62 protein-coding genes and 2 riboswitches (2 of these 64 cut by a window edge) are annotated in these 54676 nt (G+C 65.6%); of the genes, 32 read left to right on the forward strand and 30 right to left on the reverse strand.

Features of this window, described 5'->3' with window-relative positions; genetic code table 11:
- Both NZK81_RS07440 and NZK81_RS07445 read left to right on the forward strand, forming a co-directional pair.
- Window positions 1-63, forward strand: partial view of a hypothetical protein gene (locus tag NZK81_RS07440; protein ID WP_260045460.1) — the 3' end only. 525 nt of this gene lie to the left of the window's left edge; 63 of the gene's 588 nt are visible here — the last part of the coding sequence; the start codon falls outside the window, past its left edge; its stop codon occupies window positions 61-63.
- Entirely contained in the window at window positions 60-239 is a 180-nt protein-coding gene (locus NZK81_RS07445; protein ID WP_260045462.1) for a hypothetical protein, read from the forward strand. Before NZK81_RS07440 ends, NZK81_RS07445 begins: the two co-directional genes overlap by 4 nt.
- Window positions 240-242: 3 nt before the next feature.
- Here the strand turns inward: NZK81_RS07445 and NZK81_RS07450 are convergent, their stop codons facing one another.
- Window positions 243-1751, reverse strand: coding sequence for a glycosyltransferase family 39 protein (locus NZK81_RS07450; RefSeq protein WP_260045464.1), 1509 nt, complete (start codon window positions 1749-1751; stop codon window positions 243-245).
- Window positions 1752-1947: 196 nt separating this feature from the next.
- On the opposite strand from NZK81_RS07450, the gene def reads away from it, so the two are divergent.
- Complete coding sequence (gene def, locus NZK81_RS07455) at window positions 1948-2517, forward strand: peptide deformylase (RefSeq protein ID WP_260045709.1); 570 nt, start codon at window positions 1948-1950, stop codon at window positions 2515-2517.
- Between the two features lie 60 nt (window positions 2518-2577).
- On the forward strand, window positions 2578-4206 hold the full coding sequence (locus NZK81_RS07460) for a DNA recombination protein RmuC (protein ID WP_260045466.1): 1629 nt from the start codon (window positions 2578-2580) through the stop codon (window positions 4204-4206).
- A gap of 5 nt (window positions 4207-4211) precedes the next feature.
- Here the strand turns inward: NZK81_RS07460 and NZK81_RS07465 are convergent, their stop codons facing one another.
- From NZK81_RS07465 to NZK81_RS07500, 8 genes are read right to left on the reverse strand one after another with little or no spacing between them, the layout of a single operon-like run.
- Window positions 4212-4634 (reverse strand): META domain-containing protein, encoded by a 423-nt coding sequence (locus tag NZK81_RS07465; protein ID WP_260045468.1) that lies wholly within the window; start codon window positions 4632-4634, stop codon window positions 4212-4214.
- A gap of 50 nt (window positions 4635-4684) precedes the next feature.
- On the reverse strand, window positions 4685-5494 hold the full coding sequence (locus NZK81_RS07470; RefSeq protein WP_260045470.1) for a TrmH family RNA methyltransferase: 810 nt from the start codon (window positions 5492-5494) through the stop codon (window positions 4685-4687).
- Window positions 5495-5513: 19 nt separating this feature from the next.
- Window positions 5514-5792 carry an HPr family phosphocarrier protein gene (locus NZK81_RS07475; RefSeq protein WP_260045473.1) on the reverse strand — a complete coding sequence of 93 codons (279 nt, stop codon included), beginning with the start codon at window positions 5790-5792 and terminating at the stop codon, window positions 5514-5516.
- On the reverse strand, window positions 5789-6193 hold the full coding sequence (locus NZK81_RS07480) for a PTS sugar transporter subunit IIA (RefSeq protein WP_260045475.1): 405 nt from the start codon (window positions 6191-6193) through the stop codon (window positions 5789-5791). Before NZK81_RS07480 ends, NZK81_RS07475 begins: the two co-directional genes overlap by 4 nt.
- A 48-nt stretch (window positions 6194-6241) precedes the next feature.
- The gene (gene rapZ, locus NZK81_RS07485; protein ID WP_260045477.1) at window positions 6242-7186 is read right to left on the reverse strand and encodes an RNase adapter RapZ; all 945 of its coding nucleotides are present in this window, start codon (window positions 7184-7186) and stop codon (window positions 6242-6244) included.
- 46 nt (window positions 7187-7232) lie between these two features.
- Window positions 7233-7667, reverse strand: a complete 435-nt coding sequence (locus NZK81_RS07490) for an HPr kinase/phosphorylase (protein WP_260045478.1) — start codon at window positions 7665-7667, stop codon at window positions 7233-7235.
- A complete protein-coding gene (locus NZK81_RS07495) occupies window positions 7667-9256 on the reverse strand; it encodes a sensor histidine kinase (protein WP_260045480.1) in 1590 nt (529 codons plus the stop codon). The genes NZK81_RS07490 and NZK81_RS07495 overlap by 1 nt, the downstream gene beginning before the upstream one ends.
- Complete coding sequence (locus NZK81_RS07500; RefSeq protein WP_260045710.1) at window positions 9249-9989, reverse strand: response regulator transcription factor; 741 nt, start codon at window positions 9987-9989, stop codon at window positions 9249-9251. The genes NZK81_RS07495 and NZK81_RS07500 overlap by 8 nt, the downstream gene beginning before the upstream one ends.
- Before the next feature lie 271 nt (window positions 9990-10260).
- Here NZK81_RS07500 and NZK81_RS07505 point away from each other — a divergent pair, with 271 nt between their 5' ends.
- Both NZK81_RS07505 and NZK81_RS07510 read left to right on the forward strand, forming a co-directional pair.
- A complete protein-coding gene (locus NZK81_RS07505) occupies window positions 10261-11862 on the forward strand; it encodes a phosphoenolpyruvate carboxykinase (RefSeq protein WP_260045483.1) in 1602 nt (533 codons plus the stop codon).
- Between the two features lie 109 nt (window positions 11863-11971).
- The gene (locus NZK81_RS07510; RefSeq protein WP_260045485.1) at window positions 11972-12325 is read left to right on the forward strand and encodes a hypothetical protein; all 354 of its coding nucleotides are present in this window, start codon (window positions 11972-11974) and stop codon (window positions 12323-12325) included.
- 52 nt (window positions 12326-12377) lie between these two features.
- On the opposite strand, the gene NZK81_RS07515 is transcribed toward NZK81_RS07510, so the two are convergent.
- Complete coding sequence (locus tag NZK81_RS07515; RefSeq protein ID WP_260045487.1) at window positions 12378-14264, reverse strand: DUF885 domain-containing protein; 1887 nt, start codon at window positions 14262-14264, stop codon at window positions 12378-12380.
- Between the two features lie 78 nt (window positions 14265-14342).
- Here NZK81_RS07515 and NZK81_RS07520 point away from each other — a divergent pair, with 78 nt between their 5' ends.
- Window positions 14343-14552 carry a hypothetical protein gene (locus NZK81_RS07520; RefSeq protein ID WP_260045489.1) on the forward strand — a complete coding sequence of 70 codons (210 nt, stop codon included), beginning with the start codon at window positions 14343-14345 and terminating at the stop codon, window positions 14550-14552.
- 70 nt (window positions 14553-14622) lie between these two features.
- On the opposite strand, the gene NZK81_RS07525 is transcribed toward NZK81_RS07520, so the two are convergent.
- A complete protein-coding gene (locus tag NZK81_RS07525; protein ID WP_260045491.1) occupies window positions 14623-15279 on the reverse strand; it encodes an alpha/beta hydrolase in 657 nt (218 codons plus the stop codon).
- Between the two features lie 132 nt (window positions 15280-15411).
- On the opposite strand from NZK81_RS07525, the gene NZK81_RS07530 reads away from it, so the two are divergent.
- From NZK81_RS07530 to parC, 4 genes are all read left to right on the forward strand, one after another.
- Window positions 15412-16467 (forward strand): cysteine desulfurase family protein, encoded by a 1056-nt coding sequence (locus NZK81_RS07530; protein ID WP_260045493.1) that lies wholly within the window; start codon window positions 15412-15414, stop codon window positions 16465-16467.
- Window positions 16464-17543 (forward strand): cysteine desulfurase family protein, encoded by a 1080-nt coding sequence (locus tag NZK81_RS07535; RefSeq protein ID WP_260045495.1) that lies wholly within the window; start codon window positions 16464-16466, stop codon window positions 17541-17543. Before NZK81_RS07530 ends, NZK81_RS07535 begins: the two co-directional genes overlap by 4 nt.
- Before the next feature lie 2 nt (window positions 17544-17545).
- Entirely contained in the window at window positions 17546-17878 is a 333-nt protein-coding gene (locus tag NZK81_RS07540; RefSeq protein WP_260045497.1) for a 2Fe-2S iron-sulfur cluster-binding protein, read from the forward strand.
- Window positions 17879-17957: 79 nt separating this feature from the next.
- Entirely contained in the window at window positions 17958-20246 is a 2289-nt protein-coding gene (parC, locus tag NZK81_RS07545; RefSeq protein ID WP_260045499.1) for a DNA topoisomerase IV subunit A, read from the forward strand.
- 104 nt (window positions 20247-20350) lie between these two features.
- On the opposite strand, the gene NZK81_RS07550 is transcribed toward parC, so the two are convergent.
- The 7 genes from NZK81_RS07550 to NZK81_RS07580 form a co-directional block, all read right to left on the reverse strand.
- The gene (locus NZK81_RS07550) at window positions 20351-20998 is read right to left on the reverse strand and encodes a retropepsin-like aspartic protease family protein (RefSeq protein WP_260045501.1); all 648 of its coding nucleotides are present in this window, start codon (window positions 20996-20998) and stop codon (window positions 20351-20353) included.
- 66 nt (window positions 20999-21064) lie between these two features.
- A complete protein-coding gene (locus NZK81_RS07555; protein WP_260045503.1) occupies window positions 21065-21703 on the reverse strand; it encodes a retropepsin-like aspartic protease family protein in 639 nt (212 codons plus the stop codon).
- Window positions 21700-22872, reverse strand: coding sequence for a CCA tRNA nucleotidyltransferase (locus NZK81_RS07560; RefSeq protein ID WP_260045504.1), 1173 nt, complete (start codon window positions 22870-22872; stop codon window positions 21700-21702). The genes NZK81_RS07555 and NZK81_RS07560 overlap by 4 nt, the downstream gene beginning before the upstream one ends.
- Window positions 22865-23470 (reverse strand): CoA pyrophosphatase, encoded by a 606-nt coding sequence (locus NZK81_RS07565; RefSeq protein ID WP_260045506.1) that lies wholly within the window; start codon window positions 23468-23470, stop codon window positions 22865-22867. Before NZK81_RS07565 ends, NZK81_RS07560 begins: the two co-directional genes overlap by 8 nt.
- Window positions 23467-24012, reverse strand: coding sequence for a DUF1285 domain-containing protein (locus NZK81_RS07570; RefSeq protein ID WP_260045711.1), 546 nt, complete (start codon window positions 24010-24012; stop codon window positions 23467-23469). Before NZK81_RS07570 ends, NZK81_RS07565 begins: the two co-directional genes overlap by 4 nt.
- A 51-nt stretch (window positions 24013-24063) precedes the next feature.
- Entirely contained in the window at window positions 24064-24594 is a 531-nt protein-coding gene (locus NZK81_RS07575; RefSeq protein WP_260045508.1) for a GNAT family N-acetyltransferase, read from the reverse strand.
- 38 nt (window positions 24595-24632) lie between these two features.
- Window positions 24633-25814, reverse strand: a complete 1182-nt coding sequence (locus NZK81_RS07580; RefSeq protein ID WP_260045510.1) for a PQQ-dependent sugar dehydrogenase — start codon at window positions 25812-25814, stop codon at window positions 24633-24635.
- Between NZK81_RS07580 and NZK81_RS07585 the strand changes: the two genes are divergently transcribed.
- Both NZK81_RS07585 and NZK81_RS07590 read left to right on the forward strand, forming a co-directional pair.
- Complete coding sequence (locus NZK81_RS07585; RefSeq protein ID WP_260045512.1) at window positions 25813-26448, forward strand: ribonuclease HII; 636 nt, start codon at window positions 25813-25815, stop codon at window positions 26446-26448. The two genes, NZK81_RS07580 and NZK81_RS07585, sit on opposite strands and share 2 nt — an antisense overlap.
- Before the next feature lie 31 nt (window positions 26449-26479).
- Window positions 26480-27388 carry an oxidoreductase gene (locus NZK81_RS07590; protein WP_260045514.1) on the forward strand — a complete coding sequence of 303 codons (909 nt, stop codon included), beginning with the start codon at window positions 26480-26482 and terminating at the stop codon, window positions 27386-27388.
- A gap of 171 nt (window positions 27389-27559) precedes the next feature.
- Here the strand turns inward: NZK81_RS07590 and NZK81_RS07595 are convergent, their stop codons facing one another.
- Entirely contained in the window at window positions 27560-28255 is a 696-nt protein-coding gene (locus tag NZK81_RS07595) for a sulfotransferase family protein (RefSeq protein ID WP_260045515.1), read from the reverse strand.
- A gap of 279 nt (window positions 28256-28534) precedes the next feature.
- Here NZK81_RS07595 and NZK81_RS07600 point away from each other — a divergent pair, with 279 nt between their 5' ends.
- A complete protein-coding gene (locus NZK81_RS07600; protein ID WP_311202073.1) occupies window positions 28535-29668 on the forward strand; it encodes a site-specific DNA-methyltransferase in 1134 nt (377 codons plus the stop codon).
- 256 nt (window positions 29669-29924) lie between these two features.
- Entirely contained in the window at window positions 29925-31052 is a 1128-nt protein-coding gene (gene folP, locus NZK81_RS07605) for a dihydropteroate synthase (protein ID WP_260045516.1), read from the forward strand.
- A gap of 2 nt (window positions 31053-31054) precedes the next feature.
- Here the strand turns inward: folP and NZK81_RS07610 are convergent, their stop codons facing one another.
- The 3 genes from NZK81_RS07610 to NZK81_RS07620 all read right to left on the reverse strand — a co-directional run bounded on the left by NZK81_RS07610 (window position 31055) and on the right by NZK81_RS07620 (window position 33241).
- A complete protein-coding gene (locus NZK81_RS07610) occupies window positions 31055-31201 on the reverse strand; it encodes a hypothetical protein (RefSeq protein ID WP_260045517.1) in 147 nt (48 codons plus the stop codon).
- Window positions 31202-31311: 110 nt separating this feature from the next.
- On the reverse strand, window positions 31312-31776 hold the full coding sequence (locus tag NZK81_RS07615; RefSeq protein WP_260045518.1) for a nuclear transport factor 2 family protein: 465 nt from the start codon (window positions 31774-31776) through the stop codon (window positions 31312-31314).
- A 40-nt stretch (window positions 31777-31816) separates the two neighbouring features.
- The gene (locus tag NZK81_RS07620) at window positions 31817-33241 is read right to left on the reverse strand and encodes a sigma-54-dependent transcriptional regulator (RefSeq protein WP_260045519.1); all 1425 of its coding nucleotides are present in this window, start codon (window positions 33239-33241) and stop codon (window positions 31817-31819) included.
- A 218-nt stretch (window positions 33242-33459) separates the two neighbouring features.
- Here NZK81_RS07620 and NZK81_RS07625 point away from each other — a divergent pair, with 218 nt between their 5' ends.
- The 13 genes from NZK81_RS07625 to NZK81_RS07685 all read left to right on the forward strand — a co-directional run bounded on the left by NZK81_RS07625 (window position 33460) and on the right by NZK81_RS07685 (window position 45236).
- Window positions 33460-33585 carry an aa3-type cytochrome c oxidase subunit IV gene (locus NZK81_RS07625; protein ID WP_260045520.1) on the forward strand — a complete coding sequence of 42 codons (126 nt, stop codon included), beginning with the start codon at window positions 33460-33462 and terminating at the stop codon, window positions 33583-33585.
- 18 nt (window positions 33586-33603) lie between these two features.
- Complete coding sequence (locus NZK81_RS07630; RefSeq protein WP_260045521.1) at window positions 33604-34740, forward strand: NAD(P) transhydrogenase subunit alpha; 1137 nt, start codon at window positions 33604-33606, stop codon at window positions 34738-34740.
- Between the two features lie 92 nt (window positions 34741-34832).
- A complete protein-coding gene (locus tag NZK81_RS07635) occupies window positions 34833-35207 on the forward strand; it encodes an endonuclease domain-containing protein (RefSeq protein ID WP_311202079.1) in 375 nt (124 codons plus the stop codon).
- Complete coding sequence (locus NZK81_RS07640; RefSeq protein WP_260045523.1) at window positions 35207-35512, forward strand: NAD(P) transhydrogenase subunit alpha part 2; 306 nt, start codon at window positions 35207-35209, stop codon at window positions 35510-35512. Before NZK81_RS07635 ends, NZK81_RS07640 begins: the two co-directional genes overlap by 1 nt.
- Window positions 35512-36942 (forward strand): NAD(P)(+) transhydrogenase (Re/Si-specific) subunit beta, encoded by a 1431-nt coding sequence (locus tag NZK81_RS07645; protein ID WP_260045524.1) that lies wholly within the window; start codon window positions 35512-35514, stop codon window positions 36940-36942. The genes NZK81_RS07640 and NZK81_RS07645 overlap by 1 nt, the downstream gene beginning before the upstream one ends.
- A gap of 34 nt (window positions 36943-36976) precedes the next feature.
- On the forward strand, window positions 36977-37294 hold the full coding sequence (locus NZK81_RS07650) for a hypothetical protein (protein WP_260045525.1): 318 nt from the start codon (window positions 36977-36979) through the stop codon (window positions 37292-37294).
- Between the two features lie 41 nt (window positions 37295-37335).
- Complete coding sequence (locus tag NZK81_RS07655) at window positions 37336-38496, forward strand: deoxyguanosinetriphosphate triphosphohydrolase (protein ID WP_260045526.1); 1161 nt, start codon at window positions 37336-37338, stop codon at window positions 38494-38496.
- A gap of 14 nt (window positions 38497-38510) precedes the next feature.
- Window positions 38511-39194: an NAD(P)H-binding protein gene (locus NZK81_RS07660; RefSeq protein ID WP_260045527.1), complete on the forward strand. Its 684-nt coding sequence runs from the start codon at window positions 38511-38513 to the stop codon at window positions 39192-39194.
- Window positions 39195-39257: 63 nt separating this feature from the next.
- Window positions 39258-39374, forward strand: a riboswitch (glycine riboswitch).
- Window positions 39375-39494, forward strand: a riboswitch (glycine riboswitch).
- Between the two features lie 35 nt (window positions 39495-39529).
- Window positions 39530-40681 (forward strand): glycine cleavage system aminomethyltransferase GcvT, encoded by a 1152-nt coding sequence (gcvT, locus tag NZK81_RS07665; protein WP_260045528.1) that lies wholly within the window; start codon window positions 39530-39532, stop codon window positions 40679-40681.
- 12 nt (window positions 40682-40693) lie between these two features.
- Window positions 40694-41065: a glycine cleavage system protein GcvH gene (gcvH, locus tag NZK81_RS07670; RefSeq protein WP_260045529.1), complete on the forward strand. Its 372-nt coding sequence runs from the start codon at window positions 40694-40696 to the stop codon at window positions 41063-41065.
- Window positions 41066-41236: 171 nt separating this feature from the next.
- Window positions 41237-42607: an aminomethyl-transferring glycine dehydrogenase subunit GcvPA gene (gene gcvPA / locus NZK81_RS07675; protein WP_260045530.1), complete on the forward strand. Its 1371-nt coding sequence runs from the start codon at window positions 41237-41239 to the stop codon at window positions 42605-42607.
- Complete coding sequence (gcvPB, locus tag NZK81_RS07680) at window positions 42604-44184, forward strand: aminomethyl-transferring glycine dehydrogenase subunit GcvPB (protein WP_260045531.1); 1581 nt, start codon at window positions 42604-42606, stop codon at window positions 44182-44184. Before gcvPA ends, gcvPB begins: the two co-directional genes overlap by 4 nt.
- Before the next feature lie 47 nt (window positions 44185-44231).
- The gene (locus NZK81_RS07685) at window positions 44232-45236 is read left to right on the forward strand and encodes a bile acid:sodium symporter family protein (protein WP_260045532.1); all 1005 of its coding nucleotides are present in this window, start codon (window positions 44232-44234) and stop codon (window positions 45234-45236) included.
- Window position 45237: 1 nt separating this feature from the next.
- Here the strand turns inward: NZK81_RS07685 and NZK81_RS07690 are convergent, their stop codons facing one another.
- The 3 genes from NZK81_RS07690 to NZK81_RS07700 form a co-directional block, all read right to left on the reverse strand.
- Window positions 45238-45366: a hypothetical protein gene (locus NZK81_RS07690; RefSeq protein WP_260045533.1), complete on the reverse strand. Its 129-nt coding sequence runs from the start codon at window positions 45364-45366 to the stop codon at window positions 45238-45240.
- A 101-nt stretch (window positions 45367-45467) separates the two neighbouring features.
- The gene (locus NZK81_RS07695) at window positions 45468-45599 is read right to left on the reverse strand and encodes an entericidin A/B family lipoprotein (RefSeq protein ID WP_260045534.1); all 132 of its coding nucleotides are present in this window, start codon (window positions 45597-45599) and stop codon (window positions 45468-45470) included.
- Between the two features lie 59 nt (window positions 45600-45658).
- Window positions 45659-46642, reverse strand: a complete 984-nt coding sequence (locus NZK81_RS07700) for a DMT family transporter (RefSeq protein WP_260045535.1) — start codon at window positions 46640-46642, stop codon at window positions 45659-45661.
- Between the two features lie 65 nt (window positions 46643-46707).
- Between NZK81_RS07700 and NZK81_RS07705 the strand changes: the two genes are divergently transcribed.
- Entirely contained in the window at window positions 46708-46893 is a 186-nt protein-coding gene (locus tag NZK81_RS07705) for a hypothetical protein (protein WP_260045536.1), read from the forward strand.
- 136 nt (window positions 46894-47029) lie between these two features.
- Complete coding sequence (locus tag NZK81_RS07710; protein ID WP_260045537.1) at window positions 47030-47644, forward strand: YceI family protein; 615 nt, start codon at window positions 47030-47032, stop codon at window positions 47642-47644.
- 54 nt (window positions 47645-47698) lie between these two features.
- Here NZK81_RS07710 and NZK81_RS07715 read toward each other — a convergent pair whose 3' ends face one another.
- Entirely contained in the window at window positions 47699-49240 is a 1542-nt protein-coding gene (locus NZK81_RS07715; RefSeq protein ID WP_260045538.1) for a TadA family conjugal transfer-associated ATPase, read from the reverse strand.
- 96 nt (window positions 49241-49336) lie between these two features.
- Between NZK81_RS07715 and NZK81_RS07720 the strand changes: the two genes are divergently transcribed.
- The gene (locus NZK81_RS07720; RefSeq protein WP_260045539.1) at window positions 49337-49672 is read left to right on the forward strand and encodes an HNH endonuclease family protein; all 336 of its coding nucleotides are present in this window, start codon (window positions 49337-49339) and stop codon (window positions 49670-49672) included.
- A 225-nt stretch (window positions 49673-49897) separates the two neighbouring features.
- On the forward strand, window positions 49898-51460 hold the full coding sequence (locus tag NZK81_RS07725) for a sulfatase-like hydrolase/transferase (protein ID WP_260045540.1): 1563 nt from the start codon (window positions 49898-49900) through the stop codon (window positions 51458-51460).
- Between the two features lie 102 nt (window positions 51461-51562).
- On the opposite strand, the gene NZK81_RS07730 is transcribed toward NZK81_RS07725, so the two are convergent.
- From NZK81_RS07730 to atpA, 4 genes are all read right to left on the reverse strand, one after another.
- A complete protein-coding gene (locus tag NZK81_RS07730) occupies window positions 51563-51820 on the reverse strand; it encodes an ATP synthase F1 subunit epsilon (protein ID WP_260045541.1) in 258 nt (85 codons plus the stop codon).
- A gap of 3 nt (window positions 51821-51823) precedes the next feature.
- Window positions 51824-53281 carry a F0F1 ATP synthase subunit beta gene (gene atpD / locus NZK81_RS07735; RefSeq protein WP_260045542.1) on the reverse strand — a complete coding sequence of 486 codons (1458 nt, stop codon included), beginning with the start codon at window positions 53279-53281 and terminating at the stop codon, window positions 51824-51826.
- A gap of 59 nt (window positions 53282-53340) precedes the next feature.
- On the reverse strand, window positions 53341-54219 hold the full coding sequence (locus NZK81_RS07740) for a F0F1 ATP synthase subunit gamma (protein ID WP_260045543.1): 879 nt from the start codon (window positions 54217-54219) through the stop codon (window positions 53341-53343).
- Window positions 54220-54280: 61 nt separating this feature from the next.
- On the reverse strand, window positions 54281-54676 hold the end of the coding sequence (gene atpA / locus NZK81_RS07745) for a F0F1 ATP synthase subunit alpha (protein WP_260045544.1). 1134 nt of this gene lie beyond the right edge of the window; the window shows 396 of its 1530 coding nt (coding positions 1135-1530); its start codon lies beyond the right edge, outside the window — the gene reads right to left on this strand; it ends in the stop codon at window positions 54281-54283.

Raw genomic sequence — 54676 nt, forward strand, 5'->3', positions numbered from 1 at the left:
CCTGTCCCCTATGTCCGCAGCTACAATGTCCGGTTCAATGTCAGGAATGAGGCGAGCAAGTGAGCAACAAGATCGCCAAGCACAAGCAACCCTGGAAGCCCGAGGAACTGCAGAAGCTCCAGATGCTTTCGGGCAAGGGCAAGGGGCTGAAGGAAATCGCCAAGGCCCTCAATCGCACCGAGGAATCGACCAAGGACGCCGCGCGGCAGCACGGCTTCTCGATTGCCAAGGCGCGCTGAGGGTCAGTCTTTCAGGCGGTAGAGCCCGAACTTGCGGGTGCCGAGCGTGACGCCGGCATAGCGCTCGTATCCGCGCGTCAGCGCCTGGTGCATCAGCGCTCTGGTCGCGAGGTTGGGCAGGTTCGGTCTTCCGCTCTCCGCCATCACCACGACACCGGGGTGCGAGGCCATGATGCGGCGCACTTCGGCGACCGGATCGGTGCCAAGCGCGCCGGCCTCGTTCATCGCGTCGAGATGGCTGGGGAAGGCGAAACGGGTGGGGATGCAGGCCTCGCTGGTGCGGTAGAGCGCGGTGTCGCCTTCGTAGATGTAGAGACAGCGGCCATGCAGTTCGGCCCGGACGAGCGCCGTGGCATCGGCGAATTCGGCGGCAGTGCCGCGCTCGCGAACCTGAAAGGCCGGGGCGAGTGCAGCGCCGATCGCGCCGAGGCCGAGCAGCAGCCGGCCGTACCACCGTCCGCCGGGGCGCGCGTGACCGAGCGCGGGCGCGGCCAGGACCGAGAGCGGGACGAGCAACGGCCCCAGATAGTGATCGTACCATGGCGGCACCATCAGGAAGCCGCCCAGCGAGAACAGCGCCCAGACGCGCAAGGGGCGCAGGGCCAGCGGCGCGTTTCCTCCGCTCAGCCCGATCCGGCGCGGGGCGAGCAGGATCGCCAGGGCAAAGGGCATCATCGCCAGCGTTTCCTTGGAGATCTGGGCCCCGGCGTCCGCCCAGTCGTTGCGGCGTCCGAAGATCGAGAGGAAGTTGGCCTGCACGAAGGCTTCGGCATGGCCTGCCAGTGCGTATCCGGCCAGTACCGCGAAGGTGGGCGCGAGCGCCATGCCGATCCAGAGCAGCGAGGTCCCGACGAGGCGTTCCGGCCTCCACCCGTCCGCGAGCGCGCGGGCGAGCAGCAGCAGGCCCAGTCCGATCCCTTCGAACATGGCGGTGTACTTGATCTGCATCGCCAGTCCAAGCAGCAGCATCGCGCCGCAGCCGTTCGCCGTCAGCCGCTCGTCGCCTGCGCGCAGGCTGGCGTGCACGACGGCAAGCGCGGCGAGCGCGACGGGCAGGTTGTAGAACACCGGAGACTGGCCGAGCGCGACGTTGAAGGTCGGCTGGTAGAGCAGGTAGGCCAGCCCGGCGAGCATGGCCCCGCGTTCCGGCGCGATCATCCGGGCCATGCGCGCGATCACCATCGCGGTCGCCACCGAACAGACGATCCCCGCCGTCTGGTAGGCGAGCACCGGATCGAAGGGCAACGCGAACATGCCGCGATAGATCAGGAACAGGCCATAGGGCTTGCGGTCCCACAGATCGACATAGGGCAGGGCGCCTTCGGCCATGCGCTGGCCCACCAGCAGGTAGAACTGCTCGTCGACCTGGACCGCCGGCTTGCCGATCATGATCAGCCGGACCAGCAGGGCTATGGCGAGGTAGGCGGCGGGCAGGGCGATCGCCGAGGTCAGGGCCCGCTGGCCCTGCCGGCGCGGTATGCGGGCGACGAGGCGCCCGGCTGCAGCTATCATCTATTCACTTCCCGGTTTGCCCGAGGCGGGGTGCCCGGGAGGTGTTGCGACCCGCCGGTGCGCAATGTGGCGCCGGTGTTACGAAGGGATGACGCCGGCGTGCCTCGCTTTCCGCAGTGACGTGTCATTCGACAGCCGCGCGCGCCCGCTTCCGCAGGCGCTTGCGCAGGCGCGCCGCGATGCTTATCTGGGCGACATGGCTATCCGCGAAATCCTTGAAGTACCCGATCCGCGCCTCAAGCAGGTCTCCACGCCCGTCGAGAAGTTCGACGACGAACTGAAGACCCTCGTCGAGGACATGTTCGAGACGATGTACGAAGCTCCGGGCATCGGCCTTGCCGCCATCCAGGTGGGCGTGCCGCTGCGCGTGCTGGTGATCGACCTCCAGCCCGAGGACCCGGATGCCGAACCCGAAGTCTGCACCGCGCACGGCGGGCACGAGCACACGCACCAGCCGCTCAAGAAGGAACCGCGGATCTTCATCAATCCCGAGATCCTCGATCCTTCCGAAGAGCACACGGTCTATCAGGAAGGCTGCCTCTCGGTCCCCGAGATCTACGCCGACGTCGAACGCCCCTCGCGCATCCGCGCGCGCTGGCACGATCTCGACGGCAATGTCCACGAAGAGGACATGGATGGGTTGATGGCCACGTGCCTGCAGCACGAGATGGACCACCTCGAAGGCATCCTCTTCATCGACCACCTCTCGCGCCTCAAGCGCCAGATGGCGCTCAAGAAGCTGGACAAGCTGCGCAAGGCGGCGTGAGCCGGGGATAAATCCCGCACAGGACTGGCGTTCCCTAAACGTTCCGGTTAAGTTGCCGGGATGGAAATCGCTGTCGCTGCCATAATCGCACTTGTCATCGGTCTCGGTCTGGGCTGGTTTTTCGGCTCGCGCCCGGCTGCCCAATGGCGCCAACAGGCCGAAACCCGCGAGCGTGAGGCGCGCGAGCAGGCTGCCAGGCACGATGGCGAACTGCGCGAACTCGATGCGAAGTACTTGCGCACGTTCGCCGATCTGGAGGCCGCGCGCGAACGCGCCAGCCGCGCCGATGCGCTGGCCGAGGCGCTCGATCAGGCGCGGCGCGAGCATGCCGGCGAACTGGACCGGCTCCGCGCGGCATCGACGCAGGCGATGGAAACCCTGCGGTCAGAACATGGCACGACGCTCGACCGCACGCGGGGCGAACTGACGCAGGTGTTGGAACGCACGCGCGCCGAGCATGCCCAGCTTGTCGATACGCTGCGGCGCGAGCAGCGTGAACTGGCCTCCGAACTGGCGACCCTGCGCGAGAAATCGGCGAATTTCGACGAGCAGAAGCGCCTGCTTCTCGAGGCGCAGGAGGCGCTGCGCAAGGAATTCGAGAATGCCGGGGCCAAAGTGCTTGAAGGCGCGCAGGAGGCCTTCCTGCGCCGCGCCGGCGCGCGCTTCGAGGAGAGCGAGAAGGCCAATGCCGAACGCATCCGCCTGCTGCTCAACCCGGTGGGCGAACGGCTGAAAAGCTACGAGGAGCAGGTGGCCGCGCTGGAGGCCAAGCGCGTCGATTCTTTCGGGCAGCTCACCGGCCTGATCCAGTCGATGCGCGAGGGGCAGGAGAAAGTGCGCGAGGAAGCGCAGCGGCTCGGCAATTCGCTGCGCAATGCCCCCAAGGCGCGCGGGCGCTGGGGCGAGCAGCAGCTCAAGAACCTGCTGGAACAGTGCGGCTTGTCCGAACATACCGATTTCGTCACCGAACATTCGATCGAGACCGAGGACGGGCGCCTGCGCCCCGACGCCATCGTCAACATCCCCGGCCAGAAGAAGCTGGTGATCGACGCCAAGGTCTCGCTCAATGCCTATCAGGAAGCCTTCGAGGCGCAGGACGACGCCTCTCGCGAGGCGGCGCTGCGTCAGCACGTCGCCTCGATGCGCAATCACGTCCAGACGCTGGGGGCCAAGAGCTACCAGAGCCAGTTCGAGGATGCGCCGGACTATGTCGTGATGTTCGTGCCGGGCGAACACTTCGTTGCCGCCGCGCTCGAACAGGACCCGGAGCTGTGGGACTTCGCCTTCCGCAACCGCGTGCTGCTGGCGACGCCCACCAACCTCGTCGCCATTGCCCGCACCGTGGCGCAAGTCTGGCGTCAGGACGGCCTTGCCCGCGAGGCGCGCGAGATCGGCCGCATGGGTGGTGAACTCTACGACCGCCTTGCCGTCGCCGCCGAGCATATGAAGCGCGTGGGCGCGGGGCTGGAGACGGCGGTCAACAACTACAACAAGTTCGTCGGCAGCTTCGAGCGCAACGTGCTCAGTTCCGGCCGTCGCCTGAAGGACAAGCACATCGAGATCGGCAAGCGCGAGATCGAGGACGTGCCGCGCATCGAATCCGCGCCGCGCTATGGCGCCGATGCGTTAGCCGAGAGCGATGACAGTGCGGCGTCCGGGGCCAAATCGCTGCCCGAAGCTGCGGAATAGCGGTTCTAGCCGCCCTTGCGGCTGTTCCTGCGGTTTTCGATGCGCACGAGTTCGGCGGTATGACCGCTCGACTGCAGGGTCATGCGATCGCCATCGACGCTGAGGCGCGGGGTGGCGACGAGCAGGGCGCCGACGGCGCGTTCCTCGTTCCAGTCGGGCATGGCACAGGCCGTTTCGGTCTGGGCGAAGGGACCGGCGACAAGCCGCTTTTCATTGATGCGCCAGGGACCGCCGAGGCGGTTGCAGCCGACCAGCACGCCGATCTTGCCATCGTCGAATGTCAGTTCGGCGTCCGCGGACTTCGGCTGCTGCCCGTCGATCCGTTCGAAACGCCAGCTGGTCTGGGCAAGGTGCGAACGATCGCCACGTTCCGAGCAGCCCGCGACCAGTGCGGGGACCGAAAGGAGGAGGAGGGCGAGTCGTCGCATAACCTCCTTATGTTGCCATGCAACATATTAGAGTCTGATGAATGAAACGGTCAGGGGCGGTGAAGGTGCGCCAGTGCCTCGTAGGCCAGCACCGCGCCGGCCACGGCGGCATTGAGGCTGTCCGCCCGGCCGAGCATCGGGATCGTCACGCGCAGGTCGCAGGCGTCCTCGTAAGCGGCCGGGAGGCCCTGCGATTCGTTGCCCACCATCAGGAAGCAGGGCGCTGCATAGGGCGCCTTGCGGTAGTCGGTGGGATCGCGCAGCGAGGCAGCGACGAGCTGGCCTTCGCCTTCCCGCAGCCAGGGCAGGAATTCCTCCCAGCGCGCGGTGGCCAGCTTCTGCGTGAAGATCGCGCCCATGCTCGCCCGCACGGCCTCGACCGAGAAGGGATCGGCGCAATCGTCGAGCAGGATAAGCCCGCCCGCGCCCACGGCATCGCCGGTGCGCAGCATGGTGCCCAGATTGCCGGGATCGCGCAGCGCCTGCGCCACCAGCCAGATCGGCGCGGCGGCGCGGTCTATGGTGGAAAGCCGCGTGTCGAACTCGGCGAAGACGCCGGCGACGGCCTGCGGATTGTCCTTTCCGGTAACCTTGGCGAGGATGTCCACATCCATCTCGACGATCTCGCCGCCCGCCTTGTCCACCGCCTGTTCGAGCGCGTCGAGCAGCGGATGCGGCTCGCGCCCGGTGGCCATGACCAGGATTTCGGGCACCTTGCCGCACTCGCGAGCATCGGTCAGCAGCCGCAGCCCCTCGGCAAGGAAGCGCTTCTCCCGCTTGCGGTGCTTCTTCTCCCGCAGCGAGCGCAGGAACTTGACCAGCGGGTTGGAGAAGCCGGTAATGGTTCGGCGGGGCGTCACGCTCTTCAGCCTCGCGTCTTCATTCTTCCCCGAAGCCGTCGCGTACCAGTGTCGATAGCGCGGCCAGCGCGTTTTCCGCGCCGTTGCCGGAGCAACCGATTTCGATGGTATCGCCCTTGGCGGCCCCCAGCATCATCAGCCCGAGGATGGAGTTGCCCGAAGCCGAGGCCCCGTCCTTGGAGACGATGACCGTAACGCCCGGCGGCAGTTCGGCGACATTGTTGACGAATTTGGCGCTGGCCCGCGCGTGAAGCCCGCGCTTGTTGACGATCAGCACCGCTTCACGGCATTCGATCATGCATCCTGTCCCAGGTATTCACTTGCTATCGTTATGTAATTGCGTCCTGCATCGCGGGCGGCCGCGGCCGCATCGCGCACCGACATGCACTCGCGCGCCTTGGCGAGGCGAATCAGCATCGGCAGGTTGATGCCGGCGATCACTTCAACCTTGCCCGCCTGCATCAGCGAGATCGCGAGGTTGGACGGGGTGCCGCCGAACAGGTCGGTGAGGATGATGACGCCCGCGCCGCTATCCACCCGGGTAATGGCTTCCGCGATTTCGCTGCGGCGGCGTTCCATATCGTCGTTGGGGCCGATGCACACGGTTTCCACGTCTGGCTGATCGCCGACGACGTGCTCCATCGCGTGTACAAATTCCTCGGCAAGATTGCCGTGAGTGACCAGGATCATACCGATCATGTTGGGAGTGCGCTCCGAAATTCCTGCGATTGCACCCGGAGTTTGATTTCATCTTTCACGCCGCAGACCCCCTTCCAGAAGATCGGCTGCTCGCGAGCCCAGGTTGCGGTGCAGCAATGTGGGCGAAAAACCGGCCTCGCGCAAGGCCGCTGCGATCTGTTCGGCGGTGAATACCGAACGGTGTCTTCCTCCGGTACAACCGAAGGCGATGTGCACATAGGCCTTGCCCTGCGCCCGATAGCGCGGAAGCAGCAGCAGGATCAGGTCGCGAATCCGCGAAAACGCCTCTTCGAAGGCCGGGTCCTTGCGGATGTATTCGCCGACCGCGGGGTCCTGCCCGGTCTGCGGGCGCAAGTCGGTGTCCCAGTGCGGATTGTCGAGGAAGCGCATGTCGAAGACCAGGTCGGCGAGCGGCGGCATCCCGCGCGAGAAGCCGAAGCTGGAGACGGTAACCGTCATTTCCTCGCTGGCCGTGGATGCGAAGCGTTCGCGAATCACGCGCTGCAGGTCGTTGGAGGTGAACTCGCTCGTGTCGATCAGCATGTCCGCCCAGCGCCGGAGAGGGGCGAGCAATTCCCGCTCGGCACGGATTCCGGTGGAAACCGGCGCGTCTGCGGCGAGCGCGTGGCGACGGCGGGTCTCGTTGTAGCGGCGTTCGAGTTCCTTGCTCGCGCAGTCGAGGAACAGTGTGTTGAGCAGGATGTCGCCGCGCCCTTCCAGTGCCTTGACCTGGGCGATGATGCGGGCGGGATCGAAGCCGCGCGTACGCGAGTCGAAACCGATCGCCAGCGGTGTGCGGCTGCCCGAGCCGGCCGCCGGCGCGGATTCGATGAGGCCGTCGAGCAGGCGGATCGGGAAGTTGTCGACGATCTCCCAGCCGAGATCTTCCAGCACGCGCAGGGCGGTCGTCTTCCCGGCTCCCAGCATCCCGGTCACCAGGAGAACGCGCTGCTTTTCCGCTTCCCCGTCCGTGCTTTCTGAATCGTCCTGCATCGCTGCCTGTTTGCTCTTGCCGGCTGCGAAAGGAAAGGGGCGTATTTCAGAACTGTAAGCCGTAGTGCCGCAAGGCCAATTCCGCCTTGATCGCGGGAGGATCGGCTTGCGGCCAGATCCGCACCAGCGGCAGGGCTATCCCTTCGATCTCGATGATCCGGGCTTCCTCGATGTAGCGCGGGGCTTCCGGATCGAGGGCTATGGCCAGCGCGACCGGCACTGCCTCGCGGCAGGGGAAGGGCAACAGGCCGAGGTTGCGGACTTCGAGCAGGCCGCGCGTGCGGGGGTGCGGGCGGGCGATCAGGCGGCCGCCCTCGGCCGAGACCTGCAGGCTGTCGTCGCCGACCAGTTCGCCGCCGCGGTCGATCAGTGCGAGCGCCAGGCTGGACTTGCCCGAGCCCGATGGCCCCTCGATCAGGATGCCCCGGCCGCCGATGGCGATGCAGCCTGCCTGCCGCGCGACGGGTGCGTTCGCCGCCATCATTCGTCGTCCCACGTCGGCAACGAGATGACGAGGCGGGCGCCCGGCGCGCCATCGGTCCGGTCGGTCGCCACCAGCTTGCCGAAGTGCGCCTCGATGATGGTGCGGGCGATCGCCAGGCCCAGTCCGGAATGCTTGCCGAACTCCTCGCGAGAGGGGCGCAGCGAGTGGAACCGCTCGAAGATGCGTTCGCGCGCGGAGGCGGGGATGCCGGGGCCGCGGTCGGACACGGCGATCTTCACCCGGCCCTCGACGCTGGAGAGCGTGATTTCGATCGGGCTTCCCACGGGCGAGAAGGACACGGCATTGTCGAGCAGGTTCTGCAGCACGCGTTCGAGCCGCGCCGGATCGCCGGGCACGACCAGCGGGTCGGAGCCCTCGCGCACGATGGCGACGGGACTGCTGCCGTTGACGCCGCGCTGGTCCCGCTCCGCGACGAGGGCCTGCACCAGCCTCAGCATGTCGACCGGCTCGAACGTCGTGCGGCTGAGCTGGGCGTCGATCCTGCTGGCGTCGGCGATCTCGGTGACGAGAAAGTCGATGCGGCGCACGTCGTCCTGCGCGACGCCGATGAGCTGGCGGCGAAGGTCCGGTTCCTTCACGCGATCGAGGCTTTCGAGCGCGCTGCGCAGCGAGGTTAGCGGGTTCTTCAATTCGTGCGCGACATCGGCGGCAAAGCTTTCGACCGCGTCGATGCGCTGGCGCAGCGCGCCGCTCATGTCCGATATGGCGCGGGCGAGCAGGCCGATCTCGTCGCGCCGGTCGGGCAGGCGCGGGACGACGACGCTGCGGTCACGCCCGAGGCGCACGCGCACCGCCGCCCGCACCAGCTTGCGCAACGGCTCGACGATCGTGCGTGCGAGGAACAGCGACAGCAGGATCGAGACGCCCAGCGCGCCGCCGACGATGAAGGCGAGCGTCTGGCGCGCCATGCGCACGTTTTCCGTGATGTCGCGGGCATTGCGGGTGACGAGCAGGGCGGAACCGTCGGTGCCCACCGGGGTGGCGGCGATGATGACCGGGGTCTGGTCGGGCGCGGTCTTGTGGCTGACGAGCGTCTTGCCCTGCCTGAGCGCCGAGGCCAGTTCCGGCCATGCCGAGGCCTGGCGGTCGGCCGGATCGTGGTAGGCGGGGATCGCCGGCGCGCCGAGCAGGAAGTCCATGCCCCGGTCGAGCATGCGGGCGGCGTCCTGATACCAGGGTTCGGTGGCCGGATCGATGAGGCTGTAGGAGGGTGGGCCCAGTTCGAAGCTGTCGGCGACGAGCCTGCCGTCTCCCGCGAACAGGCGCAGCCGCAGGTCCTGCTCCGCGCTGATCCGCGACATCAGCTTCAGGCGGTGCGCGCCGCTTTCGTCGGCGAGCGCGGCGGCGGTTATGTCGGCTTCGGAGCGGGCGAGGCGGTAGCGCTCGGCGAGCAGTTCGCGCCGGTAGCTGTCGATGTAGAACAGGCTGCCGGCCAGCAGGGCGAGGGCGATGATGTTGACGGCGAGGATGCGCGCGGTCAGCGAGATGCGCCAGGGCAGGCCCAGCCTGCTTGCCAGCGCACTGCGATGTCCGCGCGGCGCGGCAGGCTGGATCTTGTCAGCCATCGGCGAAGGAATAGCCGGCGCCGTAGAGCGTGTCGATCGCGCCGAATTCGGGATCGACCGCGCGGAACTTGCGGCGCAGGCGCTTGATGTGGCTGTCGATCGTACGATCGTCGACGTAGACGTCCTCGCTGTAGGCGGCATCCATGAGCTGGTTGCGGCTCTTCACCACGCCCGGGCGCAGCGCCATGGCTTCCAGGATCAGGAACTCGGTGACGGTCAGCGAAACCGGCTTGCCGTCCCAGGTCACCTGATGGCGGGCGGGATCGAGGTGCAGGCGGCCGCGCACGACGGGATCGGGCAGGTCCTGCGGGCCGGTATCCTCGGGCGCGGCGCGGGCCAGTTCGCTGCGGCGCAGGATTGCGCGGATGCGCGCGACGAGCAGTCTCTGACTGAACGGCTTGGTGATGTAGTCGTCCGCACCCATGGCCAGGCCCAGCGCTTCGTCGGGCTCCTCGTCCCTGGACGTCAGGAAGATCACCGGCAGGCTCGACTTCTCGCGCAGCGCCTTGAGCAGGTGCAGCCCGTCCATGCGCGGCATCTTGATGTCGAAGATGGCAAGGTCGGGCGGGTTCTCGAGCAGCGCGCGCAGCGCCGTTTCGCCATCGGCGTAGAGGCGCGTGGCGAAGCCTTCGGCCTGTAGTCCGATCGACAGTGTGGTCAGGATATTGCGGTCATCGTCGACCAGGGCGATCGTCTGCTGGCGCGGCGTGACGGCGTCGCTGGCCTCGGGCATCGAGGCTGGAGGCGTCGGGGTATCGGCCATAAACGATCCGCCATTTCCTTTGCGGTTGGAAACGTGTGGTGCCTAGCGGTTGGCGTTGCGGCTGACAATCAGTCCCAAATCGGGATCAAATGTTTTCTGTTTGCGTGCGCGGCGGTTCCATTTGTTGTCGATTTGACGGAAAAGGGCGCGTCGATTATGCGCGACCCGATTCTTGCATGAGAATTGTTGATGCGTGCCTGGGGCGGCGATCCCGGCGTGCAGTCCTTTGGAGGAGAAAACATTGACCGCTTCCCTTAGCTATCCGCTCGAGAGCCAGGGCATAAATACGTCGGCACAGATCTATGCCAACCTCGGTACCGCGCCGCTGGTCGAGCAGGCTGTCAGTAACGGGGAGGGGATGCTTTCGGCCGATGGTCCTTTCGTCGTGGCCACCGGCAAGCACACCGGGCGTTCGGCTAAGGACAAGTTTATCGTCAAGGACGCCGAGACCGAAGATTCGGTGTGGTGGGGCAAGACCAACGTCCCGATGACGCCGGAGCACTTCGCCGCGCTCAAGGAAGATTTCCTTGCCGCAGTCGCCGCGAAGGACAAGCTCTACGTCGCGGACCTGTTCGGCGGTTCGCAGCCCGAGCACCGCGTCAATGTTCGCGTGATCAACGAACTCGCCTGGCACAACCTGTTCATCCGCACCCTGCTGGTGCGTCCCGATGAAGAGGAACTGGCCGGTTTCGAGCCCGAATACACGATCATCGACCTGCCCAGCTTCCGCGCCGATCCGCTGCGCCACGGCTGCCGCAGCGAAACGATCATCGCGGTCAACTATTCCGAGAAGCTCGTCCTGATCGGCGGCACCGCCTATGCCGGCGAGATGAAGAAGTCGGTCTTCGGCATTCTCAACTACCTGCTGCCGCCCAAGGGCGTGATGCCGATGCACTGCTCGGCCAACATCGGCTCGGATGGCGACACCGCCGTGTTCTTCGGCCTGTCGGGTACCGGCAAGACCACGCTTTCGGCCGATGCCAGCCGCACCCTCATCGGTGACGATGAGCATGGCTGGTCGGACACCGCCGTGTTCAACTTCGAAGGCGGCTGCTACGCCAAGGTGATCCGCCTGTCGGAAGAGGCAGAGCCGGAAATCTACGCCACCACCCGCCGTTTCGGCACGGTGCTGGAAAACGTCGTCATCGATCCGGAAACCCGCCAGATCGACCTCGACGACAATACGCTGGCCGAGAACAGCCGCGGTTCCTACCCGATCGACTTCATCCCGAACTCGTCGAAGCACAACCTCGGTCCGGTTCCGCATAACATCATCTTCCTGACGGCCGACGCTTACGGCGTGCTGCCTCCGATTGCCCGCCTGACGCCGGAACAGGCGATGTATCACTTCCTCTCGGGCTACACCGCGCGCGTCGCGGGCACCGAGATCGGCGTGACCGAGCCGGAAGCCACCTTCTCGACCTGCTTCGGTGCGCCGTTCATGCCGCGTAACCCGACCGTCTACGGCAACCTGCTCAAGGAGCGGATCGCCAAGGGCGGCGTGAAGTGCTGGCTGGTCAACACCGGCTGGTCGGGCGGCAAGGCCACCATGGAAGGCATCAAGCGCATGCCGATCAAGGCCACCCGCGCGCTGCTCAACGCCGCGCTCGATGGCAGCCTCAACGAAGCCGAGTTCAAGGAAGATCCGAACTTCGGCTTCGAGGTTCCGGTGGCCGTGGAAGGCGTCGACACCAAGCTGCTCGACCCGCGCGGCGCCTGGGCCGATCCGGTCGAGTACGACAAGACCGCGCAGACGCTGGTCAAGGCCTTCATCGAGAACTTCGAGCAGTTCGAGGCTCACGTTGACGAGGCCGTGCGCAAGGCGGCGCCCGTCGCCGCCTGACGGTCTGCCAATCACATCATGCAGGGGCTCCGGGACTTCGGTTCCGGGGCCCTTGTTTTGTCATGAAATGGGTGCATTGATGGCGGTCCCCCAAATAGGAGAACCGCACATGGGACTTTTCGACGGCATCCTCAGCCAGGTCAGCGAACACGCGGACGTCGGCAATCTGGCGAGCCAGCTTGGTATCGATCCGGCCATGGCGGAAAAGGCGATTGCCGCACTTGGCGTGGCGCATCAGGCGCCGGGCGACACGGCCCAGCTCGCCGCCGGGAAGACCGGGCTTGATCTTGGCATGATCCAGCAGATCATCGCGGCCATCGGCGGCGAGGGATCGCTGTCCGAGTTCGCCGGCGCGATTGCTTCCGATCCTTCGAAGATCACCGCCCTGCTGGACAGGGACGGCGATGGCAGCGCCATCGACGACCTGACCGACATGGCCAAGGGCTTCTTCGGGAAGAGCTAGGACCCCGCCATGCCCGCCGCCCCTGAAGGAAGGGGCGGCGAGGTGACGGGGCTCAGGCCCTGGCGCCCTTGATGTAGGCGGAGATATTGTCCGCCAGCACGTCGAGCGGAACATTGCCGCCGTCCACTACGGCCTGGTCGAAGTCGCGCAGGTCGTAGGCAGCGCCCAGTTCCGCGATCGCGCGTTCGCGCTGGCGGTTGATCTGGTTGTGGCCCATCTTGTAGCCACAGGCCTGTCCTGCCCACGAGCAGTAGCGGTCGACTTCGTTGACCACTTCCTCGCGCTTGTTGCCGTTCTTCTCCATGAAGAAGCGAACGCCTTCCTCGCGGCTCCAGCCGCGCGCGTGAAGGCCGGTGTCGACGACCATGCGGCAGGCCCTGAAGGCGATCGACTGCAGGTAGCCGAGGCGGCCGACAGGATCGTCGTCGTAGGCGCCCAGTTCGTCGCCGAGCTGCTCGCCATAGAGCGCCCAGCCTTCCGAATAGGCATTGAATGCCAGGATCGAACGGATCAGCGGCAGGCGATTGGCATATTCGCCCTGCCAGACGTGGCCGGGGATCGCTTCGTGATGGACTAGCGTGGGCAGGTCGTACTTGCGGTGCAGGTCGGTCGTGCGCAGGTTGATCCACATCTTGCCGGGGATCGTCCCGTCCTTCGAGCCCGCGCCGCCATACGCGGTGGGCGCGCCCGGTTCTTCGGCTAGCGGCAGGCGGCGTACCTCGACATTGCCCGGAACCAGCGTGCGGAAGGCGCGCGGCATCTGCGCGCGGATCCAGTCGATGCGTTTCTGGATGAAGGCGAGGATTTCCTTGCGGCCGGGATCGCCCTCGGGGAACATGAAGCGCTTGTCCGTGCCCAGCGCCGTCATGCGCGCGCCGACGCTGCCCTGCGTATAACCCAGGCTCTTCAGGATCGGGTCCATGCGCCCGTGCAGTTCGGCAAGCTGTTCGAGCCCGAGCTGGTGAATTTCATCGGCGGGCATCGGCGTGGTCGTACTGGCACGCAGGGCCCAGGCGTAGAATTCGCTGCCGTGCGGGCGCTCGCGCATGCCCGGATCGCCCGTCGCAAGGCCGCGCTGGCGCTGGAGTTCTGCAAGCTGGCGTTCGAGGGCGGGCACGATTTCCCCGGAAACGACCTGCCTGGCCTCTTTCGCCCAGTCGCCGGGAATATCCGCGGTGCGGCTGACCAGCGCACCGACCATGCCGCCGCCCTCGTTGCGGGCATCGGCGATAGTGCTGGTCATCTGGGCGATGGCCCGGTCGAGCAGGAAGTCGGGCGGGATCAGGCCCATTGCGGCGGCACTGCGCATCCGTTCCAGCTCGCCGTCGAGCTGGTCGTCCATCTGGCCCAGGCGCGCGATATAGGCATCCGCGTCCCCGGCGTCGTGGACCGGGTGGTCGGCGGCGAGGAAGCGCGGCGTATCGATGTAGGCGCCGACGTTCTGGATGACGACATAAGGCGTGTTGCGCCAGCCGCCCACGGCGACGTCGCCATAGGGCTGCGCAAAGCCGTCGAGCGCGGTCGCGTAGGCGCTCTTCACGACGGCGTAGCTGGTGCGGGTGGCGTGATCGAAGTCTGACGTGTCGATCGTTTCGATTCGGGCGAGGTCCTGCCGCAGCACCGAGGCGAGGGCATCACGGCCGGTCTGCGAGCGGTCTTCCATGCGGAAACGCAGCGCGGCGTGGGCGCTGGTGTCGACGCCCAGACCGGTCGCGCCTTCGGGCGAGTGATCGAGCAGGTGCCAGGCGATCTCGTCCAGCAAGGCTGCGCCGGCGGGTGCGGTCGCTGGGGTCGATACCGCGCCGGCAGGCGCCGTCAGCGGACGGACCAGGCCGCCCAGGGCGGCTGTGGCGGTGCCTGCGGCGAGGAGGTGGATGACATTGCGCCGGGAGAGGGGGCGGCGCGGATCGATGGTTTGCGTGTGGGGGGTGTCTTGCATGGCGTGGGACGATGGCGGGACGGATCGGCCAAGTCAAACCGGCTCGCACGCTTCGCCGGACTGCGCTAGGAGCGATGCATGGATATTGCGCTTTCGCTGCTGGAGCTGACCACCGTCGCCCTCGTTCTGGGCGCCATTTTCCTTTTGCGGCGTGGCGGTTACCGCAAGCAGGCAGTGCTTATGCTGGTGCTCGCGCTGGTCATGGTGATCAACATTCTGATCTGGACCCTGCCGACGCCCGAAGGCAGGTCGCTGTCAAGCGAAGCGCAAAAGGCACAGGCGCAATAGCGGCGGTCGCAAGGGAGCGGCGCACCCGGAACCGGCCCGGTTCAGCGCGGCTGAACCGGGCGGCAAGGCATCACTTGATCGGGCAATCCGGCGCGAGGCGCATGTCGAGGTAGTTGTCGACCGAGCGCATCAGGTCTTCGGTTTCGTGCTCGAAGAAGTGGTTGGCGCGCGGGATCTCGTCGTGGTGGATGGTGATGTGCTTTTGCGTGCGCAGCTTGTCGACCAGCTTCTGCACCGCGCTCGGCGTCACCACCGTGTCCGCCGTGCCCTGGACGATGATGCCCGAGGCGGGGCAGGGGGCCAGGAAGCTGAAGTCGTACATGTTCGCCGGCGGCGCGACCGAGATGAAGCCGCGGATTTCCGGACGGCGCATGAGCAGCTGCATGCCGATCAGCGCACCGAACGAATAGCCTGCGATCCACGTGGTCTGCGCCTCGGGGTGGATCGACTGCACCCAGTCGAGCGCGGCTGCGGCATCGGAAAGCTCGCCTATGCCGTTGTCGAAGCTGCCCTGGCTGCGGCCGACGCCGCGGAAATTGAAGCGCAGGACGGCAAAACCCCGGTTCACGAAGGTCTTGTACATGTGTTGCGTGATACGGTCGTTCATCGTGCCGCCCGCCTGCGGGTGCGGGTGGAGGATCATGGCCACGGGCGCACGCGGGCGCGGAGCGGGCTGGAACCGGCCTTCGAGGCGACCTTCGGGACCGGGAAAAATCACTGCTGGCATTGTCTGTTTCTGGCCTGACCTGTTGAAACTCCCGCTCGTTGGCGACGAAATGTCTCGTCAGCCATCTGCGGGAGTGGAAAAAGGGAGGTTCGCTATATAGAAATCTTTGCCCCGAAAACAACTTTGCTAGCGATGTTCCAGAAATCGAACCCTGTGCCGATCTATCTCGATTATGCCGCGACTACGCCGTTGCTGCCTCAAGCGCGCGATGCCTGGCTGCACGGCGCGGCGATCTGGGCGAACCCGTCCAGTCCGCACGCACCCGGCAGGGCTGCCCGCGCGGCATTGGAAGAGGCCCGCGCGCGGGTGAAGTCCGCGCTGGGCTGGGAGGGGGAAGTCGTTTTCACCTCGGGTGCGAGCGAGGCGCTGGCGTTGGCGATAGGACGGAGCAAGGCGCCGCTGGAGGCGGTGTCGGCCGTCGAGCATGACGCCGTGCTGCGTCTGGCCGGAGACGCGCCCCGTCTGGCGGTGGACGCCTGCGGCAGAGTGAACCCGGACAGTGCGGCGCTGGCGGGGCTTGTCGTCGTGCAGCAGGTCAACAGCGAAACCGGCGTGTTGCAGGATCTGGCTGCCATTGCCGAAGCCGTGCGCGGCGCGGGCGGCGTGCTCCTGGCCGATTGCGCGCAAGGGGCGGGTAAGCGCGCCTTGCCCGATGCCGACCTGATCGCGCTGTCGGCGCACAAGTTCGGCGGTCCCATCGGGGTCGGCGCCTTGCTGGTGCGCGACTGGAACCTGCTTCACCCCACCGGAGGACAGGAACGCGGCTACCGCGCGGGAACCGAGAACCTGCCGGGCGTGCTGGCCATGGCGGCCGCGCTCGAAGCCGGTTCGGAATGGACGAGTGAGGCAAAGCGGCTTCGAGAGATACTGGAATCCGCTATCACGCAAGCGGGGGGCGAAGTCGTGGCGGTGGAGGCGGCGCGGTCCGAGACGGTCGGCAGCTACCGGATGCAGGGCAAGTCGGCCAATGCCCAGTTGATCCGTTTCGATGCCATGGGCATTGCGGTTTCGGCCGGAAGCGCTTGTTCCTCCGGCTCGCTCAAGACCAGCCATGTGCTCAAGGCCATGGACTATCCGCACCCGTCCGAAGTGATCCGGGTCTCGATGGGCAGGGAGACAACCGAGGCGGAAATCGACCGATTCATTGCGGCCTGGAAGACCATCGCAGGGGTTGGGGTGAAGGCATGATCTATCTCGATTATCAGGCGACCACGCCGCTCGCCCCCGAAGCGCGCGATGCCATGCTGCCCTGGTTGGGCGGGGCTGACACGCAGGGCTTTGCCAATCCGCATAGCCCGCACCGTCCGGGGCGGGCGGCCGCCGCTGCGGTGGAAGTGGCGCGCGAACAGGTTGCGTCGCTGCTGCCGCCGGGGGGCAAGGTGATTTTCACTTCGGGCGCGACAGAGGCGATCAATCTGGCGATGGCCGGCAGCGGTGCACGCCGCTTTGCCGTCTCTGCGATCGAGCATGCCGCAGTGCTGGACACGGCGCGCGCGCTCGATCCCTTGGCCCATGTCATTCCGGTCGACAGCGAGGGGCTGGTCGATCCGCTGGTCTCCATTCCCGGGGAAACCGGCCTTGTCGCCGTCATGCAGGTGAACAACGAGATCGGGACGATCCAGCCGGTCGAGGAACTGGCCGAGCGCGCCCATGCCGCGGGCGCGCTGTTCCTGTGCGATGCGGTCCAGGGCGCAGGCAAACTTGCCCCGCCGGGCAATGCAGACATGATCGCGGTCTCGGCGCACAAGATGTACGGCCCCAAGGGTATCGGTGCGCTGTGGCTGCGTGACGGGCTCGACCTCAAGCCGCTGATCCATGGTGGCGGGCAGGAGCAGGGGCTGCGCTCGGGCACGCTGAGCCCCGCGCTCTGCGCAGGATTCGGCGCGGCGGCGCAGTTGGCGAAAGCGCGCATGGATGCCGATGCCGCGCTGGTCGAGGACTTGTGGCGGCGCGCGCGGGCCGTCCTGTCGCGCTGGACGCTCAACGGATCGGCGACGCGGCGCTGGCACGGCAACCTCAATGTCCGCCTTGTGGGGCTCGACGTGGCCCGGCTCATGTCGGACTTGCGTGACATCGCCTTTTCGGCAGGATCGGCCTGCGCCAGCGGATCGGGAAGGCCCAGCCACGTGCTGCGGGCGCTGGGTCTTTCGGACAAGGAGGCCAAAACCTCTATCCGTCTGGGATTCGGGCGATATAGTGATGCCGGGGAATTGGAGGATGCCTGCGCTAGAATAGATGCCGCGGCGGCGGCGCAGGGAGTCTGAATTTGCTGAATGTGCTTTTTGTAACTGCGGAAGGGAGCAAGGTGACGGCACAGGCCGAGCCGGGCGCTCGTCTGCTTGAAGTTGCCCAGGGTGCGGGCATGCCGCTCGAGGGGACGTGCGAGGGCCAGATGGCCTGCTCGACGTGCCACGTCATCGTTGCGCCCGACTGGTTCGACAAGTTGCCGCCTGCTTCCATGGAAGAAGAGGACATGCTCGATCTGGCCGCCGACGTGACGCGGACCAGCCGCCTGTCGTGCCAGATCGAACTGACCGAGGCGCTCGACGGCATCGAGGTGCAAATCCCGGGCGTGTCGCGCGACATGCAGATCGGCTGACTTACGGGAAAGACAACGGCGGAAAACCCCGCTCCCGGGGTTCCCGCCGCGGCAATCCCGTTGCTAGGGCTGTCCGGCCATGGTGAGCACGACCGACGACGAATCCGACCCCTTTGACGCCATCGTAGACGCGCCTTTCGACGCTGCGCTGTCCGAGCGCTACCTCGTCTATGCCTTGTCCACGATTACAGCGCGTTCGCTGCCGGACTTGAGAGATGGTCTCAAGCCGGTGCACCGCCGTCTGCTCTGGGCGATGCGACAGCTCAAGCTCGATCCGGCGAGCGCCTACAAGAAGTCCGCCCGCGTCGTCGGCGACGTGATCGGTAAGTACCACCCGCATGGCGATGCCTCGGTCTATGACGCGATGGTGCGCCTCGCGCAGGACTTCTCGCTGCGCTATCCGCTAGTGCAGGGGCAGGGCAACTTCGGCAATATCGATGGCGATAACGCCGCCGCCTACCGCTACACCGAAGCGCGCCTGACCAAGACCGCGATCCAGCTCATGGCCGGGCTGGATGAAGGCACGGTCGATTTCATCCCCACCTACAACGGGGAAGAGCAGGAACCGGAAATCTTCCCCGGCCTGTTCCCGAACCTGCTCGCCAATGGTGCCACCGGCATTGCCGTGGGCATGGCGACCTCGATTCCCAGCCACAACGTCGCCGAGATCATCGACGCCACGCTGCTGCTGATCGACAATCCCCATGCCGAGCACGCCCAGCTCATGGAAGTGTTCCACGGCCCCGATTTTGCGACGGGCGGCCTCGTGGTGGACAGCCCCGAAGTGATTTCCCATGCCTACGAGACCGGCAAGGGCGCCTTCCGCATGCGGGCCCGCTTCTCCACGGGGCGCGACGAAGCGGGGAACTGGGAAGAGACCGGAATAGAAAAACTGGGCGGCGGCCAGTGGCAGCTCGTCGTTTCCGAAATTCCCTACATGCTCGCCAAGGGCAAGCTGATCGAGCAGATCGCCCAGCTCATTGGCGACAAGAAGCTGCCGATCCTGGAAGACGTGCGCGACGAGAGCGACGAGCACATCCGTCTCGTGCTTGTTCCCAAGAGCCGCAATGTCGATCCGGAGCTGCTGAAGGAAAGCCTCTATCGGCTGACCGACCTAGAAAGCCGGTTCAGTCTCAATCTCAACGTGCTGGATTCGCACCGGACTCCGGGCGTGATGGGGCTCAAGCTGCTGCTGCAGGAATGGGTCTACAGCCAGATCGACATCCTGCTGCGCCGCACGCGCCACCGGCTCGACAAGATCGCCTCGCGGCTGGAACTGGTCGAAGGCTATATCATCGCCTACCTCAACCTCGACCGGCTGATCGAGATCATCCGCACCGAGGACGAGCCCAAGCCGGTGATGATGGCCGAATTCAACCTCACCGACCGTCAGGCCGAAGCGATCCTCAACATGCGGCTGCGCTCGCTGCGCAAGCTTGAGGAAATGGAACTTCGCCAGGAGCGCGAGGACCTGCTGAAGGAACAGGACGAGCTGCAGAAGCTGCTCGACAGCCCGGCCCGCCAGCGCACCCGTCTCAAGCGCGACCTGACCACGCTGCGCAAGGACTACGCCGAGACCACCGAGCTTGGCCGCCGCCGCACAACGATTGCGCAGGCACAGCCGACCGTCGAATTCTCGATGGACGCGATGATCGAGAAGGAGCCGGTGACGGTGATCCTCTCGCAGCGCGGCTGGATACGCGCGGCCAAGGGGCACGTGCCGCTCGATGGCGATTTCAAGTTCAAGGAAGGCGATGGCCCGGCCTTCGCCTTCCATGCGCAGACGACCGACAAGATCCTGATCGCGCTCGACAATGGCCGCTTCTACACGCTGGGAGCGGACAAGCTGCCCGGCGCGCGGGGCTTCGGCGAGCCGATCCGCACCATGGTCGACATCGATTCCGATGCGCATATCGTTGCTGCCATGCCGCACAAGCCCAAGACGCAGTTGCTGCTGGCCTCCAACGTCGGGCGCGGCTTTGCCGTGGAGACCGACGAGATCCTGGCCGAGACGCGCAAGGGCAAGGCGGTGATGTCCACCAAGCCCGGCGTGCGCCTGATGGTCGTGCGCGAGATCCCGCCCGAGCACGACCACGTCGCCGTCGTGGGCGAGAACCGCAAGCTGGTGATCTTCAGTCTTGAGGAACTGCCTGTGCTCGCCAAGGGGCAGGGCGTCACCCTGCAGCGCTATCGCGACGGCGGCATGTCCGACGTCACGACGCTCAAGCTGGAGGACGGCCTCTCATGGACCATGGGCGGCGACACGGGCCGCACGCGGACAGAGAAGGAAATGGTCATGTGGAAGGTCGCGCGCGGCGCGGCCGGCCGCCTGCCGCCGAACGGCTTCCCGCGGGACAACAAGTTCTGAGGTCCCGAGAATCCGTATCATCCGCTCGTCCTGAGCTTGTCGAAGGACGTTGGCGCAGCCTGGGATCAGCACCCTTCGACAAGCTCAGAGTGAGCGGAGGTGGTCTAAACCTCTTCCATCGGCTGCGGGTGGTGCGGCACGAGGATCAGTGTCCTGCCTTCCACCCGCCAGCTCGCGAGGCGCGAGAGCAGGTTCATGCCGATGACATTGGTCTCGCCCAGTCCCGGCGCCACCACCGCATCGAGCCCGCGCGCGACGATATTGCCCATGCGCAGCTCGTCGATGATTGCAAGGCGGGCCTGAATGGCGCCGTTGGCGGTGCGCATCGTCACCGATCGGTTGAGCCGATGGGCCTGAACCGCGGCGCTATTGGCGGTATCGGGCGAAATGGCGGTCAGCGTCGCGCCCGTATCAATGAGAAAGTCTCGCTCGACACCGTTGACTGCCGCGCGGATCCAGAAGTGCCCGTCGGGCTGCATCGGCACGCGCGTTTCGTTGCCGGCGACGCTCTGGCGCGGCAGGCCGAGCTGCGGCAGGGCGAAGTCGGTGCCCGTGGTGAAGCGCGTCACTTGCGCGATTGTCAGCAGCAGTGCCGCGATCAGGCCGAGATTGCCCAGCCCGCGTAGAAATCCGCCAAGATAGGGCGCACTGCGCCGCATCATGCCGCCCAGCACGCTCACGAAGATCGCCGCCATGGCCAGCACCAGAAGCGGGTGATCGGCGAGGTAGGACGTGATTTCGGAAAGGTCCATGCGCGGCTCATAGCATGGGGTAGCTTGACGGTGGCTGACTGACGATCAGGAAGACGCCTGCAGTGTCTACGTCTGGTGCGGGGCCGGCTGGAGGATCAGCTTGTCGCCCTCGACCCGCCAACTGGCAAGGCGGGAGAGCAGGTTCATGCCGATCACGTTCAGATCGCTTTCGGTGTCGGGTGCGATGGCGATGGTCAGGCCGTTTGCTTCGATCCCGCCGAAATGCAGCGAGTTGGCAGTGGCCTTGCGGGCGACGATGGGGCCGTTCGCGGTGTCGAGTACCATCCCTTCGTCGTCCTGATCGGGCACAAGGCCGGCACGCGCGGCCACCTTCTGCGATACACCGGTGTAGGTCGCGCCGGTATCAACGAGGAATTCTACTGAAACTCCGTTCAACTCGCCGACCACCCAGAAATGTCCGTCGACGCGTTTCGAGATCACCGTCTCGTCGCCCTCGACCGAGGCCGGGCGCGTCCGGTCCAGCCACAAGGCGGCTTCGGAGCGGGTGTTGTGCCCGGCGATCTGGGCCACGGTCAGCAACAGGGCCGCGGCAAGGCCGAGATAGGCCGTGTTGCGCAGGCCATGACCGAGCTGGGGGCGCGTGGCGGAGACCATGCCGGCGGCTATCGCCAGCAGGATCGCGGCGATGGTCAGCGCCAGCAGCGGCTGTTCGAACAGGAAGCTGCCCAGTTCGCCAAGGTTCACGCCGAGCGGCTTTCCAGTTCCGCGTCGAGCAGCGCTTCCACGCGGGCCTCATCGGGAAAGCCCTCGGCGATCCAGCGGTCTTCCACGCGGTGCAGGATGCGCGCCACTTCGGGGCCCGCGCCGACGCCGCGCGCGACGATGCGGCCGCCCTTGAGCGGAAAGACCGGAATGTCCCACCCCTCTAGCGGCGCGATGTCGGCGCCGGCGATCAACATGCGGTCGAGCGCGCTGTCGATGCCGAGGCGATAGGCGAGGGCGTGGGGATCACCCGGCTCTCCATCGCGGGCCGCTGCCGCTGCCAGCCGCTTCTTCTGTGCGCCGGAAAGGCGGAAGCGCGAGGCGACCTGTTCGGCGAGCGGCACTTGCGCGGGCAGCAGCGCGGCGAGGCGGCGCAGGGCATCCGGGCACGCGCCTTGCGCCTGTTCGCAGGCGACGAGGTCGGCCAGCGCCTGCGGATCGGCCTCGGGCAGGATCACTTCGAGCACGCCGAGTTCAGCCATGCGCCGCACGGTCGGGGCCGGATCGGGCAGGCCGAGCAGGTTCATCGTCTCCATGCCGACCCGCTCGCGCGAAAGCCCCTTGAGCGTGGCGGCTAGATCGGAGCAGGCACTTTCCGCTTCCGTATCAGCGGGTTGCGATCCGAACCTGGCCTGAAAACGGAAGTAGCGCAGGATGCGCAGGTGATCCTCGCGGATGCGCTGGCGGGCATCGCCGATGAAGCGCACGTGCCGTCCCGCAAGGTCGGCCTTGCCGCCGAAATAGTCGAAGATCTGGCCGCTTTTGGGATCGGCATAGAGCGCGTTGATAGTGAAATCGCGCCGGGCGGCATCCTCCTGCCAGTCGTTGGCGAAGGCGATCGTGGCGCGGCGTCCGTCGGTGCTGACGTCATGGCGCAAGGTGGTGATCTCTACCGGACCGCCCGGCAGAACGGCCGTAACGGTGCCGTGATCGATCCCGGTCGGCACGTTGCGGATGCCCGCTTCCTTGAGGCGCGCGATCACCTCATCGGGCAGCAGGACCGTCGCCATGTCGATGTCCTTCACAGGCAGGCCCAGCCGCGTGTCGCGCACCGCGCCGCCGACGAAGCGCGCGTTGCCTTCGCCGAGCGCGGCGACCAGTTCGGCGATGTCCTCCCGGTGCATCCAGGGTGCGTCGAGCCGTTCAGTCATGCCAGTTCAGCCTGCCGGAAAGGTTGTGAAGGATCGCCCCGGTCACGCCCCAGATCACGTGATCCTGCCGGCTGTCGGTCCAGGTGATCTCGACGAAGCTGTGCCTGCGGCCCTCCCAGTCGATCGTGCGCGTGACCTGGTTGGCCGGATCGAGCACGAAATCGACCGGAGCCTCGAACCACTGGGCGACTTCGGCGGGGTTGGGGCGGATTTCCAGATCGGGCGGGACCACGCCGACGACCGGGGTGATCTCGTAGCCGCTGCCCGTGCGATAGCGGTCGCTGGTGCCGACCACACGGACTTGCCCGGGATCGACGCCGAGTTCCTCGTTGGCCTCGCGCAAGGCGGCCTCGACAGGGGTCTCGCCCGGATCGATGCGGCCGCCGGGAAAGGCAATCTGGCCCGGGTGGGCGCGCATGGTGGAGGGGCGGTGCAGCAACAGCATGCCCGGCCTTTCGCGTTCGGTGATGGCGATCAGCACGGCGGCGGGGGTGAAGCTCTCGATCTCGTGGATGCGCGGGTCGATCCACAAGGCGGGCGGGGCCTTGGCATGGCCGGCCTCGAACCGGCGGGTGACGTCGTCGAACAGCGTGGTCATGCCGGCCGCAGCGAAAAGCAGGTGCCGCGGCTCGTTACCGACAAGTCGCCGCCGGCCAGTGCGATCTCGGCAAGCTGGCCGTAGGTGCTGCGGTTGAGCCGGGCCTCGGTGCCGCCGCGCACGCCGAGGTACAGCGCGGGCGTATCGGGATCGCCCTCGGCGCGGATCGGGTGCTCTGCATCGGCGATGACGAGATCGTCGGTGTTGAGGCGAAAGGCGAGGGCGCCGTCTTCTTGCTTGACGTCGATGGCGATGAAGGCGGCATCGTCGACGTCGATCGACAGCTTCTGCGAGGGCGTGACCAGCCAGTGCTGTCCGTCCTCATCGCGCATCAGCAGCGAGGCGAAGGCGCGCACCATCGCCGCGCGCTTGATCTCACCGCCCTGATGGAACCAGCGGCCATCGGCGGCAATGCGCATCTCGCTGTCGCCGACAGCCTCTGGCGACCATTGCGACACCGGCGGCAGCTTGCGCGCCGCGACCAGCTCGGCCACTTCGCCAAGCGAGAGGGCGGCAAGTTCCGGGGGCGGTTCGTAAGGCATGGTTTCGCGATGCCAGATAGGCACGCCCACGCCAAGGTCCGCTGTGGCGGTTTATCCCCGCCAGGGGCCGAGCATGCCCTTTTCGGGAAGGACCGCCGGGTTCTCGCAGCGCACCAGCAGGCGGGCCGGATCGAACGGGCCGGGCAGGTCCCAGCCTGCGGTATGCTCGTTGGTGAAGCCCCAGAAGCGGCCGTAGTAATCGGCATCGCCGATCATCACCTGCGGCAGCGGCGCGCGCGAGTCGACGCCCGAAAGGCTTGCCGACATCAGCGCCTGGCCGAAGCCTTCTCCCTGCCGGTCGGGCACGACCGCGACGGGGCCGACCATGATCAGCGGATGGGCGCGGCCGTCCGGATCGGTCAGCGCCACCGGCCAGCACTGGATCGTGCCCACCAGCATTTCCGCCGCATCGAGCGCCGCGAAGCTGAGCGCGGGCAGGTAGTCCACGCCCTCGCGCACCTTGTAGGCCGTGCGTGTCCGTCGCTCGGGTTCGAACGCGCGGTCGAGTAGCTGCTCGACGAGAGCGGGATCGACATTGTCGAGCGGGATGATCGTGGCGGTATCGGGCGATGTCTGTGACATGGCGCGCGCGGATAGGATCGGCGCGCGCTTTTGTCGATTCAATTCGCAGTTTCGCCTGCAGGAACCAGCCTGAGCAGGTGCCCGCTATCGGGCGCCGGGCCGTCTTCGAGCAGCCAGATCGCGCCGTCCGGCCCCTGCTCGATCTCGCGAATGCGGTTGCCCAGCGGATAGCGCGCTTCCTCAACGCCCTTCTCGCCATCGATGCTGACGCGCACGAGGCCGGGAACGGCGAAAGAGGCGATCAGCGCCTGTCCCTTCCATGCCGGGAACAGGTCGCCGGTGTAGAAGATGAAATCGCCCGGCGCGATCACCGGGTTCCACGAGATGGCAGGAGCAGCAAGGTCGGGCCGGGTCGAATGGCGCGGGATCGGGGTGCCGTTGTAGTGATCGCCGTCCGACACCAGAGGCCAGCCATAGTTGAGCCCCGGCTTCACGAGGTTGAGCTCGTCGCCGCCCGCCGGGCCGTGCTCCAGATCCCACAGCCGCCCTTGCGGATCGAAGGCCAGGCCCAGCACGTTGCGGTGCCCGTAGGACCAGATCTGGTTCGTCGGGGCGGGCTTGTCGGCAAAGGGATTGCCGGGTGCGGGCGTGCCGTCGGGCAGGAGGCGTACGATCGTGCCGAGATTGTTGGACAGGTCCTGCGCGGGCTGCTGCTTCTGCCGCTCGCCCGAACTCACGAACAGGTATTGCCCGTCGGGCGAGAAGGCGAGGCGGTGCGAATAGTGGCCGCGCCCGGTGACCTTGAGGCTCTGCCGCCAGATCACCTTGAGGTCCTCCAGCTTGCAGGCGGGCTGAGCGGTGCAGACAAGGTTGGCCTTGCCCACCGCGGCACCGCGCGTGTTCCCGGCGCCCGCTTCGGCCCAGCTCAGGTAGACCACGCGCGTGTCGAGCGTCGCGCTCGTCTGGCCGGGTGCGAAGATGAAATCGCCGAGTCCGCCTTGCCCGCCATAGTCGACATCGGGAACGCCCGAGACCATGCCCATGCGGCCATCGGGCGTGCGCAGGCGGATATAGCCCTTCTTCTCGGTGACGAAGAGCGTGCCGGTGCCCTCGTCGAAGGCCATGGCCCAGGGCTCGTCGAACCCGGCCACGCTTTCGACCGTAAAGGATGGCTCGCCCGATGCGGCCTCGGCCGCCTTTTCCCCGGTCGCGGCATGGCCGCAACTTGCGAGGAGCAGGCCGAGGGTCGATACGAGGGGGAGGAGGGATCGCACGGTCATGCCAGTTTCAACGCTCGCTGCTCAATCCGGCGCCTTGCGCGCGGATGGTTTGGTGATCGGTGTGGATGAAGCGGGCCGCGGGCCGCTCGCCGGTCCGGTTGTGGCGGGAGCGGTGCTGCTGTGCAAGCCCCGGCCGGCGGGCCTCGACGATTCCAAGAAGCTCTCCAAGCTGCGCCGCGCGCGGCTGGAGGAAACGATCAAGCGCCGCTGCACCTGGGCCGTCGGCGTGGTCGAAGTGGAAGAGATCGACCGCCTCAACATCTTCGGCGCGACGATGCTGGCGATGACGCGCGCGGTCCTGTCGCTGTGCGAACAGCTTGGTGAGGAACCGGCGCATGTGCTCGTGGACGGCAATCTCACGCCGCAGGGGCGCACGGCCGAATGGCGCTGGAATGCGCGCCCGATCGTCGGCGGCGATGCGCTGGAACCGTGCATTTCGGCCGCCTCGATCATCGCCAAGGAGCACCGCGACCGGCTGATGCGCGCTCTGGCCGAGGCGCATCCGCACTACGGGTGGGAGCGCAATGCCGGGTACGGCACCGCCGAACATCTGGAGGCCTTGCGCCGCCACGGGCCGACCCCGCATCATCGGCGCAGCTTCGCCCCGGTCGCGCAACTGGAAATGCCGCTCTAGAGACGGGCGGCAACGGGGAAGGGGAGACGGGATGGCGAAAGGGTTTACCGCGAAGGACGTGACCTCGCAGGCGGGCAAGTGCTTTCTGGTGACGGGCGCCAATACGGGCCTCGGTTTCGAAGCGGCGAAGAAGCTGGCCGAAAGCGGCGCGCGCGTGCTGCTCGCCTGCCGCAGCGAGGACAAGGCGCGCCACGCCATCGAACGTATCCGCATGGCGGTGCCGGGCGCGAACCTGGCCTTCGTCCATCTCGATCAGGCGGACATCGGCTCGGTCCACGAATGCGCGCGCAAGGTGATCGCGGAAGAGCCGCGCCTCGATGTGCTGGTGAACAATGCCGGCGTCATGTTCCCGCCGCTCCAGCGCACGGCGCAGGGGCACGAGCTGCAGTTCGGCGTCAATCACCTGGCGCCTTTCGCGCTGACCGGGCTGCTGCTGCCCAAGCTGTCCGAAACGCCCGGCGCGCGCGTGGTCATTACCTCCAGCCTTGCGCACAAGGGCGGCAGGATCGACTGGGACGATCTCGACGCGCACGAGCGCTACAGCCGCACGCAGCGCTATTCGGACAGCAAGCTGATGAACCTGCTGCACCTGTTCGAGCTGGACCGGCGGCTGAAGGCGGCGGGCTTGCCGGTCAGCGCAATGGCGTGCCACCCCGGCTTCGCCAGGACCGACCTCGACCGGCACAGCGGCGTGTTCCGCATTTTCTTCCCGCTGGCCGGCGTGATCTTCAACAACGCCGCACAGGGCGCTTGGGCGACCTTGCAGGCCGCGACGGCCGAAGATGCCGTTCCCGGAGAGTTCTATGGCCCGCAACGCATGGGCGGCTCCTCGGGCCCGACGGCCATCGCCAAGCGAACCGCGGCCGCCCGCGATGCGGAGGCGGCTGCGCGGCTATGGACGCTCTCGGAGGAAGCAACCGGCGTGCGGTATCCGCTGTAGGGGCCGGCGTTTCCTTCTTGTCCTCCCCGGCACGGGGAGGGGGACCATGCGTAGCATGGTGGAGGGGATTCGCCTCTTCACGCGAGGCCTCGTCTGAAGGAGAGTCCCCTCCACCACGCCGCTACGCGTCGCGGTCCCCCTCCCCGTTCCGGGGAGGACAGGGAGGACGGCCTACCTGCCGAAGGCCTGATCGCGCATCGTCGAGATGAACGACTTGCCGAAAGCCTCGGTTTCGTCGGGCGTCGGATGGTGCGAGGAGTCGTGCGGGATCGCTGCCAGCCATTCCTTCTCGGTGTTGACCCTGGGGTAGGGCACGTCTGGAACCTCCACGCCGAGGAAGTCGCACAAGGGTCCCCATCCGGCGCCGACCGGGAGGACCAGCAGCCGCTCTGCCGGCAGTGTCGCGATGATCTCGGCGTTCCGGTCGGCGAAGAACTGGGTCATGAAGGCGCGGTCGTGGATGCGGTCTCCGAAATCGCGGGTCACGGTGCCGCGGATGAAGGTGCCGACCGGCTCGACATCGAGGCTGGCGAGGTGGCCGGGGCTGAAGATCGTCTCGCTCACGGAATCGAACCACGAATCCGGATTGCGCGTGGTCAGGATGACCTTGGCTTCGGGGAAGTGATCGGTCAGTTCGCGCCAGAAGTTGCAGGCGGGGTTGTCGGTGGTGGCCGCGTAGCCATCGAAAATCGCGTCCCAGTCCGGCTTTCCGGCCACGACGTCGAGCCACAGCGGAAGGTTGCGGCGCGCGCCCGCGAGCAGTTCCGACATGTGGTAGCAGGGGCCGAACCCGAGATGTTCGAGTGCCAGCTTGAGCGACATCGTTCCCGTGCGTCCTAGACCAGCACCGATGACCTTGAGCGTCACTGCATTCCCCCTGATGGCTGGTTCTGCAGGCAGGCTAGACCAGTCCGCCGGGGCTGGGGAGCACTATTTTTTGGCGGTGAGTCCGACCGGTCACGCCCCAAGATGTTGAGTCGCAGCTTGGCGCAGAGACTCGATATCTTGTGTCGGATTCGTTTTGTTCCGCTGTGCTTCCAGCCGAATCGCAAGGATTCCCAGCGAGTCGCGACTTGACGCGGAGTCCACAAAGACTCACCATGGGGCCAATCCACAGATTTTCAGAACACCTTCAGCGGAGCATTCATGGGTCAGGTACTCGTCAAGGAACGGATTCGCGCGCGGGCGCCGGCTCCCACGCCGAAGGAGCTGCTGCCGCTCGGCCAGATCATTCCGGGCGACTGCATCGAAGCGATGCGGAGCATCCCCGATGCCTCGGTCGACATGGTCTTTGCCGATCCGCCCTACAACCTGCAGCTCGGCGGCGATCTTTCGCGTCCCGACGGCAGCCATGTCGATGCCGTGACCGATGACTGGGACAAGTTTTCCAGCTTCGCCACTTACGACCAGTTCACCCGCGACTGGCTGCGCGAGGCGCGCCGCGTGCTGAAGCCCGAAGGCTCGATCTGGGTGATCGGATCGTACCACAACATCTTCCGCGTCGGCGCGATCATGCAGGACATGGGGTTCTGGATCCTCAACGACATCGTCTGGCGCAAGGCGAACCCGATGCCCAACTTCAAGGGCACGCGCTTCACCAATGCGCACGAGACGCTGATCTGGGCCTCGATGGGTGAGAAGTCGAAGTACACCTTCAACTACCGCGCGATGAAGACGCTCAACGACGAGTTGCAGATGCGCTCGGACTGGGTGCTGCCGATCTGCAACGGGCAGGAACGGCTCAAGAAGGGCGGCCACAAGGTCCACCCGACGCAGAAGCCCGAAGCGCTGCTCTACCGCGTGATGCTGGCGACGACCAACAAGGGTGACGTCGTGCTCGACCCGTTCTTCGGCACCGGCACCACCGGCGCGGTCGCCAAGCGCCTCGGCCGCGACTGGATCGGCTGCGAGCGTGAGGGGAATTACCGCGAAGCGGCCATGGAACGCATCGAGATGGCGCTGCCGCTCGACGAATCCGCGCTCAAGACCATGCAGTCGAAGCGCACCGCGCCCAAGGTCGCCTTCGGCACGCTGGTCGAAACCGGCTGGATTGCGCCGGGCACGAAGCTGACCGCCAAGAAGGGTCGCTTCACGGCCACCGTGCGGGCGGACGGGTCGCTGGAATCGGGCGATGCCAATGGCTCGATCCACGGCGTGGGTGCCAAGCTGCAGGGGGCGCCGTCGTGCAACGGCTGGACTTTCTGGAACCTTGAACACGAAGGCGAGGTCAAGCCGATCGACGCGATCCGCCAGCTCTATCTGCTCGCGACGGAGCCCTGATCGGGAGAAGAGGAATTTTTGAACGTGCGCGGCCGGAGGGGACTTGGCCGCGTTGATGCAGGTTCAATTGGGGGAGTGTGCAAAGACGCAGAGAAGATGTCTTTATCGGAACGCCGGGTTGCGCCGCCACGCCCTTCCTCTGATGTAGGGCGGCGCGATCGTGGGGCGGTCCGTGTATAATCTTCTCTGCGTCTTTGCGCCTTGGCGGGAACGCTCCTAAGGGGCGTTGCATCTTCCGCCCGAACGGAAAGACACCATGACCCGATCGCTCTACATCCGCCCCATCGCCCTGTCCGAAAGCCCGCAAAGCGAGGAGGGCGAAGCCGTTCGCCTTGGCGGTGCCATGGTCTGGGCGAGCCGTTTCGCGCTCATCGTGCGGGATAACGGCAAGGTCCAGTCGCGTGAGCGCCATGCGGCCGCCGATATGCCTGACGCGATGGCGGCGCTGCCCGCCGATCTCGGGGCGCAGGCCGAACGGCAGTGGGCGAATTTCGCCAGGACTCATGCACCGCTCCATCTGGAACTGAAGGGCGGCGGCGCGCGCACGATCCGGCTAGAGCAGCCGCAGGTCATGGGCATTCTCAACATGACGCCGGACAGTTTCTCGGACGGGGGCGATTTCCTCGATGATCCGCAGGTGGCAGCCGACCATGCTTCCGCCATGCTCGAGGCGGGCGCGGCGATGATCGACGTGGGCGGCGAATCCACCCGGCCCGGTGCCGGCGCGGTGTGGGAAGGCGACGAACTCAAGCGCGTGGTGCCGATGGTTGAACGGCTCGCGTCGATGGGGGCGGCGATCAGTGTCGACACCCGCAGGCCCGCCGTCATGGAAGCTACTCTTCAGGCCGGCGCCCATGTCATCAATGACGTTTCGGCCCTGCGCTACGACCCGCGCAGCCTCGAACTGGCGGCCGCTTCCGGGGCGCCGGTTGTGCTGATGCACGCGCCCGGAAAGGCGGACGACCTGCATTCGAACGGCAATTACGCCGATGTCGTGCTCGACGTGTTCGACTGGCTTGCGGCGCGGCGCGACGAGGTGATCGCGGCTGGCGTCGAGCCCGACAGGATCGTGCTCGATCCCGGCATCGGCTTCGGCAAGTCGGTGGCGGAAAACCTGGCGTTGATGAACGGGCTGCCGCTGTTCCACGCGCTTGGCCAGCCGCTGCTGGTGGGCGTCAGCCGCAAGCGCATGATCGGCGCGCTGTCCTGCGAGGCGCAACCGCACGAGCGGCTGGGCGGCTCGATCACGCTCGCGGTCAAGGCGATGGACGCCGGCGCGCACATCCTGCGCGTTCACGACGTGCCCGAGACGGTGCAGGCTGCTCGTGTCTGGCGCGGCCTGCGCGATGCGGCGCTGACCGATTTTTCGCAGCTCGCCGGATAACCCTAGAGGCTGCATTCGCGGTCGCTGACGAACACCGTGCCGCTGATGTTCCATGCGGTGTCGGAAAGCAGGAAGCCGATCTGGCCGGCGAATTCCTCTGCGCTGGCGAAGCGGCCGAGCGGCGTGCTCTCCTGTGCGAGCTTCTCCAACGCGGCTTTCGCGGCTGGCGCGTCAACCGCGAAAGGCGCGTTGGAGTGTCGGGCGCAAACGGTCGCTGCACCCTTGCGCGTCTGTGGCTGCAACCGCCATCGGCCTCCGTTCAGGAGACTTCCACCCGCAGCCGCTCGATCCGTGTGGTCTTCAGTTTCCAGCCGTCACCCCTGTTCTCGTAGGTTTCGTGGTAACGGCCCCAGCCGGTCAGTCGTTCGAAGGGGCCGCCCGGAGGAAGGAAGAAGCGGTCGGTGAAGCACCAGATACCGCGGGCGCGGCTCCCGCTTCCGACGGCGATGTCGGGATCGTTGCCCTGATGGACCGTGACGATCCTGGAGCCGACGGGATCGGCGCTGTCCAGCCAGGAGTCGCGGCCCTTCATTGCCACGTTCATTGCCGGCATGTGGTCGATCCCCGTCACCGGATCGGTGCAGCAGCCCATGTAGTCGAGCACGCAATCCTCGGCCAGGATCGAGCGCACCAGCGTGGCGTCGCCATTGTCCACGCCGCGCCAGTAGCGGGCTTTCAGCTGCTTGATGTCCTCGATCGCGGCAAGCCGCTCGCATGTGTCCATTGTCGCTCTCTCTCCCTTGAGGAGAAAAAGTCTGGGCGGCTCAGGCGGCGTTGTCGATGCCCAGTTCGCTGAGCTTGCGGTAGAGCGTCGAGCGGCCGATGCCGAGGCGCCGTGCCACTTCGGTCATGCGGCCGCGATAGAGGCCGATGGCGAGGCGGATGACGTCGGCTTCGATGTCCTCCAGCGGTCGCAGGTTGCCGTCGGGCGTATAGAGCATGACGCCGGAGCTTTCCTGCCTCGGGTTGCCCGCGATGATCGAGGGGCCCGTGCCGAGGATATTGAGAAGCTGCGGGAAATCTTCCGAAGTCAGGGCATCGCCGTCGCAGAACACGGCGGCGCGGAACAGCACCGCCTGCAGCTGGCGCACGTTGCCCGGCCAGTCGTAGGCCGCCAGTAGCGAGAGCGCGCCGTCGGTGATGCCCAGTTCGCGCAGGCCGGGCTGTTCGCCGATGCGGGCGAGGAAGAAGCGGGTGAGGGCGGGGATGTCTCCGGTCCGCTCGCGCAGGGGCGGCAGGAGGACTTTGGTGGCCGAAAGCGCCTCGTACAGTTCGGGAAGGAAGTGGCTTTCGGAGACCATGTCCTCCAGCGGCAGGTTGCTGGCCGCGATCATGCGCACGTCGACGCGGAACGAGTAGGGCGCGCCGATCGGGCGGACGTCGCCCTTGGTGATCGATTCGAGCAGGCGTTCCTGCACCGAGACCGGCAGCCGGTCGATCTCGTCGAGCGCGAGCGTCGCGCCGTCGCAATGCTGGAGCGCGCCGATCTGCCGGTCGAAGGCACCGGGGAAGGCACCCTTTTCGTGGCCGAACAGCACCGATTCGATCGAATTGGCGGGCAGGCCGCCGACATTGATGATCCGCAGCGGCAATTTCGCACGCGGGCTCGCGGCGTGCATCGCGCGGATCAGCATTTCCTTGCCGGTACCGCTTTCACCCTCGATCAGGACGGGGTTGTGTCCGCGCGCCGCCTTGGCGGCCACTGCCAGCGCCTTGCGGAAGTTGGGCGAGGCCCCGATCATCGATTCGAAATCGGGGTTCGAGGGCATCTTCTCGGTCAGCGGCGCGAGCTCGTTCTGCGGTGCTTCGCGCGTAGTGGCCGAGCGCAGCGCATGCATGAGCCGGTCGGGCGCGACCGGCTTGACGAGGTAATCGGTGGCCCCGGCGCGCATCGCCTCGACCGCGAGCAGCGGCGAGGTGCTGGTGGTGAGCATCAGGATGGGAAGCGCCGGGCGGCGCGACTTGAGTTCCGAAATCAGCGAGCAGGCGTCCTCGCCGGGTACCCACTGGTCCAGGATGATCGCCGAAAGCTGCATGCCCTGGCGGGTGCCCAGCGTGGCAATCGCGGTTTCGGTGTCGCGCACGATAATGGTCCGCCAGCCCTCGCGCGCCGCCAGCGCGGAGATCAGGCGGCTTTGCGCGGGCTCATCGTCGATGAGCATGAGGAGGCGTTGGTCCATGTCCGCCATTGTACTGCTGCTGCTCTCGGTCTCTTGGAAACGGGTCCGCAGAGATACGACAGATGGGTAAAGACGGGATTAAGGCAGAAATTCCGTGTGACTGCGCCAATGGCGAATGAATTCGGATTGGACGTACTTCGGCCTGCAAGAGCGGCTTCGCACTTGAGCGGGCAGTCCTGCCCGGCTAGAGCAGGCCATCGAGTGACACTCAAAGGGGATTAGGGTTCATGACTTCGGGCAATGACATCAAGACGGCGCAGGCGACCTACAACAGCTTCATCAAGGCCGCGACCTGGGGCACGGGTATCTGCATCGTGATCGTTGCGGTCGTTGTTGGCCTGATTTCTTCCTGATCGGGATTTCGTGATTTGATGGCGCCGCAGGGTCAACGGATCGCGGTCCTCAAGGAACGCGCTTCGGGAGAGACACGCGTTTCGGCTACGCCCGAGACAGTGAGGAAGCTGGTCGCGCTGGGCGCGTCGGTCGCGGTTGAAAGCGGCGCCGGCGTGGCCGCCAGCCTGTCCGACGAGGATTACCGCACCGCCGGGGCCGAAACGGGCACCGCGGAGGCGGTGCTGGCCGGGGCGGACATCGTCCTGGGCGTACAGGGCCCCGATCCGGCGCTGCTGGCCGGCACGAAGCCGGGCGCATGGGTCGTCGCCACGCTCGATCCTTTCGGGCAGCGCGCACGGGTGGATGCCTATGCCGCTGCCGGGCTGGAAGCGCTGGCCATGGAATTCATGCCGCGCATCACGCGCGCGCAGTCGATGGATGTCCTCTCCAGCCAGTCGAACCTTGCTGGCTACAAGGCGGTGATTGCCGCGGCCGATGTCTACGGCCGGGCCTTCCCGATGATGATGACGGCGGCCGGCACGGTCAGCGCGGCCAAGTGCTTCGTGATGGGCGTGGGCGTCGCCGGGCTGCAGGCCATTGCCACCGCGCGCCGCCTGGGAGCGCAAGTCTCGGCGACCGACGTGCGCTCCGCCACCAGGGAGCAGATCCTTTCGCTGGGCGCCAAGCCGATTTTTGTCGAGAACGTCGCGGGGATCGAAGGCGAAGGCTCGGGCGGCTATGCCACCGAGATGAGCGAGGAGTACCAGAAGGCGCAGGCCGAACTGGTTTCCAGCCACATCGCCAAGCAGGACATCGTCGTGACCACCGCGCTGATCCCGGGCCGCGCCGCGCCGCGCCTGATCACCGACGCGCAGATCGCGACGATGAAGCCCGGCAGCGTGATCTTCGACCTCGCTGCGCCGCAGGGCGGCAATGTCGAAGGCAGTGTGGCCGATCAGGTCGTCGAGAAGCACGGCGTGAAGATCATCGGCTTTTCGAACACGCCCGCGCACCTGCCGGCGGATGCCTCGGCGCTCTATGCGCGCAACCTGTTCAACTTCCTCTCGGCCTTCTGGGATAGCGAGCAGGGCAAGCCGGTGCTCGATGAAGAGATCGGCGATGCGGTGCGGCTGACCCAGGGCGGCAAGGTGGTGAACGCGAGGCTGCTGGGGTGATTTTGGGCGCCCTCAATCCTCCCCGGCACGGGGAGGGGGACCGCGCGAAGCGTGGTGGAGGGGAGTCTCGGTTTACACCGCGCCCCGTCGTGGTGCGTGCCCGTGAACTGCGCAAGGTCATGAGCAAGCCGGAGTTTGCACTGTGGCAGCAACTTCGTCAGCGTCCGGGCGGTCTCAAATTCCGCCGTCAGCATCCTATTGGTCCGTACATCGTCGATTTCTGCTGCCTGAGTGCGGGGCTTGTTGTGGAAATCGATGGCATCGCCCATGACATGGGCGATCGTCCCGCGCGTGACGAGCAACGCGTTCGGTTTATCAAGGAAAACGGGTTCAGGGTTTTGAGGGTGTCGGCAAGGCGTGTTCTGGCCGATGTCGAAGGCACTGCCGCGGCTATCGTTGCGCGGGCCGAGAGTCCCCTCCACCGTCCTGCGGACGGTCCCCCTCCCCGTACCGGGGAGGACAAGTAGTGGACTTTGTTTCGATCCTGTCGATCTTCGTGCTGGCCTGCTTCGTGGGCTATTACGTCGTCTGGTCGGTGACCCCGGCGCTGCATACGCCGCTGATGGCGGTGACAAATGCGATTTCCTCGGTGATCGTGGTGGGGGCGCTGATTGCCAGTGCAGCGGCCGGTTCGCCGAGCGCCAAGTGGCTGGGCCTCGGCGCGGTGGTGCTGGCGAGCGTCAACATCTTCGGCGGCTTCGCCGTCACCGAGCGCATGCTGGCGATGTACAAGAAGAAGGACAAGGGTGCGCCCAAGGGAGGGAGCAAGTGATGGAAGCCCACGCGGTCAATCCCTGGGTCGCCGTCGCCTACCTCGTCGCCGGCGTCTGCTTCATTCTCGCGCTGCGCGGGCTGTCCTCGCCGGCGACCAGCCGGGCGGGCAACCGCTACGGCATGTTCGGCATGGCGATTGCCGTGGCGACGACGCTGGTGACGCACGAGATCGCCAGCCTTCCCGAGATCGGAGCGGCCATTGTCCTTGGTGGCGGGATCGGTTTCGTGATTGCCCGCCGCATCCAGATGACGGCCATGCCGCAGCTCGTCGCCGCGTTCCACTCGCTGGTGGGCCTTGCCGCGGTGCTGGTGGCGGTCGCGGCGTTTCTCAATCCCGATGCGTTCGGCATCCTCGGCGATGATGGCAATATCCTGACCGTCAGCCGGGTCGAGATGGCACTGGGCGCGGCAATCGGCGCCATCACCTTCTCGGGTTCGGTGATCGCTTTCGCCAAGCTCAACGGCAACATGTCGGGCGCACCGATCCTGCTGCCTGCGCGGCATCTGATCAACCTGGGTACGCTCGTCGTGATCCTTGCCCTGACAGCCATGTTCACCGTGGCGGCCAGTGCTGGGCCGGGCGAAAATCCGCTGTTCTGGGCGGTCGTGGCGCTCAGCTTCGCGATCGGTTTCCTGCTCATCATTCCGATCGGCGGCGCGGACATGCCGGTCGTCGTCTCGATGCTCAATTCCTATTCGGGCTGGGCGGCGGCGGCGATGGGCTTCACGCTGCACAACACGGCGATGATCATCACCGGCGCGCTGGTCGGCTCGTCGGGCGCGATCCTCAGCTACATCATGTGCAAGGCGATGAACCGCAGCTTCATCTCGGTCATCGCGGGCGGTTTCGGTGCCGATGCAGGCGGCGCGGGCGAGGGCGGGGCCAAGGAACAACGCCCGTGGAAGCGCGGCTCGGCCGAGGACGCGGCGTTCCTGATGAAGGAAGCCGAGAACGTCATCATCATCCCGGGCTACGGCATGGCCGTGGCGCAGGCACAGCATGCCCTTCGCGAAATGACCGACCTGCTCAAGGAACACGGCGTCAATGTGAAGTTCGCGATCCACCCGGTCGCGGGGCGCATGCCGGGGCACATGAACGTGCTGCTCGCCGAAGCCAGCGTGCCCTACGACGAAGTCTTCGAACTGGAAGACATCAACAGTGAGTTCGCACAGGCCGATGTCGCCTTCATCATCGGCGCCAACGACGTGGTGAACCCTGCGGCCAAGACCGACAAGTCCTCCCCGATCTACGGCATGCCCGTGTTCGACGTGGACAAGGCCAAGACCATCTTCTTCATCAAACGCTCGATGGGCGGGCAGGGCTATGCCGGGGTCGACAACGACGTGTTCTACATGGACCAGACCATGATGCTCCTCGCCGACGCCAAGAAGATGGTCGAGGAAATCAACAAGTCGCTGACCGACTGAAGCCGGGCTCGCCGCACGCAGGAACGAAAACGCAATGAAATGGCTGATCCGGCTTGCCGTGCTGGCGGGCGCCCTGTTCCTCGTCTGGCGCTTCGCCGTGCCCGCCTATGCGGGGGAACGGCTGCGCAGTGCCATGATCGATGCCGGCGTGCAGGAAAACGTCGCAGGCTGCATTTCGGGGCGCATGACCCGCCAGCTTTCCACGCTGCAGCTTCTCAGGCTCCGGGAGCTGGAAGGAGACAAGCGTACCCTGCGCGACTGGGTCGAGGCTGTCGAGCGGATGGACGACCGTGATCTGGTGATGGTGGCCACCGCTTCGGCAGCCTTGTGTTCCACCGGCCTTGGCCGCTAGGGAGCGGCGTTCGCCAAACCTCGACGCGGGAAGACGTTAGCTTGACCCTGGCACCCTACGCCTCAGATCCGACCCGTTCGCGCGGGCGCGAATATGCACTGGAGAACGCCGTCGCACGCGGTCCGCGCAGTGCCTATCAGCGCGACCGCGACCGGATTATCCATTCGGTGTCCTTCCGCCGCCTGCGCTACAAGACGCAGGTCTTCGTCGCGCCCGATGGCGATCATTACCGCGTGCGCCTGACTCACAGCCTGGAAGTCGCGCAGATCGCCCGCGTCGTGGCCCGCATCCTGGGGCTGGACGAGGACCTGACCGAGGCGCTGGCACTGGCGCACGACATCGGCCATCCGCCCTTCGGCCATGCCGGCGAAGAGGCGCTCGACGGCGCGCTGCACAATGCCGGCGGCTTCGATCACAATGCCCATTGCCTGCGCACGCTGATGCGGCTCGACAGCCCCTATTGCGAGCACGACGGTCTCAACCTCACCTGGGAAACGCTCGAAGGGCTCGCCAAGCACAATGGCCCGGTTGCGGAACCGAACTGGGCGCTGGCGGAACTCGATGCCGCCTATGGGCTGGAACTGGACACCCATGCCTCACTGGAGGCGCAAGTCGCGGCGCTTTCCGACGACATCGCCTATGACAACCACGACATCGACGACGGCCTGCGCGCCGGGTTCCTCGATCTCGACGAACTGCTCGCGCATCCCTTCGTCATGGAACGCTGGGGCGAGGTCGAGCGCCGCTATCCCGATGCCCCGCGCGATCGCCAGCTTGCCGAGCTGATCCGCAGTCAGATCGGCGTGATGGTCAACGATCTCGTCGCGCAGACGAAGGCCAATCTTGTCGGCGTGGGCAGCGTGGAGGAGGTGCGCGCCGCGGGCCTCCCGCTCGTCGCCTTCTCGCCTGAAATGGCCGAGGCGGAGCGCACCTTCAAACGCTTCATGTACGAAAAGCTCTATTACCATCCCGAGCAGATCGAAACCGCCCGCCGCGCCCGCGCCGTGCTGGCCGAACTCTATTCGGCCTATTCGCAGGAACCGGTACTGATGGAAGAGAGCTGGATCGACACCCTGCCGCGTTTTGAGCCCGAGCGCAGCCGCCATATCGCGGACTATATCGCGGGCATGACGGACCGTTTCGCGATCACCTGCCACGCGGAGATCTTCGGTCACACGCCCAGTCGGCTCACCAATGTCTGAGTGCTGCGGCTAGCATGACCTCGCGGCAGCTTCGCATTTGCCTCGTGGGCGCAACGGGGATGGTGGGCGGCACGCTGATTGCCGAGGCTGTCGGGCGAACGGACGTGCGCCTTGTCGGGGTGGCCCGGCGCGAGGCGCACTTGCCGCCCGGCGCGCGCATGGAAATGCTGGTGGGCGAGCCGATCGACTGGCCGAACCTTATCGCCGCCGCCCGCGCCGACGTGCTGGTCTGTGCGCTGGGCACGACGATCAAGGCGGCGGGAAGCCAGGAGGCCTTCCGTGCGGTCGACCACGATCTGGTTCGCTTCTGCGCAGAAGCGGCTCGTGCGGCTGGGATCGAGCACATGATCGTCGTCTCATCGACAGGGGCCGCGCGCGCCAGCCGCAATTTCTACCTTTCGGTGAAGGGGGAGACCGAGGATGCGTTGGGCAAGCTCGGCTTTCGCCGCCTCGACATCCTGCGTCCCGGTCTCCTGCGCGGTCACCGCGAGGAACGGCGCACGCTCGAAGCCGCGGCGCAGATCATGGCGCCATTGGCAGACTGGGTGTTCCTGCACGGCAAGTATCGTCGCTACCGCTCTGTTTCGGCCCGAAAGCTGGCGCAAGCGATCCTGGCGCTGGCCTATGAGAAGGCGGGCGGGCGCTTCGTGCACGATTACGATGCGATGCGCCGCGTGCTGCGTCGCTCTGGGGATTAATTCCGCAGTGCAGCACGCGGGACGTTGACTCGTGCTCGCGCGTCAATCAAGGCTTGTCCATCGCTGACACGCGCGGGAGAGACCAACCGATTCGGCCAGCCCCGCAAGGCTGACGAAACGGAAGGCGCCGAAGGAGCAACCGCCCCGGAATCTCTCAGGCAAAAGGACCGCGTGGGTCGATAGCGAGACTCTGGAAAGTGCCTTGTCCAGCCGGACGAGGCCGCCGACGGTGTAACTTGGCCTGTCCCGTGCGGGATGACGCCAGGGAAGCTCTCAGGTTTCCGTGACAGAGGGGGCACCGGAACGGTGTGCCATGCTTTGTGCGGAGTCATGTCTTGAGCGATTACCCCATTAACGACGACGAACCGGTCGAGGATCTTGCGCCCCAGCTGCTGCCGCTCGATGCCTGGCATCGCGGGAAGGGCGGGCGCATGGTTGAGTTCGCCGGCTACATGATGCCCGTCCAGTACGACGTAGAGGGTGGGGGCATCATGGCCGAACACCTCTGGACGCGTGAGCATGCCGGGCTGTTCGATGTCAGCCACATGGGGCAGATCTACATCTCGGGCGAGGGCGTGGAACCTGCCCTTGAAGCTGCGCTTCCCATCGACCTTTCGACGCTCAAGCTCGGCTCGGTGCGCTATTCGCTGCTGCTCGACGAAGAGGGCGGCATTCTCGACGACCTCATGGTCACGCGTTGGGGCACTGGCTTCTACCTCGTCGTTAATGGCGCGACCAAGTGGGATGACATCGGCACCCTGCGCGAATTGCTGCCGGACGAGGTTACGCTCAACCATCTCGATGAGACCGCGCTGCTGGCGCTGCAGGGCCCCAAGGCTTTCGCCGCTCTGGAACGCCATGTCGAAGGCGAAACGCCGCTTTCGGTGCTGACCTTCATGAAGGGCGCCGCCTTCAAGCTAGGCGGCATCGATGCCTGGATCAGCCGTTCGGGCTACACCGGCGAGGACGGTTTCGAGATTTCCATTCCGGGCGAATCCGCTGCGCAGATCGCGGACCTGCTTTGCGGCGAACCCGAAGTGAAGCCCATCGGCCTCGGCGCGCGCGACTCGCTGCGCCTGGAAGCGGGCCTGCCGCTCTACGGCCACGACATGACGCCCGAGCAGGGGCCGGTCGATGCCGGGCTCGCATTCGGCATCAACAAGCGCCGCCGCACCGAAGGCGGCTTTCCGGGCGCCGATCGCGTCCTGCGCGACTTTGCCGAGGGCACGGCCCGCCGCCGCGTCGGTCTCACGCTCGAAGGCCGCATGGCTGCGCGCGAAGGCGCCAAGGTCGTTTCCGGCGATAAGGAGATCGGTGTCGTGACCTCGGGCGGCTTCTCGCCTTCGCTGCAGCACCCGATCGCCATGGCCTATGTCGATACCGCCCATGCCGCCGACGGTACCGCGCTTGAACTCGAGGTGCGCGGCAAGCGCCTTCCCGCGAAGGTCGTGCCGATGCCTTTCGTCCCCCATCGCTATCATCGCTGAGGAGCAGCACCCATGACCCGCTACTTTACCGAAGACCATGAGTGGATCGATGTCGAAGGCGACCTCGGCACTGTCGGGATTACCGACTACGCGCAGGGCCAGCTGGGCGACATCACCTTCGTCGAACTGCCCGAAAAGGGCGCGGCCGTGACCAAGGGCGATTCCGTTTCGGTGGTCGATTCCGTGAAGGCTGCTTCGGACATCTACACCCCGGCATCGGGCACGATCACCGAAGTGAACGAGACGCTCGCCGACGAACCCGAGCTGGTGAATACCGACGCCGAAGTGGGTGGCTGGCTGTATCGCATGACGCTGTCGGACGCCGCCGAGCTGGGCAGCCTGATGGATGAGACGGCCTACAAGGCATACGTCGAAAGCCTTTGACCTTCAGTCCTCCCCGGCACGGGGAGGGGGACCGCCGCCGAAGGCGGTGGTGTAGGGGACTCCCGGCCTACGGCAAGGTCGCTTGAGAACGCCAATCCCCACCACCACCCTGCGGGTGGTCCCCCTCCCCGGACCGGGGAGGACACGAGTTTGCAACGGAGCTTCTGCCTGATGCGCTACCTGCCACTGACCCCCGCCGATCGCACCGAGATGCTTGCCCGCGTCGGTGCGGACAGCGTCGATGACCTGTTCGTTGACGTCCCTGAAGAGGCGCGCCTTTCCGGTCCGATTGAAGGCCTGCCGATGCACGCCAGCGAAATGGCCGTCGAACGGCACATGACCGCGCTGGCGGCCAAGAACCTCAGCGCCGGTTCGGCGCCGTTCTTCCTGGGGGCAGGGGCCTATCGCCATCACGTGCCGGCCTCGGTCGATCACCTGATCCAGCGCGGCGAGTTCCTGACAGCCTACACGCCTTATCAGCCCGAAATCGCGCAGGGCACGCTGCAGGTGCTCTTCGAGTTCCAGACGCAGGTCGCGCGCCTGTTCGGGACCGACATCGCCAATGCCTCGATGTACGACGGTTCGACCGCGTGCTGGGAAGCGATCCTGATGGCCGCGCGCGTCACCCGCAAGGGCAAGGCGGTGCTCTCGGGCGGTCTGCACCCGCACTACGGCGAAGTGGTGCGCACCATGGCCCGCTTCACCAGGGACGAGATCGTCTCGCTCGGTACCGAACTGGCGGCTGAACCCGACGATGCAGCGGTGATCGGCGCCATCGACGATGCGACGTCCTGTGTCGTCGTCCAGTATCCCGACGTACTGGGCCGTATTCCTGATCTGGCGGCCATTGCCGAGGCTGCCCACGCCAGGGGCGCCTTGCTGGTCGCGGTCGTCACCGAGCCGGTGGCGCTGGGCCTGATCGAGGCGCCGGGCGCTCTGGGCGCGGACATCGTCGTCGGCGAAGGCCAGTCGCTGGGCGTCGGCCTGCAGTTCGGCGGCCCCTATCTCGGCCTGTTCGGTTGCCGCGAGAAGTTCGTGCGCCAGATGCCGGGGCGCCTTTGCGGCGAGACCGTCGATGCCGAGGGCAAGCGCGGCTTCGTGCTCACGCTGTCCACGCGCGAGCAGCACATCCGCCGCGAGAAGGCGACGAGCAACATCTGCACCAATTCCGGGCTTTGCGCGCTGGCCTTCAGCATCCACCTGACGCTTCTGGGCGGCGAGGGGCTGGCCCAGCTTGCCGCGCTCAACCATGCCCGCGCACGGGCGGCGTTCGAGCGGCTGACCCGCATTCCCGGCGTCGAACTGCTCAATTCGGTCTATTTCAACGAGGCGACGCTGATCCTGCCGCGCGATGCGCGCGAAGTCGTGCAGGAACTGGCCGGCCGCAAGGTGCTCGGCGGCGTTTCGCTCGGCCGCCTGTTCCCGGTAGCGGACGGGCTCGGCAAGGGGCTGCTGGTCGCGGTCACCGAGACGACCACCGACGAGGACATCGAGACCTTCGCCACTGAACTTGAATCTCTTCTGGTGGGAGTGCCGGCATGAACGCAGTCAACGCAGCGGGCTGGCGCCCTTCGATGGGCGGTGTGGGCGAAGCAGGCGGGGTTCCGCCGACGTCGAGCGGCGATTACGGCCTCATGCTCGAGGAGCCGCTGAGCTTCGAACTTGGCGCAGAGGGCAAGTGCGGCGTCGATTTCGACGCAGCCGATCGCGCTCCGGCGGCAGGTCTTTCCAAATTCCTGCGCAAGGCGCCGCCGGCACTGCCGGGGCTCACCGAGCCCGAGGCCGTGCGCCACTACACGCGCCTTTCGCGCCAGAACTATGCGATCGATCTCGGCCCGTTCCCGCTCGGGTCCTGCACGATGAAGCACAACCCGCGCCTCAATGAATCGATGGCGCGGCTGCCCGGCTTTGCCGACGTCCACCCGCTGCAGCCGCAGACGAGCGTCGAAGGCGCGCTGGAGGTGATCGAGCAGCTGGCCGACTGGTTGATCACGCTCACCGGCATGGCCTCGGTGGCGATGAGCCCGAAGGCCGGCGCCCATGGCGAGCTGTGCGGGTTGCTGTGCATCCGCGCCGCGCTCGATGCGCGGGGCGAGGAACGCGACGTGGTGCTGGTGCCCGAAAGCGCTCACGGGACGAACCCGGCGACCGCCGCCTTCGCGGGCTTCAAGGTCCAGTCGATCCCGGCGACGCCCGAGGGCCGCGTCGATCTGGAAGCGCTCAAGGCGAAGCTGGGCCCCAACGTGGCCGGGGTGATGATTACCAACCCCAACACCTGCGGCCTGTTCGAGCCCGACCTGAAGCGCATCGCCGATGCTGTGCATGCGGCGGGCGGCTACGTCTATTGCGACGGCGCCAACTTCAACGCCATCGTCGGCAAGGTGCGTCCTGGCGACCTCGGCGTCGATGCCATGCACATCAACCTGCACAAGACCTTCTCCACCCCGCACGGCGGTGGCGGTCCCGGTGCGGGGCCGGTGGTGCTGTCCGAAGCGCTGGCGCCTTTCGCGCCGCTGCCCTTCGTGACGCGCGGCGCCGACGGCACGATCCACCTCGTCGAGGAAGAGAACCGGGGCGAGGGCCATGCGCAGGCGTTCGGCCGCATGGTCGCCTTCCATGGCCAGATGGGCATGTTCACCCGCGCGCTGACCTACATCCTCAGCCACGGCGCCGATGGCTTGCGTCAGGTCGCGGAGGATGCGGTGCTCAATGCCAACTACGTGCTGCGCACCTGCGAGGACGTGCTTCCCGCGCCCTTCGCCAAGAGCGGCCCGTGCATGCACGAGGCGCTGTTCAGTGACGCGGGCCTTGCCGATGGCATCTCCACGCTGGACATCGCCAAGGGCCTGATCGACGAGGGCTTCCACCCGATGACGGTCTATTTCCCGCTGGTGGTGAAAGGCGCGATGCTGGTCGAGCCGACCGAGACCGAAAGCAAGGCCGGGCTCGATCGCTTCATTGCATCCTTGCGCAGTCTGGCCGAGCGCGCCAAGGCGGGCGACCAGAGCCTGCATTCGGCCCCGCATTTCGCGCCGCGCCGCAGGCTTGACGAAACGCTGGCCGCACGCAAGCCTGTGCTGGTCTGGAAGGGCGACGCCGGGGAACCGGCGGCGTCCTGACCGGGGGGCAGTGGGGGGACGAAGAGGATGAGACCGGGGGCACGTCAGTGACGCGCTTGTTCGAGCGCATTACCAGCCTGTTTGCGCTGTGGACGGTGCTTGGCGTCGGTCTCGCCTGGTTCCGGCCGGAGGTGTTCCTGTGGGTCGCCGATGGCCGGTTCAAGCCCTTCGGCCAGCCGCTGATCAGCGTCATGCTGGGGGTCATCATGCTCGGCATGGGTATTACCCTGAGCTTCGATGATTTCCGGCGCGTGCTGGCATTGCCGCGTCAGGTCGTGACGGGCGTGGTCCTTCAGTTCACGATCATGCCGCTCGCCGGTTTCGCGATAGCCTGGGGATTCGGGCTTCAGGCGGGGTTGGCGGTCGGCCTGATTCTCGTCGCCTGTTGCCCGGGGGGAACGGCGTCGAACGTCATCAGCTATCTCGCCAGGGCCGACGTCGCATTGTCGGTCACGATGACGATGGCCTCGACGCTGGTCGCCATTGCGCTGACGCCGGTGCTGACGGGCTGGCTTGCGGGCGTCTTCATCGAAATCGACCGCTGGAACCTGTTTCGCCAGATGGTTGCCGTCGTGCTCGTGCCGGTCGTCACCGGCGTGCTGATGAACCGCTACCTCCCCCGCGCGACGCGCAAGGTGACCGTCGTGTCACCGTTCGTCTCGGTGGTCTTCGTGGTGCTGATCGTCGCCGGCATCATCGCCAGGTCGAAGCCGCTGATCGAGGCGCATGCAGGTGTGTTGCTGCTGGCGGTCTTTGCACTGCATGCCACCGGTTTCGGTCTCGGCTATGTGGTCAGCCGGCTTCTGCGTCTGCGCGAAGCCGCGGCGCGCACGATCAGCGTCGAGGTGGGCATGCAGAACAGCGGCCTTGGCGCCAGCCTTGCATCGAGCCCTGCTTTCGCGCGTCAGTTTCCCGATGTCATGCAAGCCGCGCTGGCGCCGGTTCCGGCCGCGATCTCCGCTGTCATGCACGTGCTGATCGGAAGTGTGCTCGCTTCGGTATGGAACCGCTCGCCGGGCACGGCCTCAGATGAGCCGGTACCCGCGCTCTAGCTCAGGTGGCCTTGTCGACGGTATTCGCCGCGGATTCGAGATCCTGGCCGACACCGCGAACCGTGTTGCATGCCGCGCTGCCGATCACCAGGCCACCTGCGGCGAGAATAAGGACGAATTTCCGGACCATCGTTTGTTTCCTCAGTCGATGGGCCTGTCATAATCCAGCCTTGGCGTGATGGGAAGCCGGGCGGAGCACAATTGGTGAACGCTGCCCGGCTTCTCGACAGCTCAGTTGATGGCGTCGTCGCCGGCCTGGCCTACCGATTCGATGTCCTGCCCGACGCCCTTCACGGTGTTGCAGGCGGCGGCGGAAAAGACGATTCCGCATGCGGCGAGGGCGAGCATCAGTTTCCGGACCATGTCGTGCGTTCCTTCTTCGTTGCGCGCCGGTATCCCCGGCGCGTTCGTCTGAAAGCAACTCATGGTCGCGGCGCGGGTTCCCCCGGCGTTTCGGCGGGCGTGTCGCATGCCATCTCTTCCATCGCCGAGACATCCATTGCCGATGTCGGAGAAATCCGCCGCGACAGGTAACGTTCGCGCCAGGTGATGATCAGGCCGGCGGCGATGATCAGCGGCGCGCCGAATGCCGTCGTGGAGGGCGGGAAGCTGTCCCAGATGAGCCAGCCGTAGAGCGTGGCCCAGATCAGCGAACTGTAGTCCATCACCACCACGCTCGCGACCTGCCCGTAGCGCAGCGCCGCGGTGATCAGGAACTGCGCGAGTGTCCCGGTGAGGGCGATCGCGCCCAGCACGATCCATTCGGTCATGCCGTGGGGGCGGGCATAGATCGGCAGCAACACCGCCGTCAGCAGCGTGCCGTAGAAGGCGAACCAGAACACGCAGGAAATCGGCGCATCGGTTCGGGCGAGGTCGCGTATCTGGAAGCTGACGGTCGCGACGATGATCCCCGCGCCGAGACCCGAGGCGATACCGAGCGGAGCCACCGGCTCGCTGCCGGGCTGCGCGATGATGAGAACGCCGGCGAAGCCCAGGGCAACGGCGGTCCAGCGCCAGACGCCCACCTTGTCACGCAGGACGAGTGCGGTGATGACGACCGCGAAGAGGGGAGAGGTGAAGCCCAGCGTCGTTGCCTCGGGCAGGGGCAGCAGAGTTGCCGCGCCGACGTTGCAGCATAGCCCGGCGGTGCCGGTCGTGGCACGCATGGCATGGCTTCCCATGCGCCTGGTCGCCAGCAGCCCGACATTCCCGGTGGCGACCAGCCAGGCGAAGATCAGCGGAACACTCAGGGCCTGTCGCCAGAAGATCAGTTCGGGGACCGAGACACCGCGCTCGCTCGCGACCTTGATCAGCATGAACATCGTGGAGAGCATGACCATCGCCGCGATACGCAACGAAATCGCAAGGAGCGGGCGGTCCTGTGAGGAACGGGTCTGGGCAGTCACAGCGAGGGCTTTAACTCTCGCACGCGTGCAGGCAAGGGGCAGGCATGGAGTTCTCGAACCGAGTTATGGCGATAGCAGGGGCCGTTGCGGCATTCGTAGCGGTGCTGGCATGGCTGCTGGACCGCAGGCGGATGCGGCGGCGCGATCTGGACCGCGTGGGCTTCATGCCCTGGACGGGGATATTCTTCTGGGCGCTCATGGCTGCGATCCTGCTGATCGGCCTGTCCGGTCGTGCATGGCTGGGAGGCTGATCGGGGCGGGATTGCGTGCGGGGAATGTGCAACTTACTTGAACAAGTGGATCGATTTTATCCGGCTGGGCAGGCGTGACGCTCCGTGGGAATGGGACGGGGAACCTCTCTCTCCTGCTTCCCTCGGAGATTCTTGAATGAAACGTTTTTATGTATCGGCGCTCACCGCCGTTTCGATCATCGCATCGGCACCGCTGTTCGCGCAGCAGGCCGACACCAGCCCTGCTTCGGTCCAGGCCGGCGACTACGCGCTCGACAGTTCGCACACGCTGGTGCGCTTTACCGTCGATCACTTCGGGATCAGCGAGTTCTTCGGCACGTTCCCCGGCGCCAGCGGCACACTGTCGCTCGATCCGAAGAATATCGCTTCGGCCAAGCTCGACGTATCGGTGCCGGTGGCCAGTGTCTCCACCACCAACAAGACGCTCGACGAGGAACTCGCCAGCGCCGACTGGTTCGATGCGGCGACTTATCCGACCATGCGCTTCGTTTCGACGAAAGTGGTGAAGACGGGTGATCGGACCGCCGACGTCTTCGGAAACCTGACCATGCACGGCGTGACGCATCCGGTCGTGCTCAAGGCCACGTTCAAGGCCGGCGCGGTCAATCCGATGAACAAGACCTACACGCTGGGCTTCAACGCGACCGGCGTCGTCAAGCGTACCGCATTCGGCGTGAGCAAGTATGCGCCGCTCGTCAGCGACGAAACGACGATTGCGATCACCGCGGCCTTCGAAAAGCAGGCTGACTGATGTGACGGCCGCGCGGCGTTCGAAAACGGCGCGCGGCCTTCCCCTCCGAAAATGTCAGAGGCAGGCTTCGAGGTAAGCCTGGTCGAAGCCGAACTGGCGCGCCTTTTCCAGCGTGTAGGGGCGCAGGCCCGAGGCGCGGAATTCGCCGAGGATCTTGCCGTCGTCGGTCTCGTCCAGATACTCGAACTTGAACAGTTCCTGGGTGACGATGACGTCGCCTTCCATGCCGATCACTTCGGTGATGTTGGTGGTGCGGCGCGAACCGTCGCGAAGGCGCTTGACCTGAACGATCAGGTCCACGCTTTCCGCGATCTGGCGGCTGATGGCTTCCTTCGGGATCTTGATGTCGCCCATCAGGATCATGTTTTCCATACGGCCCAGGCACTCGCGCGGGCTGTTGGCGTGGAGCGTACACATCGAGCCGTCGTGGCCGGTGTTCATGGCAGCGAGCAGGTCGAAACATTCCGCGCCACGAATTTCGCCCAGGATGATGCGGTCGGGACGCATACGCAGGGCGTTCTTGACGAGGTCGCCGATGGTGATCGCGCCTTGGCCCTCGAGGTTCGGCGGGCGGGTTTCGAGCGGCAGCCAGTGCGGCTGCTGCAGGCGAAGTTCGGCCGCGTCCTCGATGGTCAGCACGCGCTCGCCCGGGTCGATCATCTTCGACAGGGCATTGAGCATCGTCGTCTTGCCCGAGCCGGTACCGCCCGAGATGACCACGTTCATGCGGCAGGCGCCGGCGATCTTGAGCGCGGTGGCCATCTTCTCGTTCATCGAGCCGAAGTCCTTGAGCATGTCGATCGTGATCGGCTTCTCGGAGAACTTACGAATCGAGATCGCGGTGCCGCGCAGCGAAAGCGGCGGCACGATCACGTTGACGCGGCTGCCGTCCTTGAGGCGGGCGTCGGCGAGCGGCGTGGTCTGGTCGACGCGGCGGCCGACCTGGTTGACGATGCGCTGGGCGATCTGGAACAGGTGCTGCTCGTCGCGGAAACGGATGCCGGCGAGCTGCAGCTTGCCCTTCTTTTCGATGTAGGTCTGGTTCGGCCCGTTGACCATGATGTCCGACACGTCGGGGTCGTTGAGCAGTTCTTCCAGCGGGCCGAAGCCGAGCAGTTCGTCGATCAGGACCTTTTCCAGCGCGAACTGTTCGCGGCGGTTGAAGGTGATCTTGAGCTCGGCCAGCACTTCCATGATGATCGGGCGGAATTCCTCGGACAGCTCGTCCTTGGTCAGCGTCGCCGCGGCTTCGGGGTCGACGCGCTCGAGCAGGCGCGGCAGGACCTGTTCCTTGATCTTGTGGATCGAGGCCTCGAAGCCGTTGTGCTCGGCCTGGCCGTCGTTCACCGAATTGGCGCGATCCGCCAGCCGGGCCATGGCATCGTCGCGCATGGGCTGTTGCGGTGCGCTCGGTTCCGCGCCGGGCAGGGGCGGGAACTGATCGCCGCCGGGTACCGGCACGGAGCCCGGCATGTTCGCGGATGATGGTATCGTCTTGTCCTGCGGGCCACCCTTGATAGGCTTGGCCACGCCGAATGCGGGGCGGGCTCCCTGGCCCATGCCACCAATTCCGTTTCGCCGCCCGAATGCGCTCATAAGACTTTCAACCCTTTTCGTCGCTCGAAGGTGGTTCGAACAAGACCCGATGCGAGTGGACCCGAGCATTAAGGTTGAAACTTTGATAACTTCCTAATGGCCCGGAAGGATGATCGTGTTCGGGCGCAACGGGTGCAGGGGAAGGGAAGGACGGTGGCCGGGAACGCGGGAACCTGCTGGCTTTGCTCCAGATTGCTCGGCCGCCGGATCGAGTGGCACCACCGGGTCCCAAAAAGCCGGGGCGGCCGGGAAACGGTGCCGCTGCACCCGATCTGCCACCGGACGATTCACGCCACGTTTACCAACGCCGAGTTGGCACGCATGCCCGAAGGCGTCGAAGCGCTTCTGGAATCGGAGGAGCTCCGCCGCTTCGTGCGCTGGGTCTCGGGCAAGCATCCTGACTTCCATGCAAGGACCGCGAGGCGGCGCTAGTGGCCCGTCCATCGATCGTGGGTGTCACAGGCTCATTCATCCCGCCAGCGTGACGAACCGGGACGCGAAGCCGGACAGGCACGGCGCTGTCATGGACTACGGTCGTGAGTACTTCGGCTGCCGGTCGTCAGGTTTGCTGCTGAGCGGAGATAGGCCTGAAGTATCTGCGCGACTTTCCAACAGAAAGCATCGGATAGGGGGTGATTGGCAATCCATATAGGAAAAATGACCAGCCTTATCCGCATGAGACCATCCAAAACAGTATTGAATTTAGATCAAGGTGATAATTTCAATTTTTTAACCGCGTTAAATTTGTGTAATTATGACTCAATTAATCATAATATTATTACAAGGAGTTTGAATTTATTTAAATGCATTCCATCGGGTTTGGATTGCTGTTTTTTGAGGTATGGAATGGGCGGATTTGGGTTGTTTAGGCACTTTTCGCCCAAGTTCGCTTTTTGGTGGATTGTCATCCCAAATATTGGTGCAATTGCAATGTGGCCAATAGGTGGGCCATCCATGGCTGTTCCAATTGCTATTTGCGGTACAATAGCTCTGCTCATGTGCCAGTTCGACAATCGGACGGCCAGAAGGATTGGTATAGTTACATGTTTTGCGCTCAGCGTGATGATGTATGTCGCCGTGTCCTTCAACCTTGAGCCCCTCAAGGTCGTATCGTCGATGCAGTACGTAACGGACATCGATATTTCCCGTTCGCCTGAATATGTCATGGCTTGCGTTATCATCCTGACGGCCTTGTTCCTGGCTTTGCGTTACGCGCCGAACACGCCGAAGCTTTTGACCAGAGAACAACGCATCATGGCTGTCGTGGCGATCGTCCTGCTTATCGACGTGGACTGGGTCGTTACGGCGGGTGCGCGTGGGACATACAAGATGAGCGCACCCGCTGGCACGCCTATCGACTCTGCCGTCCTTCAAAATCATATCGCGCCAAAATCGACGTCGGCCCGAAACCTGATCGTAATCCTGGTGGAATCGCTTGGCGTTCCAAACAATGCGCACGATCGTGCGCTGTTCGATCGGGCCTGGGGTAAGCGGCGCTGGGCTTCCAGGTACGAATATTCGAGCGGAACGAGCGCGTATTTTGGATCGACCACGAACGGCGAACTTCGCGAACTGTGCGGGGTGTGGGCGGATTACGACCGCTATGATTTCGACAAGGCCAACTGTCTTCCCAAGAAATTTCGCAATGCTGGTTTCCATACGACCGCCATTCACGCCTACCAGGGCGACTTCTTTGATCGTCAGACATGGTATCCCAAGCTTGGCTTCCAGGATCGTTTGTTCGAACCGCAGTTGCGGGCGCGCCGGATCGGCCGTTGTGGCGGTGTATTCGCAGGGGCATGCGATGCCGATATTCCCGCGTTGATCGGCAAGCGGTTGCGCAATTCGCCTTATCCGCGTAATTTCGTTTACTGGGTCACGCTCAACACGCATCTGCCCGTCGGAGCAGACGAGGGGCTGCGTACGGAGCATTGCCAGTTGTCCGATGCGGAATGGAACGAAGCCTTCCCGATGCTTTGCCGGGAATACATGCTTCAGCAACGCCTGGCCGATGCCCTCGAAAGGGAGATCATGCGGGCCGACTTTCCGGAAGCGGACATCCTGATCGTGGGCGATCACATGCCGCCATTCTTCCCGCGGGCAATGCGCGAACGGTTCGATACCGAGAATGTCCCCTGGATCATGCTGCGCAGCCGCGCGGCCATGCGGCGTTCCGGATCGACAGGAGCGGACCCGGCAGCTGATTTAGCTGCGGGATAAATCGAACAGAGATTTCTGCTTGTTCGCGATGCTCAAAGAAAAAGGCCGCGCGTAAAACGCGCGGCCTTTTCAATTTCGGCAAATGAAATCGGAAAAAGCCGATCAGCCTTCGACGTGCTCCGCGAGCACGGTGAGGCCGGCATCGCCCACTTCCGCGAAACCACCGGTGATGGTGATTTCCTCAGGAGCGCCATTCTCGGTCTTGTAGATCTTCAGCGCGCCGTCGGCGATCGTCGACATGAAGGGCGCGTGGCCGGCGAGCACGCCGAACTCGCCTTCCGTACCGGGGACGACCACCATGTGGACATCCTCGGACCGAACGAGCTTCGCCGGCGTGACGAGTTCGAAGTGCAGAGCCATTGCTTAGGCGTCCTCGGCCAGCTTCTTGGCCTTCTCGACCGCCTCGTCGATGCCGCCGACCATGTAGAAGGCGTCTTCCGGCAGGTGGTCGTATTCGCCCTCGACGACAGCCTTGAACGACTTCACGGTGTCTTCGAGCTGGACGAACTTGCCCGGGATGTTGGTGAAGACCTCGGCAACGTGGAACGGCTGCGAGAGGAACTTCTGGATCTTGCGGGCGCGGGCGACGGTCATCTTATCCTCTTCGGAAAGCTCGTCCATGCCGAGAATGGCGATGATGTCCTGCAGCGACTTGTACTTCTGCAGGGTCTCCTGGACCTTACGGGCCGTCTCGTAGTGCTCGGCACCGACGACGCGCGGCTCAAGGACGCGCGAGGTGGAGTCGAGCGGGTCGACCGCCGGGTAGATGCCTAGCTCGGAGATGGCGCGGTTCAGCGTGGTCGTCGCGTCGAGGTGGGCGAACGAGGTAGCCGGGGCAGGGTCGGTAAGGTCGTCGGCCGGAACGTAGATGGCCTGGACCGAGGTGATCGAGCCCTTGGTGGTCGAGGTGATGCGTTCCTGCAGCGCGCCCATGTCGGTCGACAGGGTCGGCTGATAGCCCACGGCAGAAGGAATACGGCCGAGAAGGGCCGACACTTCGGCGCCCGCCTGGGTGAAGCGGAAGATGTTGTCGACGAAGAACAGAACGTCCTGGCCTTCCTGGTCGCGGAAGTACTCGGCCATGGTCAGACCCGAGAGAGCAACGCGGGCGCGGGCACCCGGGGGCTCGTTCATCTGGCCGTAAACGAGGGCCACTTTCGAGCCTTCCGACGTGGCGACGCCGTTTTCGTCCTTGGCGATAACGCCGGCATCGAGGAATTCGTGGTAAAGGTCGTTACCTTCGCGGGTACGTTCACCGACGCCCGCGAACACGGACACGCCGCCGTGGCCCTTCGCAATGTTGTTGATCAGCTCCTGGATCAGCACGGTCTTGCCCACGCCAGCGCCGCCGAACAGGCCGATCTTGCCGCCCTTGGCGTAGGGAGCGAGAAGGTCGATGACCTTGATGCCGGTGACGAGGATCGCCGCTTCGGTCGACTGCTCGATGAACTCGGGCGCCTTGGCGTGGATCGGAGCGTACATGTCCGAGCCGATCGGGCCCAGTTCGTCGATCGAGTCGCCGACGACGTTCATGATGCGGCCGAGCGTCTTGGGGCCGACCGGCACCGAGATCTGCGCGCCGGTGTTGACGACGCTCTGACCGCGGGTCAGGCCGTCGGTGCCGTCCATGGCGATGGCGCGGACGGTGTTTTCACCGAGGTGCTGCGCGACTTCGAGAACCAGCTTCTGGCCGTTGTTCTCGGTCTCGAGGGCGGTGAGGATGGCGGGCAGTTCGCCTTCGAAGGTCACGTCGACGACAGCGCCGATGACCTGGCTGATCTTGCCGGTAGTGGTCTGGTTGAGCACGGGTGCGGTGGCCATTTTGGTTTCCTTGCCTGCGATGTCTTAGAGCGCTTCCGCGCCCGCGGTTTCAGATGTTGCTACAGCGCTTCCGCGCCAGCAATAATTTCGACGAGTTCGGTGGTGATCGCGGCCTGACGGCTGCGGTTGTACTGGATGGTGAGCTTGTTGATCAGGTCACCCGCGTTGCGCGTCGCGTTGTCCATGGCGGTCATCGACGCACCTTGTTCGGACGCGGCGTTCTCCAGCAGCGCGCCGAAGATCTGGGTCTTCAGGTAGCGCGGCAGCAGTGCTGCGAGGATCTCTTCCTCTTCCGGCTCGTATTCGGTGACCGCTTCGGAATCGGCGGCGACACCGCCGGTCGGGGCGGGAACCGGGATGATCTGCTGGCAGGTCGGTTCCTGCACCAGCGCCGAACGGAACTTCGAGTAGAACAGGTGCGCAATGTCGAACTTGCCGTCCTCGTACATGGCGACGAGTTCGTCGGCGATCTTCTCGGCTTCGTTGAAGCCGGGATCACGCACGTCGGACGTGTCGAACATGTGGGCGATCTGCTTGGGGTATTCGCGCTTGATCACCGCGCGGCCCTTGCGGCCGACGAGGTAGAACAGCACGGTCTTGCCCTGCGCTTCCAGCTCCTTCGCCTTGAGGCGTGCGGCCTTGACGATGTTGGAGTTGAACGCGCCGCACAGACCCTTGTCCGAGTTGGCGACGACCAGCAGGTGAACCTGATCGCTGCCGGTTCCGGCGAGCAGCTTGGGGCTGTTCTCGGAAACGGTGATCTTGCTGGCCAGCGAGCCCATCACCTCGGCGAGACGCGCGGCGTAGGGACGCGCCGATTCGGCGGCGGCCTGCGCCTTGCGCAGCTTGGCCGCGGCGACCATCTGCTTGGCCTTGGTGATCTTCTGGGTCGATTTGACCGAGTTGATGCGGCCTTTGAGTTCCTTGAGCGATGCCACTCGTTTCTCTCCGTTTCACCGCCCCGGCCATGGGGCCGGAACGGTGGGGATCAGGTCAGTCTCAGGCGAACTGCTTGGCGAAAGCCTGCAGGGCAGCCTTGGTCTTGTCCGCGACTTCGCCTTCGAACTTCTGCGTGCTGCGGATCTCGCCGAGAACGTCGGCGTGCTGCGAACGCATGAAGCTGAGCATCTCGGCTTCGTACTCGGTAACCTTGTCGACCGCGATCGAGTCGAGGAAGCCGTTGGTGCCGGCGTAGATCGAAACGACCTGCTCTTCGAACGGCAGCGGCGAGAACTGGGGCTGCTTGAGCAGCTCGGTCAGGCGCGCACCGCGGTTGAGCAGCTTCTGGGTCGAAGCGTCGAGGTCCGAACCGAACTGCGCGAAGGCCGCCATTTCGCGGTACTGCGCAAGCTCCAGCTTGATCGAGCCAGCGACCTTCTTCATCGCCTTGGTCTG

Origin of the sequence: Novosphingobium mangrovisedimenti (genome assembly GCF_025153475.1) — a bacterium.
GTDB classification, from domain to species: domain Bacteria; phylum Pseudomonadota; class Alphaproteobacteria; order Sphingomonadales; family Sphingomonadaceae; genus Novosphingobium; species Novosphingobium mangrovi_A.

Excerpts from the sequence above, each read along its gene's own strand:
- NZK81_RS07450 (WP_260045464.1), bottom strand. The coding sequence starts at position 1,751 with ATGATAGCTGCAGCCGGGCGCCTCGTCGCCCGCATACCGCGCCGGCAG.
- def (WP_260045709.1), top strand. The coding sequence starts at position 1,948 with ATGGCTATCCGCGAAATCCTTGAAGTACCCGATCCGCGCCTCAAGCAG.
- NZK81_RS07460 (WP_260045466.1), top strand. The coding sequence starts at position 2,578 with ATGGAAATCGCTGTCGCTGCCATAATCGCACTTGTCATCGGTCTCGGT.
- NZK81_RS07465 (WP_260045468.1), bottom strand. The coding sequence starts at position 4,634 with ATGCGACGACTCGCCCTCCTCCTCCTTTCGGTCCCCGCACTGGTCGCG.
- NZK81_RS07475 (WP_260045473.1), bottom strand. The coding sequence starts at position 5,792 with ATGATCGAATGCCGTGAAGCGGTGCTGATCGTCAACAAGCGCGGGCTT.
- NZK81_RS07480 (WP_260045475.1), bottom strand. The coding sequence starts at position 6,193 with ATGATCGGTATGATCCTGGTCACTCACGGCAATCTTGCCGAGGAATTT.
- rapZ (WP_260045477.1), bottom strand. The coding sequence starts at position 7,186 with ATGCAGGACGATTCAGAAAGCACGGACGGGGAAGCGGAAAAGCAGCGC.
- NZK81_RS07490 (WP_260045478.1), bottom strand. The coding sequence starts at position 7,667 with ATGGCGGCGAACGCACCCGTCGCGCGGCAGGCAGGCTGCATCGCCATC.
- NZK81_RS07495 (WP_260045480.1), bottom strand. The coding sequence starts at position 9,256 with ATGGCTGACAAGATCCAGCCTGCCGCGCCGCGCGGACATCGCAGTGCG.
- NZK81_RS07500 (WP_260045710.1), bottom strand. The coding sequence starts at position 9,989 with ATGCCCGAGGCCAGCGACGCCGTCACGCCGCGCCAGCAGACGATCGCC.
- NZK81_RS07510 (WP_260045485.1), top strand. The coding sequence starts at position 11,972 with ATGGGACTTTTCGACGGCATCCTCAGCCAGGTCAGCGAACACGCGGAC.
- NZK81_RS07515 (WP_260045487.1), bottom strand. The coding sequence starts at position 14,264 with ATGCAAGACACCCCCCACACGCAAACCATCGATCCGCGCCGCCCCCTC.
- NZK81_RS07520 (WP_260045489.1), top strand. The coding sequence starts at position 14,343 with ATGGATATTGCGCTTTCGCTGCTGGAGCTGACCACCGTCGCCCTCGTT.
- NZK81_RS07525 (WP_260045491.1), bottom strand. The coding sequence starts at position 15,279 with ATGCCAGCAGTGATTTTTCCCGGTCCCGAAGGTCGCCTCGAAGGCCGG.
- NZK81_RS07530 (WP_260045493.1), top strand. The coding sequence starts at position 15,412 with ATGTTCCAGAAATCGAACCCTGTGCCGATCTATCTCGATTATGCCGCG.
- NZK81_RS07535 (WP_260045495.1), top strand. The coding sequence starts at position 16,464 with ATGATCTATCTCGATTATCAGGCGACCACGCCGCTCGCCCCCGAAGCG.
- parC (WP_260045499.1), top strand. The coding sequence starts at position 17,958 with ATGGTGAGCACGACCGACGACGAATCCGACCCCTTTGACGCCATCGTA.
- NZK81_RS07550 (WP_260045501.1), bottom strand. The coding sequence starts at position 20,998 with ATGGACCTTTCCGAAATCACGTCCTACCTCGCCGATCACCCGCTTCTG.
- NZK81_RS07560 (WP_260045504.1), bottom strand. The coding sequence starts at position 22,872 with ATGACTGAACGGCTCGACGCACCCTGGATGCACCGGGAGGACATCGCC.
- NZK81_RS07565 (WP_260045506.1), bottom strand. The coding sequence starts at position 23,470 with ATGACCACGCTGTTCGACGACGTCACCCGCCGGTTCGAGGCCGGCCAT.
- NZK81_RS07570 (WP_260045711.1), bottom strand. The coding sequence starts at position 24,012 with ATGCCTTACGAACCGCCCCCGGAACTTGCCGCCCTCTCGCTTGGCGAA.
- NZK81_RS07575 (WP_260045508.1), bottom strand. The coding sequence starts at position 24,594 with ATGTCACAGACATCGCCCGATACCGCCACGATCATCCCGCTCGACAAT.
- NZK81_RS07585 (WP_260045512.1), top strand. The coding sequence starts at position 25,813 with ATGCCAGTTTCAACGCTCGCTGCTCAATCCGGCGCCTTGCGCGCGGAT.
- NZK81_RS07580 (WP_260045510.1), bottom strand. The coding sequence starts at position 25,814 with ATGACCGTGCGATCCCTCCTCCCCCTCGTATCGACCCTCGGCCTGCTC.
- NZK81_RS07590 (WP_260045514.1), top strand. The coding sequence starts at position 26,480 with ATGGCGAAAGGGTTTACCGCGAAGGACGTGACCTCGCAGGCGGGCAAG.
- NZK81_RS07600 (WP_311202073.1), top strand. The coding sequence starts at position 28,535 with ATGGGTCAGGTACTCGTCAAGGAACGGATTCGCGCGCGGGCGCCGGCT.
- folP (WP_260045516.1), top strand. The coding sequence starts at position 29,925 with ATGACCCGATCGCTCTACATCCGCCCCATCGCCCTGTCCGAAAGCCCG.
- NZK81_RS07615 (WP_260045518.1), bottom strand. The coding sequence starts at position 31,776 with ATGGACACATGCGAGCGGCTTGCCGCGATCGAGGACATCAAGCAGCTG.
- NZK81_RS07620 (WP_260045519.1), bottom strand. The coding sequence starts at position 33,241 with ATGGCGGACATGGACCAACGCCTCCTCATGCTCATCGACGATGAGCCC.
- NZK81_RS07625 (WP_260045520.1), top strand. The coding sequence starts at position 33,460 with ATGACTTCGGGCAATGACATCAAGACGGCGCAGGCGACCTACAACAGC.
- NZK81_RS07630 (WP_260045521.1), top strand. The coding sequence starts at position 33,604 with ATGGCGCCGCAGGGTCAACGGATCGCGGTCCTCAAGGAACGCGCTTCG.
- NZK81_RS07645 (WP_260045524.1), top strand. The coding sequence starts at position 35,512 with ATGGAAGCCCACGCGGTCAATCCCTGGGTCGCCGTCGCCTACCTCGTC.
- NZK81_RS07650 (WP_260045525.1), top strand. The coding sequence starts at position 36,977 with ATGAAATGGCTGATCCGGCTTGCCGTGCTGGCGGGCGCCCTGTTCCTC.
- NZK81_RS07660 (WP_260045527.1), top strand. The coding sequence starts at position 38,511 with ATGACCTCGCGGCAGCTTCGCATTTGCCTCGTGGGCGCAACGGGGATG.
- gcvH (WP_260045529.1), top strand. The coding sequence starts at position 40,694 with ATGACCCGCTACTTTACCGAAGACCATGAGTGGATCGATGTCGAAGGC.
- gcvPA (WP_260045530.1), top strand. The coding sequence starts at position 41,237 with ATGCGCTACCTGCCACTGACCCCCGCCGATCGCACCGAGATGCTTGCC.
- gcvPB (WP_260045531.1), top strand. The coding sequence starts at position 42,604 with ATGAACGCAGTCAACGCAGCGGGCTGGCGCCCTTCGATGGGCGGTGTG.
- NZK81_RS07690 (WP_260045533.1), bottom strand. The coding sequence starts at position 45,366 with ATGGTCCGGAAATTCGTCCTTATTCTCGCCGCAGGTGGCCTGGTGATC.
- NZK81_RS07695 (WP_260045534.1), bottom strand. The coding sequence starts at position 45,599 with ATGGTCCGGAAACTGATGCTCGCCCTCGCCGCATGCGGAATCGTCTTT.
- NZK81_RS07705 (WP_260045536.1), top strand. The coding sequence starts at position 46,708 with ATGGCGATAGCAGGGGCCGTTGCGGCATTCGTAGCGGTGCTGGCATGG.
- NZK81_RS07710 (WP_260045537.1), top strand. The coding sequence starts at position 47,030 with ATGAAACGTTTTTATGTATCGGCGCTCACCGCCGTTTCGATCATCGCA.
- NZK81_RS07715 (WP_260045538.1), bottom strand. The coding sequence starts at position 49,240 with ATGAGCGCATTCGGGCGGCGAAACGGAATTGGTGGCATGGGCCAGGGA.
- NZK81_RS07720 (WP_260045539.1), top strand. The coding sequence starts at position 49,337 with ATGGCCCGGAAGGATGATCGTGTTCGGGCGCAACGGGTGCAGGGGAAG.
- NZK81_RS07725 (WP_260045540.1), top strand. The coding sequence starts at position 49,898 with ATGACCAGCCTTATCCGCATGAGACCATCCAAAACAGTATTGAATTTA.
- NZK81_RS07730 (WP_260045541.1), bottom strand. The coding sequence starts at position 51,820 with ATGGCTCTGCACTTCGAACTCGTCACGCCGGCGAAGCTCGTTCGGTCC.
- atpD (WP_260045542.1), bottom strand. The coding sequence starts at position 53,281 with ATGGCCACCGCACCCGTGCTCAACCAGACCACTACCGGCAAGATCAGC.